This window comes from Colwellia marinimaniae (assembly GCF_002207865.1).
Taxonomy (GTDB): domain Bacteria; phylum Pseudomonadota; class Gammaproteobacteria; order Enterobacterales; family Alteromonadaceae; genus Colwellia; species Colwellia marinimaniae.
On record NZ_BDQM01000001.1, the window covers coordinates 1 to 57,671 of the forward strand.

Here is a 57,671-nt window from a genome sequence, read left to right on the forward strand (position 1 = left end):
GCCTTGTTCAATCATGCCGCCAAGACCTTGTAGTCCACCGGTATTTAATAAAGTTTAGTAACACGATGCGCTCATTTCGCTTCAGTCTAAGCTAGCAACTAATTACTCATCAACTTTAGTAAGAATCGGCCAATCCTCGGCCTTGAGTTTGCCTTGTTCCATCATGCCGCCAAGACCTTGTAGTCCACCGGTATTTAATAAAGTTTAGTAACACGATGGGCTCATTTCGCTTCAGTCTAAGCTAGCCTTGCGCTAATGAAGCAAGCTGACTACCAACTAATTACTCATCAACTTTAGTAAGAATCGGCCAATCCTCAGCCTTGAGTTTGCCTTGTTCAATCATGCCGCCAAGACCTTGTAGCCCACCTGTGTGTAGTAACACGATGCGCTCATTGACACTAAAGTAGCCTTGCGCTAATAAATCGAGCAAGGCCAATACCATCTTGCCGGAATAGATCGGCTCAAAGATCACGCCGGTTTGCTGGTTGAATGCTAATATCCGCTTGACATCATCAGGGCTAAATTTGCCATAACCGCCACGGTGGAAGTTGGTTAATAACTGCCAGTTATTATGTCGCTTACCTTGTGGGCTAAGTAAGCACTTAATTTCATCCACTAGGTATGCCGCTTGTTTTAATACCGCAATGCCTAAAATTCTATGTTGTTTACTATTGGCAACAGTGTCCCCTGATATAAGGCCAGCTAAAGTGCCGCCACTGCCAACGGGAGTGAGTAAAGTATCGAAATTTGTTTGTTGGTTTAATTCAGTTACTATCTCCGCTACGCCAGGTATTGCTAGGGTGTTACTACCACCTTCAGGGATAAAAAAATAATTTGGGTATAGCTCACTCAACTCAGTTAAGAACTCTGTGTCAAAACGGCGACGGTAAGTTTTTCTATCAACAAAATGACATTGCATGCCCCAGTGTCTGGCCCAAGCTAAGGTAAAATTACTTGCATAACGCGCTTCCCCACGTATAACACCAATACACGGGATTTTCTGTAACTTACAGGCATAGGCAAAAGCATGGATATGGTTTGAGTAACTACCGCCGAACGTTAGCGCGCCTTGGTAAACGCCCTCTTTTATTTGTCTAAGATTGTATTTTAATTTTCGCCATTTATTACCCGATATGATGTGATGTAATAAATCATCTCGCTTGACCTGGACAGTAACTTTGTATTTATCGAAGAGTGGATGATGTATATTTTGTAGTATTGACAAAGGCTTAGGCATGGATATCTAATGAAATATTAATAAACAACAGGTTTCGCGGTTATTATAAACGATATCGTTATTTTCTGAGGTTTTTCTTTGGACTAGTTCTGTGACTAACAAAATGTTTTAAATAGAAAATTAGCGCTAAAGCACGGTACTATTCGTAGCTAAATTACTAATATACTTAGCTAAAATATAGCAGTAAAGCTTGCTCTAAAGGTGTAACAAAGGGTAACATTAAAAATAATTTTAGCTATATGCGATATTGCCGATAAATGTCAATTTTAACGAAAATTAAACAATTTTTTTCAAAGAAAATTTCAAGTCAGCGTCTGGGTATTGCTTTTCAGCAGCAGGGTGTCTCCTTGTGCTCAATTCCTCAACAACATTCCGATAACGCTGACAACAATAATAAAACGGCTAAAGTACTTTTTCACCATGAAAAGGCCAGTTCAGCTAACTTTTCACAAGCCATTCAAACACTACATAAAAATTACGAACTTGAGGGCAGTGCCACCTTAGTGCTTAACGAAGCACAATCACAAGTAGTACAAGTGGATAAACCTAGCTTGTCTGCTAGCGAAATACACAGTGCATTAAAATGGCAAATTAAAGATTTAGTCAGTATTTCACCGGATAACATGGTGTTAGATTATTATGATGCACCACTGCTTGCCGGTGGCAAAGAAAAAATTAATGTTGTCTGTGCTCCGTTAGATGAACTGAAAAAATTACTGGCAGCAACTGAGCAAGGTAAGGTAAAGGTCACTGCTATTACTACCCAAGAATTTGCTTTTGCCAATTTATTAGCGTCACAAAATGAAGCGGTGTTATTAGTGTGCCAGCAGCCCAATGAAGAAATTGTTTTATTAATAGTTAAACAAAAACAAATCTTTTTTCAACGCCGTCTACGGGGCTTTGCTCAAATTGGCAGTAAAGCAGTGGATGAATTATCTTTTTCACTTATTGATGATATCAGCTTAGAGATTCAACGCTCGACAGATTATTTTGAGCGTCAGCTAAAACAAGCGCCTATCAAGGAAATTAAAGTGTTATTACCCATCGAGTTGGAGGCTGTCTTTGTTGAAAAGCTAGCAGAAAATTCTGCTGTACCGGTGAGTTTACTTGAATTACCCCAGCCATATCATCAGTATCGAGCTTTTGCCGCGGCAATAGGCGCTAGCCTAGAAAACATTACGGACACTAGCGAAACCATAGCCGAAACCGACGTTTTAGCGGGAGTGCGTCATGACAGCTAAACATAGTATTAATTTATTACAAGCTGAGCTGTTTCCAGAGCAACCCTTGTTGTCATTATCCAGAATGGCGGGTGCTTGGCTAGGCTTATTATTAATGATGGTTATTTGGGCCGTTGTTACTGAAATAAACTATAGTCAGTCGGCGGCAATATATGATGATTTATTAAAAGAGCAGCAACAACAAACGCAGCTTGCCAATAGCTTGGCTAAAGAAGTACAAAATAGGCAAGTCTCAGCCGCTTTAACACAAAATCTCAGCACAATAAAATTAGTGATGCAGCATAAAGGGGCACTGTTAGCCAAACTCACTGACTCAAATGAGACTTTTGCCGGTGGCTTTGTTATGGCAATGAATGATCTGTCAGCCATGCACCATAAAGATATTCGCTTACAAACTATTAGCATTAATGCTACCGATATGAGTTTTACTGGTCTAGCCCGAAACCCTCAAGCTGTGCCTGCCTGGTTGGCTGGCTTTAAACAATCGCGTTTATTATCTGGCAAGGCGTTTGTCCATTTTAAACTGACACAGAATGAGCAAAATATTACCGAGTTTGTGGTCAGCTCAATGGCGAAGAAGGGTAAAAGCTAATGCAGCAACAATGGCAAAATATGAGTGAAAAATTTCTGCAGCTAACCAGTCGAGAACAGTTTTTATTACTGTTAACTGGCCTTGTGGCGATATTCTTTATTATCTCATACTTATTTATTGATGATAAAAACGCTAGAATTATTACCTTTGATAAGCAAAGCCGAGTGATGAAGTCAGGTAATCAAAGTCTTAACTTTACTATCAAAGAATACCAAACCGCACTAAAACAAGATCCTGATAAAGATATTGCTAAACAAATCAGCAGACTTGAAGGTAAACTGGCCAAAATTGATAACCGCTTAGTGCATTTAACGACTGATTTAATTAGCCCAAGTGAAATGCGTGCCGCCCTGTTCAAATTGCTTAAGTTAGAGCCAGGGGTATCCTTGCTGTCTTTTGAATTGATTGGTGCGCAACCTTTATTAGATTTATCGAGCCAACAACAAAACGCTACTGCTGGCAGACAGTCACCAACAGCGGAACAACTGGGTTTAAATTTATATAAACATGCGATGAAAATTAAGTTGTCAGGTGAATATTTTCAGTTGCGCAATTATTTACGAAAATTAGAACAACTATCGTGGAAGTTTTTTTGGCAAGACTTTCAATTTGAAGTAAAAGAGTACCCACGCAGTGAAGTAGAGATAACCATTTATAGTTTGGGCTTAAATAAGGAGTTTATTGGTGTCTAAGCATTTAATATTAACCAGCGGCTTAATGGTCATGGTAATGACTGCTCCGATTAGCCTAGCTGCTGATATTGATCCTACTCGTCCATTTGGCGTAAGTGGCTCGGGTACTAATCATCAGTTAAAACGTGATGGTGGCTTTTTATTAAGTTCGATTATTCATGGTGATGGTATTCATACCGCCGTAATCAATGGCAAAATCTATAGCATGTTTGACTATGTTGGCGAGTATCGTATCACGGCAATTAATAGTCACAGTGTGATATTGCGCAGTAAAACTAAGCGATTAAAAATTAATATTTTTAAAAAAACCGGTTTTAAAAGTAAAGTCATAGAAAATACGGTAATTAACTAATGATAACTACAAGCCCCCCTATGAAAAAAACAACAACAAAAATAAAAATTGCCTTGTCAGCGTTATGCTTTGTGCTAGTGGGCTGTCAAACCGTGCCTAGAGATCCCATCGAGTTAAAAGAAGATCTTGATATAGCTATCAAACAAGCTAAAGCCTTTAATGCTCCTAAGCCATTAACGCTAGTGCCAAATTCTGTCCAGCAAGAGCTAATGTTTAATGATATAAACCAAGCTAAGCAAGGGATGTTGGCGGAAAAACGTTTGGAGATTACGGCCACTGAAGTTGATGCCAAAGATTTCTTTCAAGCGATAGTGAGAGGCTCGCGCTATAACATCGTTATTCATCCAGATGTGGTTGGCCAAATTTCACTCAGTTTGAATAATGTCACCTTAACTGAGGCATTAACCGTAGTTGAGGATGTCTATGGCTATGAAATCATTCGTACGGGCAACATAGTCAAGGTATTTCCGCCAGGAATACGCACCGAAACCATGGCCTTAAATTATTTATTTCTTAAACGTTTTGGTTCCTCTAGTACCACCATCAATTCCGGTGGCGTTTCTGAAAATGATCCTAACAGCGGCAATAACAGTAATAATAACAGCAATAATAGTAGTAGTAATAACCGCAATAGCAGCTCTAATAATCAAAGTAGTGGTGTCAATGTCTATACTGAAAATGAATCTGATTTTTGGGCTGAAATAAAAGAATCCCTCACTGCTTTTGTCGGCACCGGCAATGGTCGCTCAGTCATTATTTCTCCACAAGCAGGCCTAGTGACTGTCCGTGCTTTTCCAAAAGAAATCAAAGCGGTGAAGAAATTTATCAAAGCGACTGAAAGCCACTTACATCGCCAAGTGATCATTGAAGCGAAAATAATGGAAGTAACCCTTAATGATGAGTACCAACAGGGGATCAAGTGGGGGAAAATACTCGATCAAGTCGGCAGTGCTGAACTGATCTATTCAACCACGGGTAATATTATTGGTAATGTTATCTCTAATACTATTGGTGGTGTTAGTCGTCTGGCCTTTAGTAAGCACACCAATGGCAGTGATTTTTCCGGTGTGATCGAGCTTTTACAAACACAAGGTAATGTGCAAGTACTTTCAAGTCCACGGATCACGGTGACCAACAACCAAAAAGCAGTGATTAAAGTGGGTGAAGATGAATATTTCGTCACTGAAGTTTCCAGCACTATCACCACGGGTACCTCAACTACCACAACACCCGAAGTTGAGTTAACACCCTTTTTCTCGGGCATAGCCCTCGATGTAACACCACAAATTAGTGAAAATGGTAGCGTTATATTACATGTGCATTCTTCGGTAACTATTACTGAAGAGCAAAATAAAGTCATTCAAATTGGTAGTGAAGTACTAATCCTGCCCTTGGCGCGAAGTAGAGTTCGAGAGTCAGATACTATTATTCGCGCTCAATCGGGTGAAGTGGTGATTATTGGTGGTTTAATTGAAACCTATAAAGTTGATATCGAGTCAAAAACGCCTTTCTTAGGTGATATACCTTTCTTCGGTGAGCTATTTAAAAGTAAATCGCAAAAAATGCAAAAACGTGAATTAGTTATCATGTTGACAGCTACGGTAGTGGGCCAAGATACTTGGAAAAATCAACTGCAAGTTGCTCGGAACTTGCTAACAAAATGGTTTCCAGAAGAGCTTGAAACATGTGAGTTATCGGCTGAAGGTGAGTTAACACCAGTATGCCAAACACAATGTGCCGATGCGGAATATGCCAGAAGCCATGATGTTTGCCAACTAGCACAAAAAGATGCTACCAAGTTAAATAATTAAGCCTAAGTGCTTATTTGTTTAACTTGACTTAATTAGTAGAATTGCTATGTATTTATATCATTTTGGCTTAGGAGAGTTACCTTTTACTCTCACTCCTAATACAAATTTTTATTTACCATTGGCGCCACATAATGAAGCCCTAGCGGTGATTTTTACCGCGCTGAAGACCGGAGAAGGCTTTATAAAGGTGGTGGGCGAAGTTGGTACCGGCAAAACATTGTTATGCCGAAAGCTACTCAATGAAATACCTGAGCATTTCATCACGGCGTATATTCCTAATCCCTATTTGAATCCGGATGAATTAAGGCGAGCGGTTGCCGTTGAACTTGGCGTTAAACAAGCACAACGTATGTCACTGCAATTACTGACTCAGCGTATTCAAACGCGCTTATTAGAGTTACATAGCCAAGGGCATTCGGTTGTGCTGATACTCGATGAAGCACAAGCGCTACCGGAAGATAGCTTAGAAGCACTGAGACTATTTACCAATTTAGAGACAGAGACACGTAAATTATTACAGGTGGTTTTATTCGCGCAACCTGAGCTTGATCAGCGTTTAGCCAAAACCGAATTTAGACAATTAAGGCAACGCATTACCTTTTCTTATAAATTAAGGCCGATGAATGCTAATGAAGTACAGCAATATATTCAACACAGATTAGTGGTTGCGGGTTATAAAGGCGTAGAACTCTTTCCCGTGGCAATTTGCAAAAAAATTGCCCGCGTGAGTCAAGGCATACCACGCTTGGTTAATGTGTTATGCCATAAAATGTTAATGCTTGCTTATGGTCAAGGACACTACAAAATGACGGTGAAATTACTCCAAGCCGCAGTAAAAGATACTGAAAGTATCGACGTAAAATCAAAGAAAAACGTGTTGGCTTTTTCCTGTTTGGCTTTATCTGCAGCCTTGATAATGGCTTATTATACCTTGGTGGTTAAATCATGAGTGTTATTAATCAGATGTTAAACGATTTGCAGCAACGAAGTCCTGACTCAGGGGCACTTACTGCACCGCCTACTCAGCATACACAGGTCCAGTCACCGATAAAAATTGTTGTGCTAACCACGTTATGCGTGCTAATTATTTGCTGGGCCAGTTTTTATATTTGGCAACTGGTCGGTGAAAATAAAGCCTTAAAAGCTGAGCAATGGTCTAATAAAGTAAACGCGGCGCAAGTTATAGCGGTGGCAACGCTCTCTTCGCCGACCGTATCTTCGGCAACAACTACACCTGCGAACATACTTCCTGCAAAAGTAGCAGCTATAGAAAACAACGTGTTAAAAGTGCTGGCAGAAAAAATAACCCCAGCTAAACCAGTGACGGCAAATACCGTACCCGCTAGGGAGGTAAAGCAGCAAACCTTGCAAGGCACTCACGCTAGAACTAATGCCATTGTTGATAATGGTGCCAGCCAAGTTACACCGGCAAAGAGAGCAGAAATTATTGTTAGTAGCGACGCTAATGTCGAAAAAAATGCACATAGTCATCCACATACACCAGCAGAGCTAGAACACGCGAGTGCCGCTAAGGTGAAATCTAGCTTACAGGCTAAATCAAAACCCCAGGCAAATACCATGTCGGTGTCACGTAGGCAATTGTCGGCGGATGAATTGGCGCAACAAAAATTTGCCTTGGCTGAAAAAGCACTGGCGGAAAAGCATATAGCGAAAGCGGAGAACTTGCTTGAAGATGTGCTTATTATCAAGCCGAGTGATAGTCAAGCACGTAAAAAATTAGCGGCGTTATGGTTTGGTCGACAGGCCTATCAAGAGGCGATTAATTTACTGTCACAAGGTATTGCTCTAAATGGTAAAGACAGCAGTTTACGTGAGATACAAGCACGTATTTATTTAAAGCAGGGCCAGGCAATAGCCGCATTAAACACCTTAAAGCCGTTAGCGGACTTAAAAGATGAACAGTATCAAATTATGTTGGCCAATACCGCGCAGCATGCTCAGCAACATGAAGCGGGTATTGCAGCTTATAAAATGCTGATAACAATGTACCCTAATAAAGGGCGTTGGCAACTGGGTCTAGCGGTATTGTACGATAAAAACAGTCAATTTAGTTTAGCAAGTAAAGCTTATAAAGCAGCATTAAAAAACCATGATTTATCCATATCATCGGAGAATTTTGTTAAACAACGTATTCAGGTAATAGCACAGTAGCAAGCAAGCAAGCTTATATAGGCTGCGGGTAATTTGCTGCACCGGTACTGTAGGATAAGAATAGCCAAATGACGCGAGTGGTTAAAGACGCGTTAATAAAAAGTGATCTATCTATTTCAACAGAACAATTTGTTAAGCAAAGCATACAGGCAATAGGACAGTAGGACAAATTATGGCAGCTCCAAAATTAAAGATGCGCTTAGGTGATCTATTGGTTCATGAACGTATCATATCCAATGAGCAATTAATGCAAGCGTTATCGAGTCAAAAACAAACGGGTCGAAAGCTCGGTGATACCTTAATTGAGCTTAGCTACCTTTCTGAAAGACAACTATTACAATTTTTAGCGCAGCAACTTGATGTGCCATTTTTAGATATATCACAGCATAAGATATCTGCTAATGTTGCCAGCTTACTGCCTGAAGTTCATGCTAGACGCTTAAGGGCGTTGATAATTGAAGATAGAGGCGCTTCAGTATTACTCGGTATGAGTGACCCCGCAGATTTAAGTGGCTTAGATCAATTAGAGCGCATGTTATCCCCCAAACGGATTGAACTTGCGGTAGTGTTGGAGTCACAGATTTTTGATGCCTTTGACAGCTTATATCGTCGTACCGCTGAAATTGAATCTTTTGCCAGCCAGCTAGAAGAAGAATATGAAGAATCTTCCAGCTTTGATCTCGCTACTACTTTCCTTGATGAAGGCGGTGATGCTACGGTAGGAAAATTACTGCAATCAGTGTTTGAAGATGCCGTACAAATGCGTGCATCCGATATTCATATTGAGCCAGAAGAGCATCAATTGCGCATTCGTCAGCGAATTGATGGTGTCTTACAAGAAAAAATACTAAAAGAAAATAAAATTGCTTCGGCTATGGTATTACGACTTAAGTTGATGGCCGGCCTTGATATCTCAGAAAAGCGCTTACCCCAAGATGGTCGTTTTAATTTAGAGATTAGTGGCCATAACATTGATGTACGTATGTCTACCATGCCGGTGCAGTACGGCGAGTCGGTGGTCATGCGCTTATTAGATCAATCTGCCGGTTTATTATCACTGGATCAAACGGGTATGCCAGCAGAGATGGTCAAACGTGTCCGCCAACAAATCCATAGACCACACGGTATGGTGCTAGTGACTGGGCCAACGGGTAGTGGTAAAACAACGACCTTATATGCGGCGTTAAGTGAGCTCAATGATGCGAGCAAAAAAATTATCACGGTTGAAGACCCGGTTGAGTACCGTTTACCGAGAATAAATCAAGTACAAGTGAATACTAAAATTGATTTAACCTTTTCAAGAATCTTACGATCAGCCCTACGCCAAGATCCCGATATTATGATGGTGGGCGAAATGCGTGATCAGGAAACCGTTGAAATAGGCTTGCGTGGCGCGATAACGGGTCATTTAGTTTTATCAACCTTGCATACCAATGATGCCATAACCAGTGCGCTGCGTTTAATCGATATGGGCGCGGCAGGATTTTTAGTCGGTAGTGCCTTAAGGGCGGTTGTCGCGCAACGTTTGGTTCGCAGAGTATGTGACTCTTGTGCAACTGAATACCAAGCAGATGCACAAGAAATATTATGGCTAACAAATTTAGCCGGTGAACAGGCTAAAACTAGCCAGTTTATGCACGGTAAAGGTTGTCAGTCATGTCACTATACCGGTTATAAAGGTCGAATCGGTGTTTTTGAATTACTTGAAATGAATGAAGGCATGATGGCGGCGTTAAAACGCAATGATAGTGAAGCTTTTGGTAAGTTAGCCAAAGAAAGTCCCGGTTTTACTCCGCTAGCGCAAGCAGCTTTTGCCTATGCTGTGGATGGCATCACTACCGTAGAAGAAGTGTTACGTTTGGTAGAAACAATTGATATTAATTAATCACTACAATGATTAATTAGGCAATAACCTATATTAGAACATAGAGATATTAATGGCGTCATTTAATTATACAGGGCGAAATGCCAACGGTAGCCAAGTAAAAGACAGTATTGATGCTGTCAATTTAGCGGCGGCGGCTGATAAATTATTCAAAAAAGGTATAACGCCTATCTCTATTGTTGCTTCTGTGCAAGGTAGTAAGAGTGCTGGTAGTACCGATATATTTGAATTACTCAATAATGGTCGGGTTTCCTTAGAAGAATTGATTGTGTTTTGTCGGCAAATGTATGCCTTAATGCGCTCTGGTGTGCCTATTTTACGGGCAATTAATGGCATGGTTGAATCGGCAAATTCAATAACGCTTAAAAAAGCACTCACCGATATAGGTAAACAGCTTGAAGGTGGTTATAGCTTTTCTTCAGCACTTAATCATCATCCAAAAATTTTTGACCACCTCTTTGTTTCTTTGGTGCATGTTGGTGAAAATACCGGTCAATTAGATGGCTCTTTCTTAAAGTTAACCACCTACCTTGAACGAGAGTTAGATACGCGTAAACGCATTAAAGCTGCTTTACGTTATCCGAGTATGGTGCTTATGGCGCTAGCGGCAGCTGTGGTAATTTTAAATATTTTTGTTATTCCAACTTTTGCCAATATGTTTTCTCGATTAGGAGCCGACTTGCCACTGGCGACACAATTCATTATTGCTAGCTCTAACTTATTTATAAACTATTGGTTTTATATGTTCCTTGCCGCCATTTTGACTATTGGGATGATCAAGCAGTCACTAAAAACTAAGCAAGGACGCTATCAGTGGGATAGGCGTAAGATCAAAATTCCAATTATTGGCAGTATTATAGAACGCTCGATATTAGCGCGTTTTTCTCATAGTTTTGCCATTGTGCTAAAAGCGGGCGTACCCATGACCACAGCCTTAACCTTGGTTGCTGACGCGGTAGATAATAGCTATATGCAGGATAAAATCGCCTCCATGCGTCAGAGCATTGAAAGTGGTGAAAGCTTATTACGCTCGGCTGTGGCCAGTAATTTATTTACCCCCCTAGTATTACAAATGTTGGCAGTTGGTGAAGAAACGGGTCGGGTTGACGAATTATTGGCCGAAGTCGGCGATTATTACGAGCGAGAAGTTGACTATGATTTAGCCACCTTAACCGCACGAATTGAGCCGTTATTATTAGTGGTAGTTGCGGCAATGGTCTTAGTGTTAGCGCTGGGTATTTTTACGCCAATGTGGGATATGGCTTCGGCTATGCAAGGTTAGCAGTAAGCTTATGGAAAAAACACCTAACCATGCTGAAAAAAAGCAAGGCTCAACCATTGAGTTTGTGATTGTTATTGTCATTATTGCTGTATTGATGAAGTTATTATTAGATCTTTTTTTTAGCCAGCAAGAGAAAATAACTAATATTGCTTTTGTTGGCTTAGCGCAAAATTTCACCAGTAAAATCAATGTTATCCATGGGCAATGGTTAATGGATAAACAGCCTGATATTGTGGTGTTAAATCGTTTAAACAGTACAGAAAAACAATATGTTCAGGTGAATAAATCGGGTTGGGTTGATAGTGACCATACCAGCTTGGCTTGCCATAAAATTTGGCAGCAAACATTAGCCATGCCACTACAAGTGGTTAAATCACCAGTGGTAGCGATTGAAATTCATAATAAAACGATTAAAAACGGTCGCTTATGTCGATATAGTATTGCTAATGGGCAATCTTTTGATTATCGTAGTGATACAGGGAAAGTTAAGCAGGTACATTAATTATTCTACTGAATAATTAATGCGCATTAAAATGTTTATAGAGTAATTTATTGAGTACTCCAACTAATTACTTATATTCGACATTGAAAAGTGGTTTGCCGCTGATCATAATGTTAATATTATGTTTATAGGCAGCTGAAGATATAAATTTGCAGCTAAAGCTTATCGAGTAAAACTCAAAGCATTAGTTGATATAAAAGGTTATCTCAATGATAAAAAGCATTTCCCACCAAGGCATTGTCCAAAATAGTCATGATCAGATTGGCGTTCGCAAATCTAAGCAGGCGGGCTTTACCTTAATTGAATTAGTTATTGTTGTCGTAATTTTAGGTTTTTTGGCAGCAACCGCTATCCCTAAATTTATCGACTTAACTGAACAAGCTAAGCAGGCCAATATTGAAGCTATGGCCGGTGGTTTTGCTACAGGCGTGTCATTAGCCCGTTCGCAATGGGAAGCTGAGGCTCGTCCAAAAGATACTGACGGTGTCAATTTGGTTAATTATGATGGCACCATAGTTTACTTAACCAGTGAAGACAACAGCACATCACCAACGATTAGCCCAGGTTATATTGTTGGTACTGATAGTGGTAATGGTATAAACGGTAAAACCATGGCAGTAGTTGACTGTATTGCAGTATGGAATAGCTTATTACAACAGCCACCTTTATTGGCCAGTAGTGTTACCGAGATAAATGATGACGGTGGTTTTAGGTATTTAGCCAATGTCTCTGGGAGTGGCGCTTCGACTCTATGTCATTACCATTTGAAAGAGACGTTAACACGCGATAGTAATGGCGCTTACCTTGCACCATCACCGTTAACCGGTGTTGGCAATAGCTTTAGTTATCAACCAGCCAATAGCTCGGTAATCATATATATTAATAATAAACCGTAAAGGCTAAGAAAAATTATTGCCGCAGGCATCCACTGCGGTATAGATTTGATAAACCTTTTTTAAATTAAATTAAATTAATTTTGTTCGTAAATTGAGGAAAAAGCATGAAAAGTAATATGAATGTAAAAGCACATCAACAGGGTTTTACCTTAATTGAATTAGTGGTAGTCATTGTTATTTTGGGTATTTTAGCGGTAACAGCAGCACCTAAATTTATTGATTTAACTGGCGATGCTAAAGCCTCTACCATAGAAGCGGTAAAAGGTTCACTTAACTCAGCAGCAGATATGGCCCATGCTAAAGCCTTAGTTAAAGGTATTGCTCACAATGGCTCTTTAAGTATTGCTGGTGGAACTGTTACTTTTGAGCATTTTTACCCTACAGGTGCAACTATTGACGTATTGATGGAGATTGATACTACTACTGTTTTTGATTTTGTATCAGTAGCTGGCAGCGCAACTTATACGCATGCTAAGGCAACATCAGGGGCCGGTTGTGTAGTGAAATATACAGATGCGGCGGATGAATTTTCTAAGCCTGTTATTGCGAGCATTACTTCTGGTTGTTAATATCTCTGTGAGCTATTAAGTAGTATTTATAAAACCAAAGCCGAGCTAGCCTCGGCTTTTTTGTATTTGTTATTTGCTTGATTTTATATTGCAGCAATGAGCTGATATCAACTTGAGCAATGGGGGCGTGGCATGTGGATTGAAAATTTATATAGCCGCTTATTGATGATTATATTGTTTTGCCATCACATCACGAATCTTTGAAAAATAATATACACCAAAGTTTACCAGGCAATAATTGCTTGCTAGCCTTATTCTGAAAAGTAAATCACTTATCGATTTTATCTCTTGGTATTATACTCGTGTGCCAATTTGTTTTTTGTGGGTAGGTACGCTTAGCCTCAGTGAGTAATAATTGATAGGCTTCAGTTTGGTCTAATATTTTTAATACTAATAAGCTATTTAAATATAGGCCTTCTCTAGGGGTGTGCTTGATACGTTTTAGTGCCCAATACAAGTAGCGTTTAAGTTTGTTAGCATTCTTTTCATGTAAGCCCTCAATTAAAATATGCTCAAATACAATAGCACCTAAGTGACTTTGCCAAGCAATAGGGTTAATAATATCTTTTAGCCTTTCGAATGCTTGTGTGCTGTGAGGGTTCTTTTTATGTTCTACCAATATGTGAGCGGTATGTAATGTGGTTAGTAAAAACGGGATAAAAATACTGGGAATCAAAAGTGCAAAAAAACGTATTAGGAACGTTTTAGGGCAAGATATACTTCGATAGCTTTCATCGTCAGCAAGCGCAAAGCGATCTACCAGCCACAACATAATTAAAAACACCAACCAATGACTAATACTGCTATAAAAAGGAAATTCTAACTGTATATGTAACAGTAAAGGAAATATTAAAGCTAATACAGCTAAGCTTCTATGTAGTTGAATTTTTCGCCATGTAAAAATATAACCAATGGTGAAAAATACAAAGGCCATTAAGGCAATTAAGCCGCCTTCAACTACCCAAAAAAGCACTTCATTGTGTGGGTGAGATAAATTAGTAATAGTATTGCCTATCTCAGGATTCTCTATTGCATATTTATTGAAGTGATCAATAAAGCTACGTTCAAAACCACCATAACCGTACCCTAGTAGCGGCTTTGCTTTAATCATATCTACACTGATAATAAATATTTTATCTCGAGAACCAACATTTTCATATACTTGTTGGTCACGAATTGGCGTAGCAGAATTTTCAAGACATATTGTTGCGCTTAGTGCGGCAATAGCGATAACAGCAAAGTTAGTGACTAACTGCTTTTTGTTCTTTTGATATATATAAGGCGCAGTGAGTGCAAGCACCGCGATTGCCGCGACAAAACCGGTACGAGATTGCAGTAATATCAGCAGAAAACTGGTGATGAATAAGCTAAATATAATCAGACCTTTAAAAGCCCATACACTTTGAAAAATCTTGCTCTTCACCGAAAGGAACAGGGCAATGGCTAAACCGGTTGCCATAAAACTTGCCATAATGTTGGGTTGAATAAAAACCCCGTGTGGTCGGCTACTACCGACAATATAGCCAGCCCAGAATCCTTGTTCGAACAGAAAAAACTGCACAAGGCCAAAACAAGCTTCAATAATTACTGCCAGTAGAATTAGTGCAAGTAATTGCAGGGCTGCGAGCTTTGACAGCTGAAATTGATAAAGTGAAAACAAAAAAAGTAATCCGCCAACTAAAGCGAGAATGCGTGGGATGGCAAGATCGGTAAATTCGAATTGGTAAAATACCGGAACGATCAAACAAGCCACGCCTAAGCTAAGCCATAATAGCATCTTGCTATAGTATATTTTTCTATTTAGGGTGATTTGCCACAGGCCTAGTGAGATAAGGATTACGGTAATTAGCCAAGCAATTACATTATAGGAATAATATAAACCAACACCGCCTGGGGTATCTAAAATAACATGCATGCCGACAAGGAAATAAAGCACGAGGAAAAATTTATAGTAGGGTAATAGCGACAAAATAAGCTCGGCGTGGCAAATGCGATGGCTGAGTATACAATCTATAGCTAAAGTGTTGTAAGATAATAGTTATATTTTTGTTAGCAATATTCTTGGTAATATAGTTGGTAAAATGTTCATATTTAACTCGATACTTATTACTGATAAAAAATTTGAACTCAATGGAGATACAGAATGAATAATAAAGGCTTTACCTTAATTGAGTTAGTTGTGGTAATTGTTATTTTAGGTATTTTAGCTGTAACAGCTGTACCTAAATTCGTAAACTTAAGAGCAGATGCGCAAACTTCAACTCTGTATGGAGTGCAAGCTGCAATGCAAAGTGTTTCAGCGCTTATTTATGGGAAATCTATTGTTAAAGGAAATCAAAAGGTGTCATCGACAAATACCCCTAAGCCAACTATCACATTAACTGATGGAACTGAATTAGATATTAATTATGGCTACCCTCGTGCTATTATTCCTGATTGGCAGAGGTTATTGCATTTAGATAGCGAGGATTTTTTGATTACGGTTACACCTGATACTGTATTACTAATTCACCCAACAAGTATCGATCCTTTTGATGAAACAGAGGATTGCATTGTAACTTATAAGCAAGCGAAACAAACAAGTAAACCAATAATAACAGTTAACCCCTGTGTTTAATTAAACTTTCATGGGCACTTATTATTATCAATGAATATTTGTAAAATAAAGTATTTAAGCGACAATGGTTTCACTTTAATAGAACTCATTGTTGTTATTATTCTGATATCAATAATGGCAGTAACTGTGCTGCCAAAATTTTTTACCTCCAACGGCTTTGAAGAGTTCACTTATCGTGATGAGTTAATTACTAAGCTAAGAGCAATTCAGCTGCGGGCAATGCAGCAAACTACTGACGACATTTGTAAAAACATTCAAGTTGAAATAGCCCCTTCAGCTATTATCGGTTTACAAGCAACAGACCCAGATACAAATCTATGTACAACAGGTTATGCAGGTGATACCACTACCGTAACTGTTGATGCCAAACATAGTGTTAGTTTTACCCTTTCAGAAGGTCTAACTAGCTTCTCATTTTCTTCCTTAGGAAAACCTATAGGTTGTACACCCGTAAATTCCTGTGGAATGACGATAACCATCACAGGGGAAAACTCGCCAAAGATTCTTATTAATTCAGAAGGCTATATTTATGCAATTTAGTGATTCTCGTAATCTTTTACATCATAAAGGCTTCACTTTAATTGAAACGATCGTCGGTATGGTTGTTTTAGCGATATCTTTTTCTGTGTTAACCACACTGATTTTTCCCGTTGCACAACAAAGCGCTGAGCAATTACACCAGGTGAAAGCGGCAGAGTTAGCGCAATCTATGCTGAATGAAATTCAAAATAAAGCCTTTGATGAAAAATCAGATATGGCCGGTGGCCGACTTCGCTGTGGTGAGACTTCGGCACCTAGTTGTTCTACTGTTATGGGAGGGGAGACAGGAGAGACTAGAGCGACTTTTAATGATGTTGATGACTACAATGGCTTGGAGTATGGCGATGTGTATGGAAAGGGAGAAATTGAGAACTCACAAGGGCAGCCAATAGCTTTATATCTCGGCTATTCAATGAGTATTAGTGTCTGTAATGATGCTAATTATGATGGAAGTTGTCCAACTGATATATCAACAGCAGCAATATCAACAGCTAAGTTAATTACCGTAATAATTACTACGCCGACAGATTTTTCAATGAGTTTTTCAACCTATCGAGCTAATTTCTGATGAAGCAGCGAATGCGTAAAAAATCGCCTGGTTTTAGCCTTATTGAGCTGATAGTTGTTATTGTTATTCTTGGAGTGCTTGCGACAGCAATTAGTAGCTTTATAAAATTTGCTACACAAATTTATAGCGAAACAACCGCCAGAGATCAGTTGGTGTCATCAGCACGCTTTGCTATTGAGCGCTTAAATAGAGACATTAGAAACGCGCTACCTAATAGTTTAAGGCTAACAAATTCAGAGCAATGCTTAGAGTTCACACCTATTATTGAAAGTACTATTTATACCGACATACCGGTAGCACCTGAAGTTGCTAAGAATAAAATTAGCGTCATTCGGTTTGATAAAACCTTTAAAAGCACTTGGAGCGTAATTGTTTACCCGCTAACTCCTAATGATGTTTACCCTGTTGCTCCCAGTAATAGTGATAAAGTACATGCTGTTGCTAGTATCGACGAAACAGGGGATGAATGGGTTATTACTTTAGTGGCGGAGGTGTTATTTTCCGAAGACTCCCCAACACAAAGGCTTTATTTTATCAATGAAAGTGAAACTGTTGAGTATTGTTTGCAAAATAACTCCTTGTTAAGGAATGGGATTTTAATGGCAGAAGATATATATAACACTAGCCCATTTGAAATACTAGCCGCAACGTTACAACGTAATGCCATGGTGCAAATGCATTTTAGATTTGAAAAAAACAATGAAACAGTCACCTTTAATAATGAAATACAGGTGTTAAATGTTCCATAAGGTACCGATGAAAATGAGAAGATCAAATAAGCAAAAGGGCAGTGCATTAGTGCTGGCTCTTTTTATTATGGTTGTCATGTCTTTGTTGGGTTCAGCGCTTGTTAGAATGATTAGCTCAAATGCAGAAACTATTGTTTATGAAGTACTCGGAACTAGAGCTTATCAAGCGGCTCAAGCCGGAGCACAAAGGAAACTCAGTGAAGTGTTTCCTCTTTTACCCGATAGTAAAGTATGTTCAGCAAACAGCGTATATGATTTTTCTACTATTGCAGGATTAGAAAACTGTCAAGCTTCAGATGTGGACTGCATAGCAGGCCCTGTTGTTGATGGTGTCACCTATTATACTATTACGAGTACGGGTCAATGTACTGTAGCAGATGTCTTTACCTCAAGAACAATTGAAATTAAAGCTAGAAGTTTATAACAATTCCTTACTTGGTAATCCAGTGTCGGTTTTTTTTACATTATAATTTACCATTTTAATTGCATTTACCATAAGATATTGATATTTAATCGTAATTCTTACTTGGCTTGATTTGTGCTAATAGAGATAATAAGTGATTTTATTGTGCCCAATTTTATCGGAGTGTTAAATGCATAAATTTGCAGTAATGGTTATTTCTATAATTACCTTAGTTTTTTCTAATATTTCTCAAGCAACGATACTCCCTCTAAATGTTAATGATTTAACTGCCGATGATTATATAGTTTATAATTATGGTGGCGTTGATTACGATATTGTTTGGGCTTCAAAGGTAAACTCTGAAATATGGTATACAGATAAAACTTACAACTTTAATACTTTATTCGCACCATCGTTTTATGAAAATAGTGGGTGGGGTTATGCTGGAGAAGATGGAATACCTGATTTATTAACTATTTTTTCAGGTTTATTGGGATCAGAAGTAGAGTCACTATTTCTACTTAATAACAGTTATGTTCATGCTTTTTCTCATTGGAATAGTGTTTTCGATGAAGTCATCAATAATAATGATATATTAAATAAAGATATCAGAAGCACTTGGAGCTGGTTTGCCCCCGATTCAGATTTAACAGATATATCTGAAAAAAAGCTACAACATAAGAATATCATGTCAACTTCGGGTGCCACGTATGATACATTCTATGTAAGAAAAACCTTAACTTTTATTCCGGCACCAAAACCCATTCCTGAGCCGTTAACTATTACCCTTTTTGCAATTGCTCTCATTGCTTTACAAATCAAGATGAGCAAAAAATCAGCTTAATCTTTTTCTCTATTTTTATAAATGCTATAGCTTTAATCAAAGCCCCGTTTTACGGGGCTTTTTTTATGCTTTATATTGCAAAAATAAGTGCTTAACGTTATCTTTGTAGTAACTTTTTCATATGAATTGTAACCCTAACGCCAATATGTCTATTCGCTATCAGCATTTGCCTGAAATAAAAGCGTGCACTTACTTAGCTTATAGTTCTAAACAGCAAGGTAGCTCGCTAATACTAGCCTTGTTTGTCATCATTATATTGACCTTATTGGGCAGTGTTTTAATGCGCATGATCTCCACCAGTAGTGAAACAGTTTCTCAAGAGATATTAGGAACTCGCGCTTATATGGCGGCTAATTCGGCTATGCAAGCTGAGTTACAGTTATTATTCCCTTTCAGTGTAACTTCATCTGACACTTGTGATACAGCATTTACCGATAAACCATATGATTTACAAACTGCTTTCGGTGAAGATATCCCGGGTCTTTATGACTGTGAAGCCACAACAAGTTGTGAAAATTACCACACAGGACTCGATGGCACAAAATATTACCGCTTAACCAGCACCGGCGAATGTGGCAGTGGTGTTATGGATGCTAATAGCAAGGTTATCGTTAAAAGCAGTCGCACCATTCAAGTTGAAGCGAGGAGTTTGTAGATGGATAATTACATTAAAATACTCTGCTTTTCTTTACTGTTATTAAGCACACAAGTTTTTGCTATTTGTTCTCAATATATGGGGCTAGCAACCTTAAATGAAGCGGGCAGTGTAGGGTTTATTGAAATAAAGTTGCTAGATAGTTCTATTTCTGAAGGTACCTACACTACTTGGAAAGTGAAAATATGTAAGGAAAAGGGAAATAAAAACGAATGTACTAGTGAACTACCTTTAAGTGTATCAACAACCCTCCCGTATATTGTTGTAGCAACAAGCTTTATTCCAACGAATAAAGGTTTTGATGTTCTTCTAACAGATGCTCTTGGCGAAACAATCGATTATTTAAGTGTTGGCTATATGGCACAGCAAAGTTTGAATGATACTATATGCCTTACATATGATTGGGATGCAACAGAGTCAAACTCTCACGATTACCGTCGTATGCCTGATGGCACTGGATATTGGGGTAATTCGGGTAATGGCAACTCAGGAGGAAATACTGGCGGAGCTCCAAATGAAGATACACCACTAAGTTGTGATGTTGTATTTCCAGGAGGCCAACCATTCTCGGGCAGTGGCTCTATTGTCACTGGCTCAAATAGGCCTTTATGTTATGTTAATGGTAATTGGGTAAACTGTGCTTTTGAAGACTTTACCTCGGTTGGCTCGATAAACCTTGACTCAAACCTTGGTAGTTTTCCTGATTTATCTGATAGCTGGACATTTACTGATGCCGAATATAACTTTTATAACGCGGCTCCTGATAACGAAAACTATCGTTTAATAACCTCAGGCGGCACTAGCGCTATTTACATATCTGGTAATGCTGTTTTCAAAAAAGGCGTAGGTTTAAATGTGCCTTTCTTAGGTACAGGCAATCCGTCAGAATTATTGATAGTAGTTGATGGCAATTTAAAGATAGAAGAAAATGCAGTAGTTAATGGCTTTATTTACGTTAATGGTGATGTGGTCCTAGAAAAAGGTATTACCTTTAACGGTGCGGTTTCAGCATCAGGTAGCTTTGATGTAAAAGAAGGTGGCCGTTATACCTTTGATTCATCAATGTTAGATGACTTTGACCCTCATGGTTTTTGTGAGCCTGTTGTACCCACAGGAACTCTGCTGGCATTACATAGATTTGAACAAACTAATATTTCCACCCAAATAGATGATACCAGCGGCTTAGATAATCATGCTGAGAATATTTTTGGTGGTTTATCGACTGTAAACGGTAAGTATTGTCGTGGTTTTGAAAGTGAAAGCTGGAACGATTATAACGGCATAACGGATTCTTTTCGTTCTAGTTTAGATGTTAATGACCATATAGGGCTAAAAGGCACAATAAGCTTTTGGTTTAACAGTAGAATTGATTGGGACCAAGGGCAAGAGCGGGTATTGTTTGATGCTAGCTCAGGAAGTAATGTAACTGATAAATACTTTGTCTTTGAAATTCAGCAAGATGGCCGATTAAAGTTTGCCTTTGAAGACTCGGCTGATAGTGACTTTAGTTTAGTTGAGCCATCAATAACTAACAGAGCCGCTGATACTTGGTATTATTTGACGGTAACCTGGGATTATCTTGCCAATGATTTTGCCATTTATGTTGATGGAACACTACAAATTCAGCAAAGTAGAAATACCAATGGTGCTATGGGGGAACTCAAGCAAATAGTCTTTGGTGATAATGCTTCTAATTATACCCAAACAGGAAATTCAAATATAGCTTCACCGTATTCTTCACGTGGTAATTATGATGAAGTAAGAATTTATAATAAAGTGCTTACGTTGAGCGAAATTCAAACGGATATGAATGATGATAATGGCTGTGCGGCTGAACTTGTTGCTTACTATCAGATGGATGAACTCGCTTGGAACGGTACTGATGAAGTTGTAAGTGAACTTGGCACATTGCACGGCACGGCGGTTGGTGGCTTGAGTACCGATAGGGTTAACCCTGCAAGGGTCGGCAACCCAGGTACTTGTGGCTATGGATACTTTGATGGCGTTAATGATTTTGTACAAATAGCACACGATGATAGCTTAAGTTTCACTAACGAATTCACCATTTCAACTTGGATATATCCTACTAAGTTACCGTCATCAGGCTTGATGACTATTCTATCAAAAGATACAAACTATGAATTTCATGTTACGCCGGATGGTGAAATTTACTGGTGGTGGAATGATGCGACTGGCGCCGCACGTTCTTTTAACAGCTCAGGCGCAAATATTACTGCTAATAACTGGTACCACATAGCTATTACTTATAAAGATGGCGAGCAAGTTATCTATGTTAATGGTGTTAATAAAGGGCAGGATAATCAAGCGACTAATTTGTTCTCGAATACTGATCCACTGCAAATAGGGCAAGATCAGTACTTTTCAGGTCGATATTTCCAAGGCAGAATTGATGAAGTTAAATTATATAGTGGTGCATTATCTGCTACCGAAATTGATGCTATCTATCAAGAAGTTCACCTGTGTGATAGTTATATAGATCACTTCGAAGTTAGCACCCAAAACGGGCAAGGTCTGACTTGTGAGCAAGATATCATTACCATTAAAGCCTGTGCGGATGCTGCTTGTAGTCCTTACCTTGATGAAGCAAATGTAGTGCTATCAGTGACCGATAGCAGTAATAACGTGGTGTTAAATAAAAACGTTACATTTGTTGGGGGCGAAATTGATGTTAGTTATATTCATACCAAACAAGAAGATGTAACTTTAAGTCTAGATCAAGCGTATGAATGCACCTATGGTGCCCCGGCAACTTGTGAAGTGGTTTTTACTGATGCAGGCTTTAGGTTTGTCTCTGTTGCCTCAGGTAGTACCCTACTACCGCTACAGCTTTCAGGTAAACCATCAACTATTGGCTACAATGCCGATGTTTTAAAAGTTGAAGCGGTGAAAACGGATAACTCTGGCGCTTGTGCTCCTTTATTGATAACAGGCTCGGTTATAGATATGGCAGCCAGTTATCAAACCCCTAATACGGGCACCAAAGTAGTAAACATATCAGGAACTGATATTGGCACTGCCCCAGCGAGTACAGCTTTTAATAGCTTACCTTTTACGGACGTGGCTTTAGACTTTGGCGGTGTTAGCCAACATAGTGCCGAATTTGTTTTTACTTATGCTGATGCCGGCGCAATGCAATTACATGCCCGTTTCGAATTACCTGATGATGATGGTAATCCATCAGGTGAATTCATTACGGGTAGCTCTAACTCAATATACGTGCGGCCATTTGCCTTTGATATTTTTGTTGATAAAAACTTACCCACAAATGATATCGATTATAAAATTAATCCTGCAGCAACTGATGGTAACGGAAGCTCTGCAGATGTTTTTACCGTCGCAGGCGGTGAGATAAGAATTAGTACTCGAGCAATTGCTTGGCAAGCAGGTGATGATGCCAATAATAACGGTTTAGCCGATCAAGGTGAGGATTTAACCACAAACCCCACTACGGCAAACTTTACTGATGTGACCTTAACTAGTTTGACTCATGGATTGGTAGCGCCCTCAACAGGTGTATTGGGAGAATTAACTGTAACTGGAGCAGACTTTAGCTTGGGGATTAACGTTGATACTGGTACTTATGATGAAGTAGGTATTATTTCTTTAGCGGCTTTAAAAGAAAATTATTTAGCCGCAGATATTAATATTGACGGTTTTGTTCCTTATGTTGGCCGCTTTACCCCAGCTTATTTTACTCAAAATGTTAATGATCACGGTACTTTAAATGCCAATCATTATGATACTTGTCAGATGAATAGTTGGGTCTATGCAGGACAAACTCGGGATAGAAGTGGCAGTACTGTTGGTGCAATTTCATATGATGATTTTTCATCTCCAATCATAAATATAACTGCATTTAATCTTGATGGTGATATCACCCAGAATTATACAAAACCGGGCTTTATGAAGCTAACAGCGTCAGGGATCACAATTCCTGCGCCAATAGCAGATGATGCCATGTCTCGTCTTTATCCAGATGGAAACGATGAAAAAGTACACTTGAGTGCAAATATGAGTGCTGGTGATGCGCCAATGGCAAGTGGTACTAATGGCGTTGTCTCATACACATTTAATGAGCAAGATCATTTTATTTATGAACATAATAAGCATTCAAAGCTGCAAGCTTTCCCGGCCAATATCCCCTTCCTTGTTACAGGGGTGGAAGATACAGACGAGGTAAGACTCTATAGTGGCAGTGATACAAATATTATTGCTACAGAGAAAGTCATTACTTCCGGAGTTGAAATACGTTTTGGCCGTTGGTTACTTGCAAACAGTTATGGCCCTGAAACCTCAATTTTACCGGTAACTATGCGCACTCAACACTTTAATGGCACAACTTTTATCGATAATGAGCAAGAAAACTGTCTTGTTCCTGAAATCGGCGACATAGAGAATACTGGTAATATTGGTGATGGAGGCATGGAACTTTGGCATTATCGCTTAGCCGATATTGGCGGTCCTGATAATTTATTGCCAAGTCACACCACTCCGAGTGTAGAAGCTAGAAGTTTTGTCAGTGGTTTATATCAGTCGTTATTGTTTTCAGCGCCAGGCGATGGTCGTCAAGGAAGTTTATCATTTGAGTATCAAGTGCCAACTTGGCTGCAATATGATTGGAATAATGATGATAACTTTACCAATAACCCAACCACGACTCTTACCTTTGGTATTTTCCGCGGTAATGACCGTATTATTTATCAGCGTGAGATAGACAAAATAAACTAGTTTTATCTGTGGTATTAAAAATGAGACTAAGGTCTCATTTTTTTATACTTCTTTAGTGCTTTATTTCAAAAAAGCAACACATTAGCTTAATACTAAGGTATGATTATCTGATCTGTTATTCGTCTATTAACAGCGTCTACTTAATTCGCACTTTACAGGACATTTTGAGCTTATGTTTAAAAAAATACGCGGCATGTTTTCTAACGATCTTTCCATCGATTTAGGTACCGCAAATACACTTATTTATGTAAAAGACCAAGGTATAGTGTTAAATGAGCCTTCTGTAGTTGCTATTCGTCAAGACCGTGCCGGTGGCACTAAAAGTGTTGCTGCCGTAGGTGCGGCCGCTAAAGCTATGTTAGGTAGAACCCCCGGGAATATTGAAGCGATTCGCCCGATGAAAGATGGTGTAATTGCTAACTTCTTCGTTACCGAAAAAATGTTACAACACTTTATTAAACAAGTGCATAGCAATAATTTTTTACGCCCTAGCCCTAGAGTATTAATTTGTGTTCCTTGTGGCTCTACCCAAGTTGAACGCCGTGCCATTCGAGAATCAGCCATGGGCGCTGGTGCTCGTGAGGTTTACTTAATTGATGAGGCAATGGCCGCAGCTATTGGTGCGGGCCTGCCTGTTTCAGAAGCAACGGGCTCTATGGTGGTCGATATCGGTGGTGGTACTACCGAAGTGGGTATTATATCCCTTAATGGCGTGGTTTATTCATCATCTGTCCGTATTGGTGGTGATAAATTTGATGAAGCCATTATTAACTATGTTCGCCGTAACTTTGGTAGCCTAATTGGTGAAGCAACGGCTGAGCGCATCAAGCATGAAATTGGTTCTGCTTACCCAAGTGAAGAACTTACTGAAATAGAAGTACGTGGCCGTAACCTTGCTGAAGGTGTACCACGTAGCTTTACCTTAAATAGCAATGAAATTTTAGAGGCAGTACAAGAGCCCTTAAGTGGTATTGTTAGTGCTATTATGGTGGCATTAGAGCAAGCTCCGCCAGAGTTAGCTTCGGATATTGCCGAGCGTGGTATGGTCTTAACTGGTGGCGGTGCTTTATTAAAAGGCATGGACCGTTTATTAATGGAAGAAACCGGCATTCCGGTCGTTGTGGCGGATGACCCATTAACCTGTGTTGCCAGAGGTGGTGGTAAAGCCCTTGAGATGATTGATATGCATGGTGGCGACCTTTTCTCATACGAATAAAATCAATTTTTCTTCTGTGTCATTTAGCGTAATTACAGCGTTAATAGTACTCATTGACTAGCGTCAACTCCGTGCTATTGCCTTGTACTTAAGCTAAATGCCTGTGAATAAACTATTGATAGAAAATACATATAATTCTTTTGATAGTTATGGTGCTCTATTGTTGAATGATAATCTCTGTATAGCGTTTAAGCCCTACACTTCTAGCCTGTAACTTTTTATGAACCCAATCTTTAATCAAGGCACATCACCAGCACACCGACTTATTTTGGTACTGTGTTGCTCGGCGGCCTTGATTTTTTTCGACCATAAAATGGCAAGTTTTGAAACCGCACGTGGTTATTTGCAGTCGTTAGTGAGTCCCTTGCAATATATGGCTAATGCGCCGAAACAAATGATGAATTGGGCGGCAGAGAATATCGTCATTCGCCAACAATTGATGAAAGAAAATCAAATTTTTCGTGAAAATGAGCTATTTTATCACGAACAAGCGATGCAGCTTAGTATGGTTCGACAAGAAAATGAAAGATTACGCTCATTACTTTCCTCTCCTGTTCGCGGTGAAATAAATAAAATGTTTGCCGAAATTATCTCGGTATATAGTGATCCCTATTCTCATCAGGTGGTTATTAACCGTGGCACCAATGATGGTGTTTACGAAGGTCAGGCGGTACTTGATGAAAAGGGTATTGTTGGGCAAATATTGCATGTGGGTGCCAGTAGCTCAAGAGTGATTTTGATCACTGATATATCTCATGCTATTCCTGTGCGTATTCAACGAAATGGCTTAAGGCTTATTGCTTCAGGTAGTGGCCAAATTGATCGCCTTATCCATAATTTTGTGCCGCACAGTGCCGATGTCAAAGTAGGTGATTTATTAGTTACCTCAGGTTTAGGTGGCAAGTACCCAGAAGGGTATCCGGTTGCCCGAGTAGTTCTTGTACGCGCCGATGAGTCACGAGAATTTGCCACTATTTATAGTAAACCGGTCGCGCAAATTGATAGGTTACGCTATATGTTATTACTTTCAAAAGAGCCGTCTAAAGAGCAGTCAGTTAAGGGTGCTAACTTGCCAAAAAGTAAGCAAGCAAGCGCAGGTAAGTCTTAATGTTTAGCAATAATGGCTTTATTATTTTGTTGACCTTACTTATTGCCTTGATGGCCAGTATTACGCCAATGCCGCTTAGTGTTGATGCGTTTCGCCCCGATTGGGTACTAATTGTTTTGGTCTACTGGTGTTTAGCTTTACCCAATAAAGTAAACATCATTACTGCTTGGGTGATGGGCTTTATTCTTGATGTCTTACTCGGCTCTGTGCTGGGTGTTCATGCCTGTGCTATGGCCTTATCAGTTTATATTGTCGTGGTTAATTTTCAAAAAATTAGAAATTTTTCAGTATGGCAACAAGCCTTAATAATTGGTGTACTTTCTGCACAATATCATTTGGTGGTTTTTTGGTTACAACGTTTTTTAAGTGATGTGGTCTTCCTGCCCAATTATTTATATCCAGTGATAACGACAATTGTCTTGTGGCCATGGGTGTTTTTATTGTTACGCCGTGTTCGTCGTCACTTTCGCATTAAATAATTAAACAATGGCTCAAGGTCTTGCTATAGCAGTAAATAATTTTATGACAGACAGTATCATTAACACCATAACTAGCGGTCAACAGCTTATTTTAGCCTCGCAATCTCCACGGCGCAGAGAGTTGTTAACACAATTAGGCTATCAATTTACTGTACGGGTAAGTGATATTGATGAGACAGTAGAGGCCACTGAAACCGCTCATGACTATGTTTTACGTTTAGCGAAGTTAAAAGCACAACATGTATTGAGGTTATTGCCTAAAGCTGAACAAGCCAACAGTCATGTTTTAGGCTCAGATACCTGTGTGGTATTAAATGGCCAAATATTAGGTAAGCCCGTTAACGAAGCCGATTGTCTTAAGACCTTATCGTTATTATCCAATAATCAGCACCAGGTATTAACGGCAATTACCTTGGCTAGCCAAACGAGTGTCCAGGGGCAAGTGATCAGTACACAAGTGACTTTTAAAGCTCTGAGCAAGGCAGAAATTCACGCTTACTGGTTAACAGGTGAACCGCAAGATAAAGCGGGCAGTTATGGCATTCAGGGAATTGCGGGACAATTTGTTAAATCTATCAACGGCAGCTATTCAGCTGTGGTGGGTTTACCGTTATATGAAACAGCCCAATTACTGGCTAAGGCCGGTTTTATTGGTGCCATCAATGCAAAATAATTTATTGAAGTAAGGGCTATATATGAGTGCCGAGTTATTAATTAATGTTACTCCTAGTGAAACACGTGTTGCTTTGGTGGAAAATGGTTCATTGCAAGAAGTGCATATTGAGCGACAAGGCAAGCGAGGCATTGTTGGCAATGTGTATTTAGGCAAGGTGATTCGTGTTTTACCCGGTATGCAAGCCGCTTTTATTGATATTAACTTAGAGAAAGCGGCTTTTTTGCACGCTTCTGATATTAAAAGCAAACTGATTTTAAAAGAAGAAAATGATCAAGCAGTAGACATTCGCTCTTTAGTGCATGAAGGGCAACAAATTATGGTGCAAGTTGTTAAAGATCCCCTTGGCTCTAAAGGCGCACGTTTAACGACAGATATCACCATAGCCTCACGTTATCTAGTGTTAATGCCTCACTCTCAACATGCCGGTGTATCGCTACGCATTGAAGGGGCCGATGAGCGCGAGCGTTTAAAAGACATTGTCAGTCCCTATTGTGATGAGCATCAAGGGTTTATTGTCAGAACTGCGGGTGAAGGTGCTGGTGAGCTTGAGCTACAGCATGATGCCGAGTTCTTACGTAGAGTATGGCAAAAAGTATTAACCCGTAAACAACGAAAACAAACCAAGTTACCCTTATATCAAGACTTATCATTGTCTTTTCGAGTACTGCGAGACTTTGTTGGCATTGATATAGAGCGTATCCGGGTTGATTCTAAGCTTACCTATCAAGATCTGGACGCTTTTACCCAAGAATTTGTCCCTGAATTGACACCGTTATTAGAATATTACCCAGGCGAGCTTCCTATTTTTGATTTGTTCTCGGTCGAGCGAGAAATTCAGCGGGCACTGCACCGGAAAATAGAGCTGAAGTCTGGTGGCTATTTGATCATAGATCAAACCGAAGCCATGACTACTATAGACATTAATACCGGCGCCTTTGTTGGCCATAGAAACCTTGCCGATACCATCTTTAGTACCAATATCGAGGCAACTCAGGTTATTGCTCGACAGCTGAGACTCAGAAACCTTGGTGGTATTATCATTGTCGATTTTATCGATATGCACAATGAAGATCATAAACGACGAGTATTGCACAGCCTAGATACGGCGATGAGCAAGGATAAGGTAAAATACAGCCTTCATGGTTTCTCAGCGCTTGGTTTAGTAGAAATGACACGACAACGAACACGTGAAAGTTTAGAGCATGTGTTGTGTGGCGAGTGCCCACTTTGTAGCGGTCGTGGGCATTTAAAAACGGTGGAAACTGTTTGTTTTGAAATACTTAGAGAGATAGTTCGAGTAAATCGTGCCCATGAAGCAGATAAGTTTACTGTTTATGCTGCTAGTGCCGTCAGTGAGTTTCTGCTTAATGATGAATACCATAATTTAGCTGAAGTTGAAGTTTTTATTGGTAAGTCGATTAAAGTACTGGCCGAACCCATGTATAATCAGGAACAATTTGACGTTGTTATGATGTAATAGCCATTCGGGTATTTTTAGCATAATAAATATAGGACTCGCTAAGTTTTAATGAGTATTGCAAGCACTGCTAACTGTTGGCTAAACCGCCTTTATAAATCTATTGCCATTTTATTGGTGCTGCTGGCGGTATTAATCAGTGCCTTTCGTTTATTTTTACCCTATGTTCACCATTATAAATTACCCCTGCAAAATTATTTAAACGACATCTCACAAACGAATATTTCCATTGGTGACTTAAGCATGACTTGGCAACGCTCTGGGCCGATTCTGGTCATTAGTGATGTGCAAGTGCTTGACACCGAAAGGGCTTCGATCTTTATTAAACAATTGGAATTACAAATTGATTTTTGGCGCAGCATAAGTGAACAAAGGCTTATTTCTAAAAATCTGGTTATTTTTGGCGCTCAAGTTGATATCTCACAGCGCTTGTGGCTATCACCAGAAGATGAAAATGCCCTTGCAATTACCGAAATAGACAATGACGCGAATGATATCGACGTTATCAGTAATATTTTTCTTCATCGTATAAAACGCTTTTCTATTCGTGATAGCCAACTGATAGTGCGAAATAAAACTATCACCCGTAGCATAGGGTTAAATCAATTAGATTGGTTAAATACGGGTGAGCGTCATCAAGCTCAAGGGAGTGTGGTACTAAACGGCTTAAGTTCTAATAATTTGCAGTTGAAAGTAGATTTACACGGGGAGCCGGGCAGTACTTTATCTGGACAAGTATATTTACAAGCCAACCATCTCGATATAACTCCCTGGTTAGATAGCATTTTAGTCATTGAAAATGATAAAACCAAAACTGATATTAATTTTTCCGCCTGGCTAGAAGTCAATAACAGTGAAGTTAATCGTTTACAAATAGATATCTCAGATAGCAGCATTAATTGGTTGTTTGACCAGCAAGAACAAAAGCTCACGTTAGAGCAGGGGCAAATATTACTGGTTAAAGGTAAAAAAGCGCAAGACTTTAAGCTTTATAGTACGCCGTTATCTCTGCAATTTAACCAACAAGCAACACAACAATTTACCGCTATGTTAATTAAGCAAGGCGATGATTTTTCAATACATCTTTCCGAAATAGATATTGCTATGTTAGCGCAATTAACGCCGTTAATTGTGGCAAAACAAGCAACACATAAAATACTTGCTGAGATGAGCTTAAGCGGAAAAATCGAAGACCTCTATATTCGTAACTATAACAACGAACTGCAGGTGGTGACTAACTTTTCAAAGTTTAATAATAACTATAGTCAAGGTATTCCAGGGTTAGAGAATGTTTATGGGCAACTGAGCTATGTAGACAATTATTTATCGGTGAATTTTAACGCCGAACAGGGCAGGTTAGACTTCGACCAGATGTTTGTGCAAGCTTTTCCCTATCAACGTTTATCAGGGCAGCTCAATGCTAAATTTGATGATGAAGGTTGGGCATTGACCGTTGAAAAATTTGAGTTTCTTTCTAAAGAAATTAACTTATCAGCACAAGTTAAAGTTGAGGTACCGCTTGATGGTGAAGTAAATTTAGCGCTACTGGCGAGTATTTCAAATGCTAATGCCGGCTTAGTGGGTCGTTACTTACCCTTAGCTATTATGAGTGATAACTTAGTGAGTTACCTCAATGCTGCTGTTGTCTCTGGTCGTGTTGAAAATGCCCAAATTTTGATAAATGGTCCTATTAGTCGCTTTCCTTTTTCCGATGGTAGTGGCATTTTTGTCGTTGATGCTGAGTTAAGTAAAGCTGAGTTTAAGTTTGTTGAAGGTTGGCCAGCCATTACTGACTTTGTTGCTAATTTAAACTTCACTAATAACGCTATGTTAATTACCGGTCGAGGGGGAAAATTAACAGGTTTAGATGTTACTGGGGTGCGGGCAGGAATTGCTGATTTAGCCCATGGTCAAATTTTGACGGTAGATGCTGAGATTAAACCAACAGAGCCGCGTTATATCGGTGACTTGCTCAATCAAAGCCCACTTAAAGATAGCGTTGGTAGTGTCTTGGCACAACTACAAATTACCGGTGAGGTGAGTGGTGAATTTCATTTAAACCTACCGCTTAATAATAATGAGCAAGCCTTGGCCAGTGGTACTATCAACTTTAATAATAATCAAGCTAGCTTGCAAACACCGCAGATGAATTTCAGTGAGGTTCAAGGGCAATTAAGCTTTAGTAATGATAAAATTAGCACTAAAAATTTACAGCTGGTTTGGCAAGGCTTACCTATTGCTCTTGATATCACTGGCATGGATAAAGCGGATTACTACCATACTGATATTAAACTTTCTGCCTTATGGCGAGAAGAGCAATGGTTGTCCTTTGTACCAGCACCATTACGACGATATACCCAAGGTGAACTGTCGTGGCAAGGCGAACTATCCCTACATCAGCACCATCAAGGTGGTTTTTCATATCAGGCTAATTTTGACTCTGCTTTAAACAATACTCAGTTATTGCTACCCCCTCCTTATGAACGTAGTGATAAACAAGAAAACCATTTATCGGTACAAATTAATGGCCAATTGGAACAATCAAAAATAGTGATGAACTATGGCGATAAAATGCACTTCTCTGGCTTATTAGATCACGATACTACTGCTTTTAGTCGTGCTAATTTAATGCTAGGGCAAGGCACTATGGCATTAGCTAGTGACGGCTTTCATATAACTACTCAGTTGCAGCAAGCAGATTTTTCCTTATGGCAACCACTGATCAGCGATATTCTCGATAGTATTAATCAACCCAGTAGCAGCATAAGCTCAAATTCTACGCCAACAAAGTCAACGCCGTTTTTAGCCAAACCCAAAAGAATTAGAGGCACCATTGCTCAGTTACAAATACTAGGTCAGCAACTTAATAATGTGTCTTTTAACTTGTTGGATAAACCGCAATGGTGGCTATTACAACTGAATGCCGAAGAAATCCGTAGCCAGATAAAAATTTATCCTGATTGGTTAGGCCAAGGTTTAGATATCAATGCCGAATTTTTAAAACTGAGACAAGCTGAAAAATCAGCAGTAGAGACAGAGTTATCACCGGCAAGGCAACCGCTAGATAAAGCTGAAAACGATATTATTTTTGCTAATATCCCGCCGATAAAATTTCATTGTGATAGCTGCACGATAGGTTTACTGACACTAGGGGAAGTTGATGTAAATATTAAGCGTATTGATCATCAAACCATAGAGTTTGCTAACTTTACCGCCAAGCGCGGGAAAACCCAATTAACCCTTGACGGTAGTTGGCTTCATAATGAACAACAATCAACCACCTCGTTAACGGGTCAGTTATCGGTGGACGATATAGAAAGCGAATTACAAGCAATGGGCTATGATTCGATCATTAAAGACAGTGGTGCCGAAGTTACTTTAAACTTGAACTGGCCTGGCGGTTTGCATAATTTTGATGTTAGTCACTTAAATGGTGATTTTAATGCTAGGTTAGATGATGGCTATTTAGCGGATATTGATGATAAGGCGCGCGCTCTGTCGGTGCTCAGTTTACAGTCATTGGTACGTAAGTTGACCCTTGATTTTCGTGATATATTTAGCGATGGTATGTTTTACAGTAATATCAAAGGTGATTATCAAATAAAACAGGGCTTGTTAACTACCGATAATACCGAAATGAAAGGCACAGCCGGTGATTTGTTTATGACTGGGCAGACCAATTTAGTCACAGGTGAGCTGGCTTATGATATGTCATATAAACCCAATTTAACCTCAAGTTTACCTGTACTTGCTTGGATAGTGACATCGTTGAATCCAGTGACTTTTCTTGCTGGTGTTGCCATAGATCAAGTGATCAAATCACAGGTGGTTTATCAGTTGAACTATAAATTAACCGGCAACATTGACAATCCAATTTTTGAGGAAGTAGATCGAAAAAGTAAGAATATTAATATCGAGGGCACAGTACCAACGGAAGAGGTACAACAAGAAGAGTCAGCAGTTGATAAGACTCTCCCTGTGACGTCGTCAAAAAAGTCCGAGGTAATTGATGATTAAACTGAGCGCAATACAATTATCCTCAACGGCTAATGTTGCCACCAACCTTGCTAAAATAGCTGAGTTGCTCGCCAAAATTACGGCAACCCCGACAGCGGTTTACAACGGCAGTGGTAGCATAGCTAAGCCAGAAGATGTTATAAAAGAGCCTATTCAGCATTTAGTGGTATTACCTGAATGTTGTTTATACTTTGGTGGTAAAGATAGTGAACAATTAACTTTGGCAAAAACATCGGCAGCAGCGAATGAGCTTCGTTTAGCCCTAGGCCGACTGGCCCAGCAGTTTAAGGTGTATTTAGTTGCCGGTACTGTGCCTATTTTAACGACTTCAGCCACTAAATTTACTAATAGTAGCTGTGTGTTTAGCCCCAGTGGTGATTTGCTAGGGCAATACGATAAAATGCATTTATTTGATGTCAATGTCAGCGATAATACCAAGAGTTATTGTGAGTCTCACTATACCCAAGCGGGCAAAGAGCTAATTGTAGTAAACACAGTATTTGCTAACATTGGCCTATCAGTGTGTTTCGATTTACGTTTTCCCAACTTATTTCAGCGGCTGACGCAAGCGGGTGCCGAGATCATTACCGTACCCAGTGCCTTTACTAAAGTAACCGGCAAAGCACACTGGCAAATATTATTGCAAGCAAGGGCGATAGAAAATCAAGTCTATATTATTGCTGCCGGACAAGAAGGGGTTCATGAAAATGGCCGCGAAACTTGGGGGCATTCAATGATTATTAACCCGTGGGGCGAAATTGAACAGAGCCTAGCCACAGGTGAAGGTTTTATTACCGTTGAATACCAAAAAAAATCAGTAACAGGCATACGTCAAAATATGCCGTTGAACTCGCCGCTGAATAATTAATTGCAGCGACTATAATTAAAGAACATAGCAGAAGAGCCCATACCTAATGAATAGTGTTGAAAAATCCTTATTAAGTGATAGTCATATTGATGATGAAGTATTAATCAAAACCTTGAAAAGTATGATGGGACGAAAAGTTGATTACGCTGATTTATATTTTCAAGCGAGTCAGCATGAATCCTGGGTGTTAGAAGATGGAATTATTAAAGAAGGCTCGTATAACATTGAACGTGGTGTTGGCGTAAGAGCCATTTCAGGCGAGAAAACAGGCTTTGCTTATTCTGATGAAATCTCCCCCGAAGCATTACAGCAGGCGGCAGATGCGGCCAAAGGTATTGCGGATAGTGGCAAAGGGGCAACCGTGAAAGCGTTTAACCGCACTACACCTATCAAGGTTTATCAATCAGTTGAGCCACTTGGCAGTTTAACCCAAGAGCAAAAGATTGATTTATTACATCAAGTTGAGGCACATGCGCGGCAAGTGGATAGCAGGGTTAAGCAGGTAATTGCCAGCTTATCAGCTGTCTATGAAACTATTTTAATCAGTGCTAGTGATGGTACTTACGCTACGGATATTCGGCCGTTAGTGCGATTAAATTGTTCAGTCTTAGTTGAAGACAATGGCAAGCGTGAGCGAGCGAGTGCCGGTGGTGGCGCACGTACTGATTATAGTTACTTCTTTGAAGTTGAGCCGGGTGATAACAAAGCACGTTACCTTGCGTATGCTGAAGAGTCAGTTAGACAAGCGTTAGTCAACTTAGTGGCCATTGAAGCCCCTGCAGGCACTTACCCTGTGGTATTGGGTGCCGGCTGGCCTGGCGTATTATTACATGAAGCGGTTGGCCATGGTTTAGAGGGCGATTTTAACCGTAAAGGCTCGTCAGCCTTTTCAGGTAAAATCGGTCAAAAAGTGACATCTGAACTTTGTACCATTGTTGATGATGGTACCTTAGTTAACCGCCGTGGCTCTATCACTATAGATGATGAAGGTACACCTGGGCAATATAACGTCTTAATTGAAAAGGGTATCTTAAAAGGTTACATGCAAGATAAGCATAATGCAGCCTTAATGGGCGTGCAGCCAACAGGTAATGGCCGACGTGAATCTTATGCCCATTTACCTATGCCACGCATGACAAATACTTATATGTTAGCAGGAGAGTCTAGCCCTGAAGATATTATTAAGTCGGTGAAAAAAGGTATTTTTGCACCAAACTTTGCCGGAGGTCAGGTTGATATCACGTCGGGTAAGTTCGTTTTTACCACCTCAGAAGCTTATTTAATTGAAGATGGTGAAATAACCTCACCGGTAAAAGGTGTTACTTTAATAGGCAATGGTCCCGATGCAATGAAACGGATCAGTATGGTTGGTAACGACTTAAAACTTGATGCCGGTGTTGGTATTTGTGGTAAAGATGGCCAAAGTATACCGGTTGGTGTCGGTCAACCGACCTTGAAAATTGATGAAATAACAATTGGTGGTACCCAGTAGTTAGCCCTTTCTATGCAGCAAGCACTGATTTTTCAATGAGTGCTTGCTGCATAGTGACTCGCGCTGAGCGTTTCAGGATTTTTATTAGGCGTTCGCTTTTAGGTAAATGAATAAGCTTTTATAATGCTTACCTTGTTTCTCGGCTTTTTTCTCTTTTACTGCGTTACGTACTAACTGCTTGATTTTTTGACGTTCAATTTGTGGGAATTCACTAATTAAAGCTTCAACAGCATCATTACCTTGGGCAATTAATTCATCTCTAATACTTTCTAAGCGATTAAATTTTGCTGTTTCTTGTTGATGTTTATTGGCCATCACTTCGATAGCATGGTGAATTGGCTCTAGGTCGGTTTCAAATAATATTTTACCAATATGACGAATGTGACGGCGTAAAGCTTCATGTTTATTGGCGATCTTGTCAGCTAAAACCATAGCATATTTTAGCTCTTCGGTTAAAGGCAAACGACTACGCTGATGCTTAGACATATCCACTAAGCTTTGGCCGAAATCTTGTAATTTATGCATTTCACGCTTAATTTCGGTTTTACTTTTAAATTCTTCTTCTATTTCTTCTGATGAATCGTCGATATCGTTGGCTGACTGGGGCATAATAATGTCTAATACCATGGTAAAATAAATAATAATTAGCCTTATTATATCATTAAATTTATCGGGGCTGTTGATCTTTCGCGGTCAAACCTTGTTCGAGATAAAGGGGTTTATTCGCGGCGAGTGCTGTCTAGCCCAGTCACGCTAAGAAATTAGGAAATTTAATCTCGATAGTGCCCAGTACTTAATAGGCTAAGTTGCTGTTTTAGCCTTGTTAATCCTTAAAAAGAAAAGAGAAAGTAGAAACCAATATGACCCCAGCCTCTAAATCCCATGATCCAATCAGACAACAACTTAGCGAAGTTAAAGCACGTGTTGCCACTGTTCTTGAACTCGCTAAATCTCTTGGCGCCGATGGTGCTGAAGTAGCGATGAGTCGCCAACAAGGTTTAAGTGTAAGTACCCGTATGGGTGAAGTGGAAAATGTTGAATTTACTAATGATGGCGCTTTAGGCATTACTGTTTATCGACAAGGGCGTAAAGGCAGTGCTTCAACGGCAGACTTGTCAGAGCAAGCATTGACTAAAACGGTTACTGCGGCAGTAAATATTGCCAAGTACACCTCGGTTGATGATTGTTCGGGTTTAGCAGATAAAGCACTGTTGGCAATGCAGCCACTGGACTTGGATTTATATCATCCACATGAAATAAGTACCGAAGAGGCGATTGATCTGGCCAAAGAGTGTGAGGAAAGCGCCTTAGCAGTAGATGCTCGTATTAGTAATTCAGACGGTGCCAGCTTTGATAGTTTTTCGGGTTTTAAAGTTTATGGTAATAGTCATGGCCAGTTGGTGGGCTACCCAAGTACTCGCCATAGTTTAAGCTGTGTGATGATTGCTAGTGACGGTGACGATATGGAGCGGGATTATGCGTACACGGTTAATCGTGATTTTGCTTTACTAGAAAGTGCCAAAAATATTGGTTTGCAAGCGTCACAAGAGGTGCTATCTCGTCTAAACCCACAAACAATAGCGACCAGTAAAGTTCCGGTATTATTTAGAGCGGATATTGCCAATACTATTTGGGGACACTTTATTGCCGCTATCAGTGGTGGCAACTTATATCGTAAATCCTCTTTTTTACTTGATGCCATTGGTAACGATGTTTTTCCTAAGTTTTTAAATATCAGTGAAAGACCTCACATTGCTAGGGCGTTAGCCAGTAGTGCTTTTGATAGTGAAGGCGTATTAACCCAAGATCGAGAAATTATTAGTCAGGGTGCCTTACAAACTTATTTATTGACTAGCTATTCCGCCCGTAAGCTTGGGCTAACTACCACAGGCCATGCTGGCGGTATTCATAATTGGCTGGTTGACGCCAAAGGTCATGATGGTAGTTTTGATGCTATGTTAAAAACCCTAGGAACAGGTTTACTGGTGACCGAACTAATGGGTCAAGGCGTTAATATTATCAATGGTGATTACTCTCGTGGTGCGGCTGGATTTTGGGTTGAAAATGGTGAAATTGCTTACCCAGTGAGTGAAATTACTATTGCCGGGAATTTAGCGCAGATGTTTAAAGGTATTGTTGCTGTTGGCTCTGATGTTGATTTACGCGGTAGTATCCACACCGGTTCAATTTTGATTGATGAGATGCAAGTCGCCGGACATTAGTAAGTAAACTTATTACTTCAGCAATAATAACAAAGCGTTATCTATTTGATTAGATAACGCTTTTTTTTGATTAATATTTAGCTAAGTCACTATTACTAGGTAAAACTTTTTATGTAAGAAACAGCGTTGCGGTGCCTAGGAAAGCAAAAATACCCAGGACATCGGTCACTGTGGTAAGAATAACGCCACCAGCCAGCGCAGGGTCAATCTTCATGCGTTTTAATATCAATGGAATACTGACACCAGCAAGTCCAGCGGCGGTCATATTCATCAACATGGCGAAAGCAATGACACCACCAAGCATTAAATCTTGTTTCCATATCGCTACGACCGTGGCAATTAATGTCGCCCAAATAATGCCATTTAAAAAGCCGATCGCTACTTCTTTACTCAGTAGTGCCCGGGCATTACTGTCACCGACATGACCTAATGCCATACCACGGATAACCAAGGTTAAGGTTTGATTACCAGCAACACCACCCATACTGGGCACCAAAGAGTTCAATACGGCTAAAATAGCCAATTGTTGAAAGACATCTTCAAACATACTGGTCACGGCAACAGCCATCAATGCGGTGATCAGGTTTACCCCCAGCCATAATGTGCGCTGCTTAGTACTTTTAATTACCGGGGCAAATGTATCTGCTTCATCGTCTAAACCCGCCATACTCATCATAGAGTGTTCGGCATTCTCACGGATGATATCAATTACGTCATCAATGGTTATCCGACCGAGTAAGTGACCTTGCTCATCAATTACGGGAGCAGAAAACCAATCGTGACGTTCAAACAGCTGGGCAACATCTTGCTCATCCATATTTGCTTGCACTGCTTCTACTTCCGCATTAATCAAACAAGAGACGATAGCTTCTGCCTTGGCTGTTACTATGGCAGCAAGAGATACCACACCAATAAAACGATTGTTACGGTCAACGACATAGAAGGAGTCAGTGGCATCTGGCAGGTTACCTTTGAGACGCAAGTAGCGTAATACTACCTTAACACTTACATCGGGACGCAAGGTGATAGTATCGGTATTCATTATGCCACCAGCAGTATCTTCTTCATAAGATAATGCGGTTTCGACCCGGCTACGGTCTTGTGAGTCCATCGACTCGAGGACTTTGTTATAAATATTGTCAGGTAATGTACGTAAAACTTCAGCTAAATCATCAATGTCCATGCCTTCGGCAACCGCTGCAAGCTTTTCAGGCGGCATGCTGGTAAGAATGCCTTTACGGACTTCCTCATTAAGTTCTTCGAGCACTTCACCATGAAAATCAGGATCAATAAGTTGCCAAAGTACCGGTCGATTTTTTGCTGTGGAAGACTCTAAAATAAGGGCTAGATCGAAGGCCGGCATATGTTGCAGCAGTTTTCGTACATAGACGAACATACCACTGCTAAGCGCTTCGTTAACTTGTTGTAACCTTTGTTGGTTAAATTCTTGTTCTGATACTTCTGGCATAGCCTACTCTGCCTCTTTGCTATTTAGTACACCGAAAACCCTGTAAGAATGTGTCGCTGTGAAAGTAGCGAAACTGAGGATTACTTAAGGATAAAAGAAAACAGCTTTCTTTGGGAAACAGCTGAAAATCAGCGTAAGTTTATCGTAACTTAGTGTTTTTATCAGCTTTTTAATCTTGAGATAGATACTTTTTTAGTCGGTTTATTTATTCAGCTTCATCAAATTTATCAGAAATAAGTTGGCATATTTCAGTTAACGCTAGTTGTGCATCTTCGCCTTGTGCGGTGATATTAACTGTTTTTCCTTGGCCACCAGCTAATAGCATCAGCGCCATAATACTCCCTGCATCGGCTTTTTTTCCCGCTAATTCTAGGGTGATTTGTGCGGAAAATTTTTGGCTTAATTGTGCAAGTTTAGTGGCTGCACGAGCGTGCAAACCCAACTTATTACAAATGGTCACTTGTTGGGATTTTTTTGGCAATACTATAGCACCCATTATTCTGCTCACTTATTAAGTTGATTTTATATGAATATCTCTATGGTGCGTTTGAATATCTTCGCGCTCTTTACGAAAATTCTTGGCTAGCATTTCTGCGATATAAACTGATCTATGTTTGCCACCGGTACAACCAATAGCTATGGTGACATAACTACGATTGTTGCGTTCTAAGTGTGGTAACCATGTCATCATAAAACTGTTAATTTGCCAAATAAACTTAGTGACTATCGCTTGGCTGGCAAGAAAATCTTTGACCTCGGCATCAACCCCTGTTTTGCCCTTCAGTGATTTCTCCCAAAAAGGATTAGGTAAAAACCTCGCGTCAAAAACATAATCGGCATCGATTGGAATACCGTGTTTAAAACCAAACGATTTAAAGACCAGTACCATGGAACCGGTCTTTTTGCCTAAAATCCTTTCCCTGACTAAATCAGCAAGTTGATGAGGGGTAAGTTGGCTAGTATTTATGTATAAGTCAGCATTCGTTGATATCGGCTCTAATAATGACTTTTCTCGGGTAATCGCTTGCTCAAGGGTCATATTCTCTTTTATAAGGGGGTGCAAACGACGTGTTTCACTAAAACGCCTGATTAAGTCTTTATCATCGGCATCAAGAAATAAGGTATTAACGTCTACTGCTCTAGGTAAGTAGGCAATGATTTCAGGAATATCTTCGGGATCTTTTGGTAAATTTCGTACATCTAAACTGACGGCAACGTTTTCATAGTCATTGATAACCGTATGGATTAATGCCGGTAAGAGGTTAATTGGAATGTTATCGACACAATAATAACCAAGATCTTCTAATACGCGTAGGGCAACTGATTTACCCGAGCCAGAGCGGCCACTAACTATGATTAGTTTCATTCTTATATCTTATATCCGTGTACTTTACTATATGGCATCTAGGGTATTACTAGCTTGTTGAATTAGGTTATAGAGTGCTTGATTATCATGGCATTTGCGAACTCGCTTAATCATCTTTTTATTACTAAATAATTTAGCGATACTTTGTAGGGTAATTAAGTGTTCTTTACAGCTATTTTCCGGCACAAATAAGGCAATAAAAACATCTACATTCCTATTATCTATGGCATCAAAATCAATAGCTTGTTCTGTTGTTATTAACACTGCGACAGCTTTATTGGCATTAGGTAATCGACCATGGGGTATGGCAATGCCGTTTCCTATGCCGGTACTACCCATTTTTTCTCTATTAAGTAAACTTTCTAGCAGATCATCTTGTTCTATATCACCGATTTGCTTGGCAGCGAGTTGACAAATTTTTTCTAAAATACGTTTTTTACTGGTGATTTCTACATCACAAGTGGTACAGCTTGTTGTTAATATTTCTGATAATTGCATAATGGTGTTAATTATTTTAGGCGCCCAACTGTGCTAATTCATTTAGCTTAGGGCGCCAGATTTATCGGCTTTAATTACTTTAAAGCGTATTCATGATTTAGCTAAGCTTAGTGCTGAGCTATCTTACCTTTATACTTAAGGATTTGTCGATCAAGTTTATCAACTAGAGTATCAATAGAAGCATACATGTCGCCGTTAACTGCTGAGGCAAACACTTCACCGCCATTAATATGGATATTGGCTTCTGCTTTTTGGTTAAGCTTTTCTACGGTAAGTACGACATGAATATTATTGATATGATCAAAATGTCGTTCTAGTTTTGAGAACTTGCTATCAACATATTTTCGTAATGAACTTGTTACTTCTACATGATGGCCAGAAAGATTAATTTGCATAAGCATGATCCTTTTATGGTAGTGTTTTAAAGTAAACTCTTACGTTGGTTTGATGGTGGTATCGCTAATGATTCTCGGTATTTAGCAATAGTCCGTCGCGCCACTTTTATTCCCTGCTCGGCCAGTATATCAGCCATTTTGCTGTCACTTAACGGTTTAGCAGGTGTTTCCGCTAAGATAAGTTTTTTAATTAAAGAACGAATTGCGGTCGATGAACATTCACCACCATTTTCGGTACTAACATGGCTGGAGAAGAAGTATTTTAACTCAAAAATCCCTCTTGGTGTGTGCATGTATTTTTGCGTGGTCACTCGAGATATGGTGGATTCGTGCATATCAACAGCTTCAGCAATATCATTGAGCACCATAGGAAGCATGGCTTCAGCACCATGCTCTAAAAATCCTTGCTGACGCTGAACTATGCAATTGGACACCTTGAGTAAGGTGTCATTACGAGATTCTAAGCTCTTAATAAACCATTTGGCTTCTTGCAAGTTTGATCTAATAAATTGACCATCATTAGTTGATGATTTCATTGTTTTAGACATGGCCGCATATTGCTTATTAATAGAGAGTTTTGGTGCCGTGTCCGAATTTAACTCAACCACCCAGCGACCATTTTTCTTTTCAACGGTAACATCAGGAATAACGTATTGGTTATTACCTTTAATTACCGCATCACCTGGACGAGGATTTAAGCTTTGAATTAAACGCATAACTTCACGCAGTTGATCTTCTTTTAATTTGGTTTTACGCATTAACTGACGGTAATCTCGGTTACCAAGTAAATCAATATGTTCATTGATAATGAGTTTACTTTCTTTCAGATAAGGGGTATCAGCACTAAATTGATTCAACTGAATAAGTAAACAATCAGCAATTGAGCGAGCAGCGACGCCAATAGGGTCAAACATATTAATACGTTTTAAGACCGCTTCAACTTCATCCTGCTCTAGCCCTTCTGTACCGACACTTTCTAGAATTTCTTCTGGTGATACGGTTAAATAACCGGCATCATCAACTGCTTCAATAATGGCAATAGCGATGGTTTTATCGGTATCAGTGAAAGGCGTTAATTCCATTTGCCACAATAGATGATCTTGAATGGAGTCCGTGGTTTCCCCTTGATAGGTATAATCATCGGCAGGGCTACTAACTGCGCCGGTATTTGAAACGCCAGCACTGTAACTTTCTTCCCAGGTGGTATCGATATTTAGTTCTTCGGGTATTTCCTTTTTTTCCATGGCCTCAGTGGTACTGATTTCGTCAATACTTGCTGGTTGCTCTTCACTCCCGTCACTTGTTGTCAGCTCAGTGTTAGTTTCAGAGACACTGGTTGTAAATGCTTCTTCAAGATTGTTTTCATCGCTAGTATTTTCATTTTCAACTTTTTCATCAAGCTCAAGTAATGGATTGCTCTCTAATACTTCTTGAATTTCTTGTTGTAATTCTAACGTTGACAGTTGCAACAGCTTGATTGCTTGTTGCAACTGCGGAGTCATGGTTAATTGTTGTCCAATACGGAGCTGTAGTGTAGGTCGCATCTAGGTTATATGATTTCCTATTTATTATTCTTAGTAGTTATAGTTTGCTAATCTATCACTACTTTGCTCTTAAATTGTTCTGCTTAAAGCTAGTCATTTTCGCTTTAGTATAGCCTTACTATAGCGTGAATTGTTCGCCAAGGTATACATCTCTCACTTTTTGATTAGCAAGAATTTGCTCGGCATTGCCTTGGGCAATTATTTCACCGTGGCTAACGATATAGGCATGCTCACAAACGTCTAAAGTTTCTCTAACATTATGGTCGGTGATTAATATACCTATGCCGCGCTCTTTTAATTGTAATATTATTTTTTTAATGTCGCCAACCGAAATAGGGTCAACACCAGCAAAGGGTTCATCTAATAAAATAAATTGTGGCTCAGCCGCTAATGCTCGGGCAATTTCAACGCGTCGTCTTTCACCACCTGACAAGCTCATGCCGGTATTATCTTTGATATGACAAATATGAAACTCTTCTAACAGGTGTTCAAGTTTTTCCGCGCGTTGTGTTTCAGTAAGCTCTTTACGTATTTGTAAGATAGCCATGATATTATCACTAACGGTGAGTTTTCTAAAAATTGATGCTTCTTGCGGTAAATAACCTATGCCCATGCGGGCTCTTTCATGCATAGGAATAAGTGTTAAGTCTTGGCCATTGAGTTTGATAGTGCCACCATCATTGGGGACTAAGCCAACAATCATATAAAAGGAGGTGGTTTTGCCAGCGCCATTGGGTCCTAATAAGCCAACTATTTGCCCAGCATTAACTTGTAAACTGACATTTTTAACAACCTGTCTATTTTTATAGGACTTAGATAAACCCTCGGCAATTAACGTGTTTACCGAGGGTTTACTATCGATATTAGTAGCCACTGCCATTACCTTTTTTATCTGCTTCTTGCTCAATTACGTTATCAGCGGATTGTTCCGCTTTAGACTTTTCGTGAGTTTCTTTTTGTTTCTTTAATATTGTTGGTTGCAGTATGGTGGTAACAGACTGGTTATCAGAGCCCTGTGCTTCTAGTTTTTCGCTTAAGGTATTATAAGTGATTATATCACCACTGACCTCACTACCCGCTTGCTTGACCAGCGCATTACCTGAAATCTTGATCATATGAGCGTTAGGGGTATAGGTTATTTCATCGGCTTGTAAGCTAATTAAGCTACCGTCTTCTAGTCGCTGCTCAAAGGTGGCAGGATTTCCTTTGGCTAAATAGGTATCATTTTTTTCACCGGTTTTTTTATCAATACGACTAAATACCTTAACTATATCTGCGGTAATGGAAATAGAGCCTTGTCTAATACTGACATTATCTAAATAACTGGCAATTTTGTTTTTAAGGTCGGCAGATTGTCGTTGTGATTTAATGGTAATTTCTTGCTCTAAATCTTTTTTAGCCGCGTGGGCATTAGTAAATAAGAATAGGCTGCAAGTTAGGGCTAGTACTTTCAAGGTACTTTGGTATAAATTAGCTATCATCATGTTTCTTATAAATTGTGCGTTCATGCTGGGTTAGGGTCATTTGTTTAGTGTTCAAATCGATAATTAATCCTGAGCCGTACATGGTGAAATCCCTGCCGACCACAATAACGGCTTGCTCTGAACTAATAATGTTGGTTTTTAAATCTAATACGATTTCTTTGCAGTGAATCTCTTTTATTAAGCTATCAATTTCAGTTGCTTGAATAAGCACCTGCCTTTTCAATTCAACACGATTATCTTTGTACAGTGTTGCTTCTTGGGCACTAATTTTCCACGGTTTACCTTGTTTTTGTGGATATAAAGTATAAAGTGGCGCTTCAAAGTAACTCACCTCCAAATCTGCATAATGTTCCATTCGTTCTGCTTCAATGGTGTGAGACAATTGTCCCGATTTACTATAAATTTTACTTTGTAGTTTCTCGGCGATAAAGTCAGGGCGCTGTTCATCAACGATTAAAGTATCTTGCTCTATTGATGCCGTGCGCCATTCAATAATGCCATAGATTAGTGCGCTAAGCAGTAAAACAAATAGCGCTAGGCTATTTAATCGGCTCATACACTAGCGCCTGTAGCGTGGTCCAAGTTACCTTGACTTTGCATAATTAAGTCACATATTTCCCGCACAGCGCCAAAACCGCCGCGAGTAAAAGTAGTGTAATCAGCGCCCCGTAATACTAGCGGATGAGCATCGAATACACTAATTCCTAAGCCAACAGTTTTAATACAAGATAAATCAGGGACATCATCACCTATGTAGGCTACCTCTGTAAGGTCAATATTTAATTGCTGAGCTAAGTCAATTAATGCCGGTAATTTATCTTCTTGACCTTGAATAATATGCGCTACCTGTAAAGCTTTCATACGATTGGCCACGATAGTAGAGTTTCTGCCAGTAATAATAGCAACAGCAACACCACTAGCACCTAAGGCTTTTATGCCAAAGCCATCTTTTGTGTGAAATGCTTTTAGCTCTTCACCATCGTTACCCAGATATATTCTACCGTCAGAAAATACGCCGTCAACATCACAAACGAGTAACTTTATTTTTTCAGCTTTAGCTAGAATGTTGCTTTGCACCTCTCCGTATAAGGTATTCATTAAAGTACTCCAGCACGTAATAGATCATGCATATTCATGGCACCAACGGGGATATTGTTGTTATCGACAATAATTAGTCCGTTAATTTTTTTATCTTCCATTATTTTTAAGGCCTGCGCAGCGAGCATGTCACTTTGCGCAACCTGCGGGTTGAGCGTCATTACCGTGCTGATACTATCACTGTGTATATCTATTCTATTATCTAATACCCGGCGAAGATCGCCATCAGTAAATAAGCCAACTAATTTTTGCTCATCATTCACTATCGCAGTCATGCCTAAACCCTTTAATGACATTTCCACCAAGGCATCTTTGATAAGAGCATGTTCAGTAACCACTGGCACACGTTCGTCTTGGTGCATAATATCATTTAAGCGTAATAATAAGCGCTTACCTAAACTACCACCAGGATGTGATAAGGCAAAATCCTCTGCGGTAAAGTCCCTAGCATTAAGTAAAGCGACAGCTAACGCGTCGCCCATCACTAAGGTTGCTGTAGTGCTTGATGTTGGGGCTAAACCAAGGGGACAAGCTTCAGCGGAGACCTTAATACAAATATGGGTATCGCCTAATTTAGCTAGGGTCGAATCAGTATTACCTGTCATTGAAATTAATTTCGCGCCAATGCGTTTAATAACCGGGATGATGGCGAGCACTTCACTGGTTTCGCCTGAATAGGAGATGGCCAAGACGACATCATTGCTGGTGATCATACCTAAATCGCCATGACTGGCTTCGCCAGGGTGGACAAAAAATGAGGGTGTACCGGTACTGGCGAGGGTCGCGGCTATTTTACCGCCAATATGACCTGACTTGCCCATACCAATAACGATCACTCGACCTTTACAATGGAACATGAGTTGGCAGGCAAGTTCAAAGCTATCATCAATATATTGCACTAATTCAGCAATGGCTTGCTGCTCAATCTCAATTACGTTTTTTGCTAACTGTTTGAAATTTTTCATAATGATTAATTTATATCAGCTCTTATGATGATAATTGGCCAAAAAGTAACACTTGATAAGCAATAAAGCTTAACAGTAATAATACGCCTTTTGCACGAGTAATTCTAAATGCACCCATACGGCGACTGAAACATAAGAAAAATAGCAATAAAGTAACACCTAACATATAGGGGGCGTCCCTACTGGCGGCTAAACTATCAATATCGCCTGGAGCAATAAGAGCCGCTATGGGTAATACCGCTAAAATATTAAAGATGTTTGAGCCAATGATATTGCCTAAGGCTAAATCGTCTTCCTTTTTGATAATACTCATAATACACGCCGCGAGCTCAGGTAGGCTAGTACCTATAGCAATAATGGTTAAGCCAATAACTAAGTCACTAATACCGTAAGCTTTAGCAATAAATACCGAAGAATCAACCAAAAAGCTCGCACTTAATGGTAATACAATGATACCAACTCCTAGCCAAAGTAAAGTTAATTTCATACTTACTGCCGGAGCAACATCATGTTCAGCTTCAATAATTAACGGATCATCACTGGGTTTACCTTGGGTTTTCTTTAGGGTAATTACCAGTAGGGCAATGATGTAAATAGCAAAACCAGTTATTAAAATAATGCCTTCATAAAAACTAAAGTGGTTATCAATGAGTAACCAATATCCTAATGCTGTGATGGCTAAAACAAGTGGAATTTCACGTTTTATTGTTTGTGATGAAACGGTTAAAGGTTTTAACAAGGCGGTAATACCAAGAACCAAAGCAATGTTGGTAATATTTGAGCCTATGGCGTTACCAATGGCGGTGTTGATATTACCTTGTAATGACGCCGTTGTAGCTACCATCATCTCAGGTGCTGAAGAGCCCATAGCGACGATGGTTAAACCAATTATCATTGGTGAAATGCCTAAATTTCTCGCTAATGATGATGCACCAAAAACGAATTTATCGGCGCTCCAAACTAATGCCACAAGGGCAATGAGTAATATAAAAATGTGTTCTAGCATTAATGACTCCAAGGTAGGGGGTAAATTGTCGCTGGTTGTAGCGCAAAAAAGAAGTAAATAATGCGACTAAAAGGAAAATAATATTCTTTTGTCTTACTTTTAAGCAAAAACGAACACTTTATTACAAATTAACCTAATTCTTTTACATTTATTACCCTGTTATTGGTTAATTGTTAATGAACAATTGTTCTTGCTCAGGTAAAATCATCGGCTATTAAATCAATTCTATGGCGGGCCTTGTCCATGTAGAATTAGGCAATACATAAACAGTGACGTTGAACAATGATAAACTCTGCATTTGAAGCAAACTTGGTGGAAATTGAAAACCTTACTTTTAAACGAGGTGAGCGAGTTATTTTTGACAATATCAGCCTGTCAATTCCCAAGGGAAAAGTTACCGCAATCATGGGTCCAAGTGGCATAGGTAAAACCACCTTGTTGCGTTTAATTGGCGGACAATTAAAACCAGAAAGTGGTAATATACTCTTTGCTGGAAAAAATATTCCCTTGTTATCTCGTGCAGATTTATATGAAGTACGTAAACAAATGAGCATGCTCTTTCAAAGTGGCGCCTTATTTACCGACATGAGTGTTTTTGACAATATCGCTTTTCCCATTCGTGAACACACCAAATTATCTGAAAATATCATTGAAAAAATCGTCTTAATGAAACTTGAAGCGGTTGGTTTACGTGGCGCAAGGCACTTACAGCCCAGCGAACTTTCTGGCGGCATGGCTCGTCGAGTGGCATTAGCACGCGCAATTGCTTTGGATCCAGAACTTATCTTGTATGATGAGCCTTTTGCTGGCCAAGATCCTATTTCTATGGGGGTTATTGTGCGGTTAATACGTTCATTAAGCGACGCGTTAGGATTAACTTCAGTGGTTGTTTCACATGACGTACCTGAAGTGATGAGTATTGCTGATTATATTTATATTGTTGCTGAAAAGAAGGTCATTGGCCATGGTACACCTGAGCAGATACGTCAAGATAGCTCGCCTTTGGTACAGCAGTTTATACAAGGTGACGCTGATGGCGCAGTACCCTTTCATTATGAAGCACCTGCTTATCGTGATGAACTTATTAGAAGAGTGAGTAAATGAAGCTTATTCGAGGCGAAAAATAGTGCAGCAGTTACATTATTTAGGTAAACAAACCCTTAGTATGATAAGTGGTTTAGGTCGAGCGGTAATCTTGTTGGTCTCTGCGATAGTGCATGTGCCTAATGTGCGTAAAGGTACTCCCTTACTTATCCAGCAACTTTATAGTGTTGGTGTCTTGTCTTTATTGATAATTATAGTGTCTGGCACCTTTATTGGTATGGTATTAGCTTTACAAGGTTATACTATTCTAGTGGGCTATGGCGCAGAAGCTAGCTTAGGCCCTATGGTGGCCTTGTCGTTATTACGAGAGCTTGGTCCTGTGGTTGCCGGTTTACTATTTGCTGGCCGTGCCGGCTCAGCATTAACAGCTGAAATAGGTTTAATGAAAGCCACTGAGCAATTATCAAGTTTAGAGATGATGGCCATTGATCCGTTAAGGCGAATTATTGCACCACGCTTTTGGGCAGGTTTTATCAGTTTACCTTTATTAACGGCAATTTTCTCTATGGTAGGCATACTCGGTGCTCATGTTGTTGGTGTTAATTGGTTGGGTGTTGATAGCGGAACTTTTTGGTCAGTGATGCAAGAACAAGTCGATTTTGAAAAAGATATCCTTAATAGCGTTATAAAAAGTATTGTTTTTGCTTTTGTAGTGATGTGGATAGCGGTATACAAAGGCTATGATTGTGAGCCCACGTCTGAGGGCATCAGTCGGGCAACAACCTCTACTGTGGTACAATCGTCATTATTGATTTTGTGTCTAGATTTTATTTTAACGGCGCTAATGTTCGTAAAGTAGTGAGCTAAAGAATTACTCCGTTAGATGTTTTTATTGAATTTTTTATTACAAGGCGTTGGTGAAAGACATGGTGTCTAAGAAAGTAGAATTATTGGTAGGTTTATTTGTTGCCTTAGGTCTGGCAGCCTTATTAATGTTATCGGTGAAGGTCGCTAATTCGGGCTTTGGTGCTGGTGGTGAAAGTTATCAGCTCTTCGCTAAGTTCGATAATATAGGTGGCTTAAAAGTGCGTTCGCCCATTAAAATTGGTGGTGTTGTTATTGGCCGTGTTAGCAATATTTCGTTAGATGACGAAGACTATACCCCAGTAGTGACCCTTGATATTAAAATTCAGTACAATCAGTTATCCGAGGCTACTTCTGTGGCAATCTTAACGGCCGGTTTATTAGGCGAACAATATCTGGGTCTGCAACCAGGCTTTGTTGATGACTCGGTTGATACTTTACAACCAGGTGATTATATTGAAGACACAAGGCCTGCCTTGGTGTTAGAAGAATTAATAGGACAGTTTTTATTTAGCCAAGGAAGTGGTGAGGAGTAAGTAAGTGAGTTTAAGTAAATTTTTTAATAATAAGGGTAAGGTTTTTTTTAGTCTACTCATCAGTTTTATACTCAGCCAGAATGTGATGGCTAATAGTGAAGTAGCGGCAACTAAACTACCTGCTCAGGCAACTAAGTTGTCGACAGAGCCTGCACGACGTCTGATTGACCAGAGTAATCCTTACAAACTGATACGAGGTGCTGCCGAACAGACCTTTAAGCGTTTTGCTAGCGAGCAGCAAGCCATTAGAGCAAACCCTAACTTGCTTAAGGATATTGTTCGAGAAGAACTTATGCCTTATATCAACCATCAATATGCCGCTTTCAAAGTCATTGGTAAACACTTAAAGAAAACGACTGATGCGGAACGTCGTGCATTTGTTCCTGTTTTTCGTGAATATTTAGTTAGCTCTTATGCACAAGTATTTACTTTATATGATAATCAGCCGGTAGAATTTTTTCCAGAAAAATCCTTTGCGGGTAAAAGAATAGTTGCGGTGAATACACGCATTATCATGTCTGGTAGAGCGAATATTAATGTCGCTTTCAAAGTAAGACTTAATAAAAAAACTAAGCAGTGGCAAGCCTTTGATATGGTAGCAGAAGGAATAAGTTTACTGGACTCAAAGCAAGTAGAGTTAAGTGGTCTGATCAGGCAAAAGGGCCTACCTTATGTGACTGAGTTATTAAAAAGAAAAAGCACTAAAGACATTGTCTTTAAAAGTCGTGCAGCCAAAGGCGGCACCACGGTAAAAAAAGCACAACAAGGGTAAATAGTGAGTAAAGCGAATATAGTTCTAAATCATGGTACTCTTACTATCTCTGGTGAGTTAACTCGCCATAGTGTTGCAGAAATCAAAAAAAGTGAATATGTTAATTGGTTTGCCCATGGTCCGGTGAACGTTGATTTAAGCCAAGTAAGTAAAGCTGATACTGCTGGCCTTGCTTGGTTGTTTTATCTTTTAGAGCAGGCTTATCGTTACACTTGCCAATTAAGTTTTAGTAATATTCCTGAGAAATTAACTAAACTGATTAGCTTAAGTGGCGTGAACGGTTTATTGCCGATAGCATGTGATTAGTAACCCTAATAATAACGAACAAAGGAGACTCCCTTGGAAGTTGGTGAAATTGAAGAATTAGTAAGTAAATTGATTAATGAGGCACTAGAGCTTGATGAAGTGCATGTGAAGTTTGATGGTTCACAATGTCGTATTAATGCGGTGAGTGATATGTTTGATGACTTAAGCCGTGTTAAACGTCAACAAGCGGTGCTTAAGCCTTTAGCTGATATTATAAAAGATGGCACAATACACGCGATAACCGTGAAAACCTTTAATAAAGCGCAATGGCAACGTGATAAATTATTCAATAGTTAAGTTAAGTTGTTACTAAATCGTATTTTTAATGCCTAGCTTTTTAATGCTAGGCATTTTTGTGTATACTGACTCGATATTTTTTCATCATTTTAAGTAAGTAGTAGTTATTTTGGACGCATTTAAAGTTATTGGTGGTAAACCACTACGCGGCGATGTCGTGATCTCTGGGGCAAAAAACGCTGCTCTTCCTATCTTAATGTCGGCATTGTTATCTAAAACACCAATCGTGTTTAGTAATGTACCTCAGCTTAATGATATTTTAACCACGGTTAAGTTATTAGGTCAGTTAGGTGCTAAAAGTGAGTGGCTTGGTGAAGACACCTTAATGATTGATGCCAGCACTATTGATACTTGTCGTGCGCCTTATGATTTAGTTAAAACAATGCGTGCCTCTATATTAGTGCTTGGTCCCTTACTTGCTCGTATGGGCCATGCCGAAGTTTCTTTGCCCGGTGGTTGTGCCATTGGCGCAAGACCAGTAAACCTGCATATTCAAGGGTTAAAACTGATGGGTGCTGATATTAGCGTTGAAGACGGTTATATTGTGGCTAAAAAAGAAGGCCGTTTAACGGGTGCCACTATTTTTATGGACACAGTCAGTGTTACCGGTACAGAAAACTTAATGATGGCAGCGGCGTTAGCCGAAGGTATTACCGTTATTGAAAATGCGGCGCGTGAGCCAGAAATTGTTGATCTTGCTAGTTGCTTGACCAGTATGGGCGCTAAAATTACCGGCGCTGGTACTGAGACCTTAACCATTGAAGGTGTCAGTGAACTGAGGGGGTCAGAGTACACAGTTATGCCTGATCGCATAGAAACAGGGACCTTCTTAGTGGCTGCTGCTGTTACTCAAGGCCATATTAGGTGTTTAAATACTGACCCCACTACTTTGGAAGCAGTATTAAGTAAATTACAAGAAGCGGGTGCTAAAATCACTACCGGAAAAGATTGGATTGAGCTAGAGATGACGGCTCCTGCCAAAGCAGTAAATATCACAACTGCTCCATACCCTGCCTTCCCGACCGATATGCAAGCACAGTTTATGACCATGAATGTCTTGGCTGAAGGCACGGCAACAGTTATTGAAACTATTTTTGAAAATCGTTTTATGCATGTACCAGAATTACAACGTATGGGCGCTGATATCACCTTAGAAGGTAATACCGCCATAGTTAAGGGCGTTAGTAGCCTAAATGGCGCACAAGTGATGGCGACGGATTTACGGGCCTCAGCCAGCCTGGTCATTGCTGGGTTAGTGGCTAAATCACCAACCCAGGTTGACCGTATTTATCATATCGACCGTGGCTACCTTTGTATCGAAGGTAAGTTACAAGGTTTAGGTGCAGATATTACCCGTATTAAAGCGGACTAAGCCATCATAGCTATGTAAGCGGTTCATCCGCTTCATTAAAATATAAGGCGAGTACTTATTTAAGTACTGGCCTTTTTTGTGTCTATTTAACGAGATAAAGCAAAGTTATCAGTAATACCATTTTCATTAAGTTTGTGATCTTGTTGTGCTTAGGGAAAATATTGCAGGACAGGCGCTCGATTGACCAATAGCTGGCTTATGTGGGATTGAGAGCAACATAGTCTTGGGCTATTTTACCCCCACAAGTGGGCAAGAGCTTAGTGGAATTGGTATAAATATTTAGCAACTATCTTTGGCATCTGCTAGCCTCATATGCGTTTAAAAGGGGAGAACGTAGTAAATGCTTGTTGAACGTACAATAAAGGTGTCTTATGCTGCTTGAGCAGATTAAGTTGTAGCAGATTAAGTTGTATCAAAAGCAGCTTGCATAGAAGTAAGTATATTACAGGCAACAAAAAAGGACATCCTTTACAGGTATGTCCCTTTTTTAACATCTTTATGTTAGTTAATGGTTAACTAACATAAACATTACAAATTAAAGTGCAACGATGTTTTCAGCTTGAGGGCCTTTTTGACCTTCAGTTACTGTGAATTCAACTTTTTGACCTTCAGCAAGAGTTTTGAAACCGTCACCAACGATAGCGTTGAAGTGAGCAAAAACGTCTGGACCATTTTCTTGCTCGATAAAACCAAAACCTTTAGCTTCGTTGAACCATTTTACTGTACCAGTTGTAGTAGACATATCTGTATCCTATATATATTTAAGAGTAATTGTGCTGCCATTATTGCGTTAAGACAAAGTAGGCAGCGGGTTTGCTGAAAAGAGTTGCTATTACTTATAAATCAGGACGTGTTACAGATATCTTATCTAAGTAAGCATGAGATAACATCGAAATGGTGTACAAAAAAATAAACTAACTTCAAGCTGGGGGCATTATATAGTTACCGCGCCACATGTCAACCATAAGTATGATTTAAGCTGCAAGTTAAAGTATAACTTCTACTTGCAACTTAAAATTATCATTATAATTTAAACTCTTGCACTGATTGTTGTAGTTCTTCTGCTAAACGAGCAACTTCACTACTTGATGCTGCTGTTTGTTGCGAGCCAGCAGTGGTTTGCTCGGCAATAGTTACAATAGACTCCAGGTTTTCACTAATTTCATGGGCGACCACACTTTGCTCTTCGGCAGCTGTTGCTATTTGTGAACTACGATCAAAGGCCTCATGTACTGCATGAGTTATGATTTCAAGTGCTTTGTCGGCTTCTTCACTTTGGCTCACACAATCAATGGCTTTCGCTTTGCCAGCATCCATTACGGTTACTGCTTTACCCGCACCCGATTGCAGGGCTTCTATCATGGTCTGAATTTCGGCGGTTGATTTCTGCGTCCTACTGGCTAACGTCCGTACTTCATCAGCAACAACGGCAAAACCTCTACCTTGCTCACCTGCCCGTGCGGCTTCAATAGCCGCATTCAATGCCAATAAATTAGTTTGTTCGGCAATACCACGAATTACATCTAATATTCCGCCGATTGAAGCGCTATCTTGTTGTAATTGATTGATAACCTGAGATGCGGATTCAACTTCGGTGGCTAGTTGCTCAATGGTCTGGCGGTTTCTCGCTGAAATAACTTTAACACGCTCAGCTTCGTCATCGGCATGCTTTATTTGTTTTAAGGCTTCAGTAGCACTTGCCAGTACGCTTTGCGCGGTACTACTCATTTCAGTGGTGGCAGAGGCTGCTTGTTCTACTTGATTGCGCTGCTCTTCAATTGCAGTGGTACTTTGCGCGGTAACAGCTGAGGTTTGCTCGGCCGCTGCAGCAAGTTGCGCTGAACGATTGACAATACCTTCAATCAGGTTACGTAAGCTATCAATTAATAAATTGCAGTTTCTTGATAGCTGAGAAAATTCATCATTGCCACTTTCATCGAGCTTCATCGATAGGTCACCAGAAGCGACAGTATTAAGCATTTCATTAACACGTGCTAGTGGCCGAGTAATACCAATAAGGGTAGCTCTAGCAATAATTAGTGCCACAATAATTGAAATAATCATGATAATTGTGGTTTGTGTACTACCACTACTGACTGAATTCTCTACCAATTGACTAGCTTGAATAGTCGTGCTATTGGCTAATTCAATTTGTTTCTCTAATATTTTGTTAACTTTCTTAGCAATTTTCTCTTCTTGCACTAACATTGTCGCGGCTCGTTTATTGGCTTCAAGTTGCCTGGTTTTATGAGCAAGGATACCGTTGTCATGAGATAACATGCTTTGCATGGCACGAAAGGCTGAGGCTATTTCTTGTGATACGTCATTAATACCATGGATATTTAATTCAGTGATAATATCATCAACTGATTTTTTTGCGGCACTGATGCTACGAGTCAGTTCACTCTCGATAAGTTGGGCAGTGCCAGGATCTAAGATATCACGATATTCGAAAGCAGAAGAGACAATGGAGTTAAATTGATTTTCTAAGTGTTCACTCAAGCTTATGGTCCGTTGAAGTTTGGTATCCGCCAATTCATGATCTGCTAAATCTAACAGCAGCATAACGGTATCATCAGCTATTTCTTCTAAGATATCTATTTTTTCAATTAATAACTGCTCTTGGACGATACTCGTTTTATGGTTACTAAATAAGCCAAGTCCGGCATTGTAAAAATTAGCATAAAGTTGGTCAACTTGATTTAAGTTGGCCAATAAGTCTTGCTCACTAGCAACTATTTGTTTCAAATCTGATATTTGTTGGCTGAATTGGCTGTTAATATTCTTGAAATGGCGCAACTCTTCGGCTAATAAGGTGAGATCCAATTGGTAGTAGCCTTTTAGCGATAAATTATTCATTTGGCTCAAATCAAGGGCTAGTTTATTACTGGCTTTGAGGGTTGGAATTGCCAGAGTATTTTGTCGTTGAGTTGACTCGCTGATGGTATTTAAATTAGATAACGATATGACACTAATTACTATCAGTAAAATTGAAATAATGGCGAAGCCACCAATAATTTTTACAGCTACAGTTAAATTCATAGAATCCACCCAATTGGTAGGCTACTTGCCTAGTTAATACGTTAATTTGTTTTGATATTTATCAAGCTTAGCTTGTATCGGCGCGGAATAGGAAATATTTAATTTAATTTCTATCGTCGGTTAATATTATAATGAGTGAAAAAATATCCGCTATGGATTCTTTGTTTTTATCTGCTCAGTATTGCTGCTTGTCTGAAGTGTTTTTTATCATGCCAGCGAAGCATGGTCAATTGATTCCCCCAAACACACCCCGTATCTAATGGATAAATATTAGCGTGTGAACAGCGACCCATTAATGAAGCCCAGTGACCAAAAACCCAAGCAGTATTATTGATAGTTTGTGATAACTCATACCAGGGCACTATATTATTGGACATATTATGATGTTCAGGAGATTCTTTCTGGCTAAATTCAAGTGAGCCGTCACTAAAGCAATAGCGCATGCGGGTAAAGGCATTAATGCTATAACGAAACTTATCAATGTCACTTTTTGCTTGCTGCCAATTATGAGGTTTTTCGCCATACATATGTGCTAACCAAGTATTGCGCTCTTTACTGGCAAGCTTAGTATGGACGAACTGTGCTTGCTCAATGGCATCTGCTAGTTGCCATTGCGGCGAGATCCCTGCATGGCTCATATAGGCATCGGTCGTTTTACTTTGCTGTTTTGTTTGAGAATGTATATTAGGAATTTTTTGTAATAATGGTTGTGCTGCTAACCAAGTCATTAACTCATCAACATCATCCGCAGCCAATAGAACCGATAAGTTGTCTGATTTTTTTGCTTTTTTAATGCCAGCATGAACTGCTAATAAATGTAAATCGTGATTGCCTAAGACAACTTTGGCACTTTCACCAAGAGATTTGACCAAGCGTAAGGTAGCAAGGGAATCAGGACCGCGAGCGACTAGGTCGCCCGCAAGATAGAGGATATCTTTGTTGTCATCAAAATTGACTTGCACTAGTAGGGCGGTTAATTCGTTAAAACAACCTTGTATATCGCCTACCAGATAAATTGCCATAAGCTACTCTACTTCTGAGGCTGAGTCCTCATTGCCATTGTTATTAGCACGTTGAGCCAATTTATTTCTTGCCATATGGCGCTTTTCTTTTACTGGCTCGACCTCAGGCGGGTGATCAACAATAAAGTTGGCCAGCTTGATATATTCATCAAGGCTTAAGTTTTCTGGGCGTAAATTGGCATCAATATTTAACTCAGCTAACTGCGCTACGCTAATTAACTTCTTAAAACTATTTCGTATAGTTTTTCTGCGTTGATTAAAGGCAGCTAAACAAATGGTATTCAATGCCTTGATATCTTTAACTGGATTGGCAATATGTGCGTGAGGGATTAACCGCACTATGGCAGAGTCTACTTTAGGTGCTGGTCTAAATGCCTCAGGGCCAATCTCCATCACAGGAAACACTTGGCATTGGTATTGAGTCATAATTGATAAGCGACCATAAGCTTTACAATGAGGTCCTGCGGCCATACGTTCAACGACTTCTTTTTGTAACATAAAGTGCATATCCTGCACTTGATCTTTAAAAGTAAGTAGATGAAAAATAAGCGGCGTGGAAATGTTATAAGGTAAATTACCAAAAATACGCAACGGCTTTTCTTTAGTGGCTAGTTGAGCAAAATCAAACTTGAGTGCATCTGTTTCATAGATGGTTAAGTCATCCGCGATAAAAGGATGATG

General features: G+C 39.6%; 55 protein-coding genes (1 of these 55 running past the window's edge). 36 read left to right on the forward strand and 19 right to left on the reverse strand.

Translation table 11 applies throughout. From position 1 onward, the window contains the following. Positions 1 to 280: 280 nt before the first annotated feature. A complete protein-coding gene (locus MTCD1_RS00005) occupies positions 281 to 1,237 on the reverse strand; it encodes a 1-aminocyclopropane-1-carboxylate deaminase/D-cysteine desulfhydrase (RefSeq protein WP_057182669.1) in 957 nt (318 codons plus the stop codon). 257 nt (positions 1,238 to 1,494) lie between these two features. On the opposite strand from MTCD1_RS00005, the gene MTCD1_RS00010 reads away from it, so the two are divergent. From MTCD1_RS00010 to MTCD1_RS22365, 12 genes are all read left to right on the forward strand, one after another. Beyond that, positions 1,495 to 2,478: a hypothetical protein gene (locus MTCD1_RS00010; protein WP_057182668.1), complete on the forward strand. Its 984-nt coding sequence runs from the start codon at positions 1,495 to 1,497 to the stop codon at positions 2,476 to 2,478. Next, positions 2,468 to 3,070, forward strand: coding sequence for a PilN domain-containing protein (locus MTCD1_RS00015; RefSeq protein WP_057182666.1), 603 nt, complete (start codon positions 2,468 to 2,470; stop codon positions 3,068 to 3,070). Before MTCD1_RS00010 ends, MTCD1_RS00015 begins: the two co-directional genes overlap by 11 nt. After that, positions 3,070 to 3,762, forward strand: coding sequence for a hypothetical protein (locus tag MTCD1_RS00020; RefSeq protein WP_057182664.1), 693 nt, complete (start codon positions 3,070 to 3,072; stop codon positions 3,760 to 3,762). Before MTCD1_RS00015 ends, MTCD1_RS00020 begins: the two co-directional genes overlap by 1 nt. Beyond that, on the forward strand, positions 3,755 to 4,114 hold the full coding sequence (locus tag MTCD1_RS00025) for a hypothetical protein (protein WP_231733091.1): 360 nt from the start codon (positions 3,755 to 3,757) through the stop codon (positions 4,112 to 4,114). Before MTCD1_RS00020 ends, MTCD1_RS00025 begins: the two co-directional genes overlap by 8 nt. Before the next feature lie 20 nt (positions 4,115 to 4,134). Beyond that, positions 4,135 to 5,925, forward strand: a complete 1,791-nt coding sequence (gene mshL, locus MTCD1_RS00030; protein WP_231733090.1) for a pilus (MSHA type) biogenesis protein MshL — start codon at positions 4,135 to 4,137, stop codon at positions 5,923 to 5,925. Between the two features lie 46 nt (positions 5,926 to 5,971). Further along, a complete protein-coding gene (locus tag MTCD1_RS00035) occupies positions 5,972 to 6,874 on the forward strand; it encodes an ExeA family protein (RefSeq protein WP_057182660.1) in 903 nt (300 codons plus the stop codon). Then, positions 6,871 to 8,097: a tetratricopeptide repeat protein gene (locus MTCD1_RS00040; RefSeq protein ID WP_057182658.1), complete on the forward strand. Its 1,227-nt coding sequence runs from the start codon at positions 6,871 to 6,873 to the stop codon at positions 8,095 to 8,097. Before MTCD1_RS00035 ends, MTCD1_RS00040 begins: the two co-directional genes overlap by 4 nt. 172 nt (positions 8,098 to 8,269) lie before the next feature. Further along, positions 8,270 to 9,982 (forward strand): GspE/PulE family protein, encoded by a 1,713-nt coding sequence (locus MTCD1_RS00045; RefSeq protein WP_057182656.1) that lies wholly within the window; start codon positions 8,270 to 8,272, stop codon positions 9,980 to 9,982. A gap of 52 nt (positions 9,983 to 10,034) precedes the next feature. Next, on the forward strand, positions 10,035 to 11,264 hold the full coding sequence (locus tag MTCD1_RS00050) for a type II secretion system F family protein (protein ID WP_057182654.1): 1,230 nt from the start codon (positions 10,035 to 10,037) through the stop codon (positions 11,262 to 11,264). 10 nt (positions 11,265 to 11,274) lie between these two features. Beyond that, positions 11,275 to 11,766: a hypothetical protein gene (locus MTCD1_RS00055; RefSeq protein WP_057182652.1), complete on the forward strand. Its 492-nt coding sequence runs from the start codon at positions 11,275 to 11,277 to the stop codon at positions 11,764 to 11,766. Positions 11,767 to 11,975: 209 nt separating this feature from the next. Beyond that, positions 11,976 to 12,662, forward strand: coding sequence for a type II secretion system protein (locus tag MTCD1_RS00060; protein WP_057182651.1), 687 nt, complete (start codon positions 11,976 to 11,978; stop codon positions 12,660 to 12,662). Positions 12,663 to 12,766: 104 nt separating this feature from the next. Next, the gene (locus MTCD1_RS22365) at positions 12,767 to 13,231 is read left to right on the forward strand and encodes a prepilin-type N-terminal cleavage/methylation domain-containing protein (protein ID WP_057182648.1); all 465 of its coding nucleotides are present in this window, start codon (positions 12,767 to 12,769) and stop codon (positions 13,229 to 13,231) included. Between the two features lie 268 nt (positions 13,232 to 13,499). Here the strand turns inward: MTCD1_RS22365 and MTCD1_RS00070 are convergent, their stop codons facing one another. After that, entirely contained in the window at positions 13,500 to 15,167 is a 1,668-nt protein-coding gene (locus tag MTCD1_RS00070; protein WP_143760075.1) for a PglL family O-oligosaccharyltransferase, read from the reverse strand. 207 nt (positions 15,168 to 15,374) lie between these two features. On the opposite strand from MTCD1_RS00070, the gene MTCD1_RS22370 reads away from it, so the two are divergent. From MTCD1_RS22370 to tldD, 16 genes are all read left to right on the forward strand, one after another. Then, positions 15,375 to 15,848, forward strand: coding sequence for a type II secretion system protein (locus tag MTCD1_RS22370; protein WP_057182644.1), 474 nt, complete (start codon positions 15,375 to 15,377; stop codon positions 15,846 to 15,848). Between the two features lie 30 nt (positions 15,849 to 15,878). Further along, positions 15,879 to 16,388, forward strand: a complete 510-nt coding sequence (locus MTCD1_RS22085; RefSeq protein ID WP_057182642.1) for a prepilin-type N-terminal cleavage/methylation domain-containing protein — start codon at positions 15,879 to 15,881, stop codon at positions 16,386 to 16,388. Next, a complete protein-coding gene (locus MTCD1_RS00085) occupies positions 16,378 to 16,956 on the forward strand; it encodes a type IV pilus modification PilV family protein (protein ID WP_057182640.1) in 579 nt (192 codons plus the stop codon). The genes MTCD1_RS22085 and MTCD1_RS00085 overlap by 11 nt, the downstream gene beginning before the upstream one ends. Before the next feature lie 11 nt (positions 16,957 to 16,967). After that, positions 16,968 to 17,705 carry a PilW family protein gene (locus MTCD1_RS00090; protein WP_159459886.1) on the forward strand — a complete coding sequence of 246 codons (738 nt, stop codon included), beginning with the start codon at positions 16,968 to 16,970 and terminating at the stop codon, positions 17,703 to 17,705. Between the two features lie 7 nt (positions 17,706 to 17,712). Beyond that, positions 17,713 to 18,129, forward strand: a complete 417-nt coding sequence (locus MTCD1_RS00095; protein WP_159459887.1) for a PilX N-terminal domain-containing pilus assembly protein — start codon at positions 17,713 to 17,715, stop codon at positions 18,127 to 18,129. Between the two features lie 169 nt (positions 18,130 to 18,298). Continuing rightward, complete coding sequence (locus tag MTCD1_RS00100; RefSeq protein WP_057182636.1) at positions 18,299 to 18,952, forward strand: hypothetical protein; 654 nt, start codon at positions 18,299 to 18,301, stop codon at positions 18,950 to 18,952. A 121-nt stretch (positions 18,953 to 19,073) separates the two neighbouring features. Beyond that, on the forward strand, positions 19,074 to 19,607 hold the full coding sequence (locus MTCD1_RS00105) for a hypothetical protein (RefSeq protein ID WP_057182634.1): 534 nt from the start codon (positions 19,074 to 19,076) through the stop codon (positions 19,605 to 19,607). Beyond that, the gene (locus MTCD1_RS00110; RefSeq protein WP_057182632.1) at positions 19,608 to 24,356 is read left to right on the forward strand and encodes a LamG domain-containing protein; all 4,749 of its coding nucleotides are present in this window, start codon (positions 19,608 to 19,610) and stop codon (positions 24,354 to 24,356) included. Between the two features lie 172 nt (positions 24,357 to 24,528). Further along, complete coding sequence (locus MTCD1_RS00115; RefSeq protein WP_057182630.1) at positions 24,529 to 25,572, forward strand: rod shape-determining protein; 1,044 nt, start codon at positions 24,529 to 24,531, stop codon at positions 25,570 to 25,572. A gap of 220 nt (positions 25,573 to 25,792) precedes the next feature. Further along, positions 25,793 to 26,680, forward strand: coding sequence for a rod shape-determining protein MreC (mreC, locus tag MTCD1_RS00120; protein WP_057182629.1), 888 nt, complete (start codon positions 25,793 to 25,795; stop codon positions 26,678 to 26,680). Then, a complete protein-coding gene (gene mreD / locus MTCD1_RS00125) occupies positions 26,680 to 27,159 on the forward strand; it encodes a rod shape-determining protein MreD (protein ID WP_057182628.1) in 480 nt (159 codons plus the stop codon). The genes mreC and mreD overlap by 1 nt, the downstream gene beginning before the upstream one ends. A 43-nt stretch (positions 27,160 to 27,202) precedes the next feature. After that, positions 27,203 to 27,832 (forward strand): Maf family protein, encoded by a 630-nt coding sequence (locus tag MTCD1_RS00130; protein ID WP_057182625.1) that lies wholly within the window; start codon positions 27,203 to 27,205, stop codon positions 27,830 to 27,832. 22 nt (positions 27,833 to 27,854) lie between these two features. Then, positions 27,855 to 29,312: a ribonuclease G gene (rng, locus tag MTCD1_RS00135; protein ID WP_057182623.1), complete on the forward strand. Its 1,458-nt coding sequence runs from the start codon at positions 27,855 to 27,857 to the stop codon at positions 29,310 to 29,312. Positions 29,313 to 29,363: 51 nt separating this feature from the next. Then, positions 29,364 to 33,329 (forward strand): YhdP family protein, encoded by a 3,966-nt coding sequence (locus MTCD1_RS00140; RefSeq protein WP_057182621.1) that lies wholly within the window; start codon positions 29,364 to 29,366, stop codon positions 33,327 to 33,329. Continuing rightward, positions 33,322 to 34,197 carry a carbon-nitrogen hydrolase family protein gene (locus MTCD1_RS00145; protein WP_057182619.1) on the forward strand — a complete coding sequence of 292 codons (876 nt, stop codon included), beginning with the start codon at positions 33,322 to 33,324 and terminating at the stop codon, positions 34,195 to 34,197. Before MTCD1_RS00140 ends, MTCD1_RS00145 begins: the two co-directional genes overlap by 8 nt. Before the next feature lie 46 nt (positions 34,198 to 34,243). Then, positions 34,244 to 35,689, forward strand: a complete 1,446-nt coding sequence (gene tldD, locus MTCD1_RS00150; protein WP_057182617.1) for a metalloprotease TldD — start codon at positions 34,244 to 34,246, stop codon at positions 35,687 to 35,689. Between the two features lie 84 nt (positions 35,690 to 35,773). Here the strand turns inward: tldD and yjgA are convergent, their stop codons facing one another. Continuing rightward, positions 35,774 to 36,298: a ribosome biogenesis factor YjgA gene (gene yjgA, locus MTCD1_RS00155; protein WP_231733089.1), complete on the reverse strand. Its 525-nt coding sequence runs from the start codon at positions 36,296 to 36,298 to the stop codon at positions 35,774 to 35,776. A 251-nt stretch (positions 36,299 to 36,549) separates the two neighbouring features. Between yjgA and pmbA the strand changes: the two genes are divergently transcribed. Continuing rightward, positions 36,550 to 37,911 (forward strand): metalloprotease PmbA, encoded by a 1,362-nt coding sequence (gene pmbA / locus MTCD1_RS00160; RefSeq protein ID WP_057182613.1) that lies wholly within the window; start codon positions 36,550 to 36,552, stop codon positions 37,909 to 37,911. Between the two features lie 109 nt (positions 37,912 to 38,020). Here pmbA and mgtE read toward each other — a convergent pair whose 3' ends face one another. From mgtE to MTCD1_RS00220, 12 genes are all read right to left on the reverse strand, one after another. Next, positions 38,021 to 39,379: a magnesium transporter gene (gene mgtE / locus MTCD1_RS00165; RefSeq protein WP_057182611.1), complete on the reverse strand. Its 1,359-nt coding sequence runs from the start codon at positions 39,377 to 39,379 to the stop codon at positions 38,021 to 38,023. Between the two features lie 205 nt (positions 39,380 to 39,584). After that, on the reverse strand, positions 39,585 to 39,860 hold the full coding sequence (locus MTCD1_RS00170) for an HPr family phosphocarrier protein (protein ID WP_057182719.1): 276 nt from the start codon (positions 39,858 to 39,860) through the stop codon (positions 39,585 to 39,587). A 30-nt stretch (positions 39,861 to 39,890) separates the two neighbouring features. Then, entirely contained in the window at positions 39,891 to 40,745 is an 855-nt protein-coding gene (rapZ, locus tag MTCD1_RS00175; protein WP_057182609.1) for an RNase adapter RapZ, read from the reverse strand. A 27-nt stretch (positions 40,746 to 40,772) separates the two neighbouring features. Next, positions 40,773 to 41,243 carry a PTS IIA-like nitrogen regulatory protein PtsN gene (gene ptsN, locus MTCD1_RS00180; RefSeq protein ID WP_057182607.1) on the reverse strand — a complete coding sequence of 157 codons (471 nt, stop codon included), beginning with the start codon at positions 41,241 to 41,243 and terminating at the stop codon, positions 40,773 to 40,775. Between the two features lie 107 nt (positions 41,244 to 41,350). Next, a complete protein-coding gene (hpf, locus tag MTCD1_RS00185) occupies positions 41,351 to 41,638 on the reverse strand; it encodes a ribosome hibernation promoting factor (RefSeq protein WP_057182605.1) in 288 nt (95 codons plus the stop codon). Between the two features lie 26 nt (positions 41,639 to 41,664). Then, the gene (locus MTCD1_RS00190) at positions 41,665 to 43,182 is read right to left on the reverse strand and encodes an RNA polymerase factor sigma-54 (RefSeq protein WP_057182603.1); all 1,518 of its coding nucleotides are present in this window, start codon (positions 43,180 to 43,182) and stop codon (positions 41,665 to 41,667) included. A gap of 118 nt (positions 43,183 to 43,300) precedes the next feature. After that, positions 43,301 to 44,056 (reverse strand): LPS export ABC transporter ATP-binding protein, encoded by a 756-nt coding sequence (gene lptB / locus MTCD1_RS00195; protein WP_231733088.1) that lies wholly within the window; start codon positions 44,054 to 44,056, stop codon positions 43,301 to 43,303. Beyond that, entirely contained in the window at positions 44,046 to 44,666 is a 621-nt protein-coding gene (gene lptA / locus MTCD1_RS00200; protein WP_235013357.1) for a lipopolysaccharide transport periplasmic protein LptA, read from the reverse strand. Before lptA ends, lptB begins: the two co-directional genes overlap by 11 nt. Next, positions 44,653 to 45,222 (reverse strand): LPS export ABC transporter periplasmic protein LptC, encoded by a 570-nt coding sequence (lptC, locus tag MTCD1_RS00205; RefSeq protein ID WP_057182598.1) that lies wholly within the window; start codon positions 45,220 to 45,222, stop codon positions 44,653 to 44,655. Before lptC ends, lptA begins: the two co-directional genes overlap by 14 nt. Beyond that, positions 45,219 to 45,764, reverse strand: coding sequence for a 3-deoxy-manno-octulosonate-8-phosphatase KdsC (kdsC, locus tag MTCD1_RS00210; RefSeq protein WP_057182597.1), 546 nt, complete (start codon positions 45,762 to 45,764; stop codon positions 45,219 to 45,221). Before kdsC ends, lptC begins: the two co-directional genes overlap by 4 nt. Further along, on the reverse strand, positions 45,764 to 46,729 hold the full coding sequence (locus tag MTCD1_RS00215) for a KpsF/GutQ family sugar-phosphate isomerase (RefSeq protein WP_057182595.1): 966 nt from the start codon (positions 46,727 to 46,729) through the stop codon (positions 45,764 to 45,766). The genes kdsC and MTCD1_RS00215 overlap by 1 nt, the downstream gene beginning before the upstream one ends. A gap of 22 nt (positions 46,730 to 46,751) precedes the next feature. Next, the gene (locus MTCD1_RS00220) at positions 46,752 to 47,735 is read right to left on the reverse strand and encodes a calcium/sodium antiporter (RefSeq protein WP_057182593.1); all 984 of its coding nucleotides are present in this window, start codon (positions 47,733 to 47,735) and stop codon (positions 46,752 to 46,754) included. Positions 47,736 to 48,017: 282 nt separating this feature from the next. Here MTCD1_RS00220 and mlaF point away from each other — a divergent pair, with 282 nt between their 5' ends. The 7 genes from mlaF (at position 48,018) to murA (ending at position 52,926) form a co-directional block, all read left to right on the forward strand. Next, the gene (gene mlaF, locus MTCD1_RS00225) at positions 48,018 to 48,839 is read left to right on the forward strand and encodes a phospholipid ABC transporter ATP-binding protein MlaF (protein ID WP_057182591.1); all 822 of its coding nucleotides are present in this window, start codon (positions 48,018 to 48,020) and stop codon (positions 48,837 to 48,839) included. Between the two features lie 22 nt (positions 48,840 to 48,861). Next, positions 48,862 to 49,638, forward strand: coding sequence for a lipid asymmetry maintenance ABC transporter permease subunit MlaE (gene mlaE, locus MTCD1_RS00230; protein ID WP_082606586.1), 777 nt, complete (start codon positions 48,862 to 48,864; stop codon positions 49,636 to 49,638). A 67-nt stretch (positions 49,639 to 49,705) separates the two neighbouring features. After that, positions 49,706 to 50,179 (forward strand): outer membrane lipid asymmetry maintenance protein MlaD, encoded by a 474-nt coding sequence (gene mlaD, locus MTCD1_RS00235; protein WP_057182587.1) that lies wholly within the window; start codon positions 49,706 to 49,708, stop codon positions 50,177 to 50,179. Between the two features lie 4 nt (positions 50,180 to 50,183). After that, positions 50,184 to 50,951: an ABC transporter substrate-binding protein gene (locus tag MTCD1_RS00240; protein WP_057182585.1), complete on the forward strand. Its 768-nt coding sequence runs from the start codon at positions 50,184 to 50,186 to the stop codon at positions 50,949 to 50,951. A gap of 3 nt (positions 50,952 to 50,954) precedes the next feature. Further along, positions 50,955 to 51,257: an STAS domain-containing protein gene (locus tag MTCD1_RS00245; protein WP_057182583.1), complete on the forward strand. Its 303-nt coding sequence runs from the start codon at positions 50,955 to 50,957 to the stop codon at positions 51,255 to 51,257. A gap of 33 nt (positions 51,258 to 51,290) precedes the next feature. Then, positions 51,291 to 51,554: a BolA family protein gene (locus MTCD1_RS00250; RefSeq protein ID WP_057182582.1), complete on the forward strand. Its 264-nt coding sequence runs from the start codon at positions 51,291 to 51,293 to the stop codon at positions 51,552 to 51,554. Between the two features lie 109 nt (positions 51,555 to 51,663). Continuing rightward, positions 51,664 to 52,926 (forward strand): UDP-N-acetylglucosamine 1-carboxyvinyltransferase, encoded by a 1,263-nt coding sequence (gene murA, locus MTCD1_RS00255; protein ID WP_057182580.1) that lies wholly within the window; start codon positions 51,664 to 51,666, stop codon positions 52,924 to 52,926. Positions 52,927 to 53,461: 535 nt separating this feature from the next. On the opposite strand, the gene MTCD1_RS00260 is transcribed toward murA, so the two are convergent. From MTCD1_RS00260 to rsmA, 4 genes are all read right to left on the reverse strand, one after another. Next, positions 53,462 to 53,668 (reverse strand): cold-shock protein, encoded by a 207-nt coding sequence (locus MTCD1_RS00260; protein ID WP_057182578.1) that lies wholly within the window; start codon positions 53,666 to 53,668, stop codon positions 53,462 to 53,464. A 281-nt stretch (positions 53,669 to 53,949) separates the two neighbouring features. Further along, complete coding sequence (locus tag MTCD1_RS00265) at positions 53,950 to 55,968, reverse strand: methyl-accepting chemotaxis protein (protein ID WP_057182576.1); 2,019 nt, start codon at positions 55,966 to 55,968, stop codon at positions 53,950 to 53,952. A 167-nt stretch (positions 55,969 to 56,135) separates the two neighbouring features. After that, positions 56,136 to 56,990, reverse strand: coding sequence for a symmetrical bis(5'-nucleosyl)-tetraphosphatase (locus tag MTCD1_RS00270; RefSeq protein ID WP_057182574.1), 855 nt, complete (start codon positions 56,988 to 56,990; stop codon positions 56,136 to 56,138). A 3-nt stretch (positions 56,991 to 56,993) separates the two neighbouring features. Next, on the reverse strand, positions 56,994 to 57,671 hold the 3' portion of the coding sequence (rsmA, locus tag MTCD1_RS00275; RefSeq protein ID WP_057182573.1) for a 16S rRNA (adenine(1518)-N(6)/adenine(1519)-N(6))-dimethyltransferase RsmA. Its footprint extends 228 nt past the window's final position; the window shows 678 of its 906 coding nt (coding positions 229-906); the start codon falls outside the window, past its right edge; it ends in the stop codon at positions 56,994 to 56,996.

Coding starts and splice junctions, on each gene's coding strand:
- MTCD1_RS00005 (WP_057182669.1), bottom strand. CDS start 1,237: ATGCCTAAGCCTTTGTCAATACTACAAAATATACATCATCCACTCTTC.
- MTCD1_RS00010 (WP_057182668.1), top strand. CDS start 1,495: ATGTCAATTTTAACGAAAATTAAACAATTTTTTTCAAAGAAAATTTCA.
- MTCD1_RS00015 (WP_057182666.1), top strand. CDS start 2,468: ATGACAGCTAAACATAGTATTAATTTATTACAAGCTGAGCTGTTTCCA.
- MTCD1_RS00020 (WP_057182664.1), top strand. CDS start 3,070: ATGCAGCAACAATGGCAAAATATGAGTGAAAAATTTCTGCAGCTAACC.
- mshL (WP_231733090.1), top strand. CDS start 4,135: ATGAAAAAAACAACAACAAAAATAAAAATTGCCTTGTCAGCGTTATGC.
- MTCD1_RS00035 (WP_057182660.1), top strand. CDS start 5,972: ATGTATTTATATCATTTTGGCTTAGGAGAGTTACCTTTTACTCTCACT.
- MTCD1_RS00040 (WP_057182658.1), top strand. CDS start 6,871: ATGAGTGTTATTAATCAGATGTTAAACGATTTGCAGCAACGAAGTCCT.
- MTCD1_RS00045 (WP_057182656.1), top strand. CDS start 8,270: ATGGCAGCTCCAAAATTAAAGATGCGCTTAGGTGATCTATTGGTTCAT.
- MTCD1_RS00050 (WP_057182654.1), top strand. CDS start 10,035: ATGGCGTCATTTAATTATACAGGGCGAAATGCCAACGGTAGCCAAGTA.
- MTCD1_RS00055 (WP_057182652.1), top strand. CDS start 11,275: ATGGAAAAAACACCTAACCATGCTGAAAAAAAGCAAGGCTCAACCATT.
- MTCD1_RS00060 (WP_057182651.1), top strand. CDS start 11,976: ATGATAAAAAGCATTTCCCACCAAGGCATTGTCCAAAATAGTCATGAT.
- MTCD1_RS22365 (WP_057182648.1), top strand. CDS start 12,767: ATGAAAAGTAATATGAATGTAAAAGCACATCAACAGGGTTTTACCTTA.
- MTCD1_RS22370 (WP_057182644.1), top strand. CDS start 15,375: ATGAATAATAAAGGCTTTACCTTAATTGAGTTAGTTGTGGTAATTGTT.
- MTCD1_RS22085 (WP_057182642.1), top strand. CDS start 15,879: ATGAATATTTGTAAAATAAAGTATTTAAGCGACAATGGTTTCACTTTA.
- MTCD1_RS00085 (WP_057182640.1), top strand. CDS start 16,378: ATGCAATTTAGTGATTCTCGTAATCTTTTACATCATAAAGGCTTCACT.
- MTCD1_RS00090 (WP_159459886.1), top strand. CDS start 16,968: ATGCGTAAAAAATCGCCTGGTTTTAGCCTTATTGAGCTGATAGTTGTT.
- MTCD1_RS00095 (WP_159459887.1), top strand. CDS start 17,713: ATGAAAATGAGAAGATCAAATAAGCAAAAGGGCAGTGCATTAGTGCTG.
- MTCD1_RS00100 (WP_057182636.1), top strand. CDS start 18,299: ATGCATAAATTTGCAGTAATGGTTATTTCTATAATTACCTTAGTTTTT.
- MTCD1_RS00105 (WP_057182634.1), top strand. CDS start 19,074: ATGAATTGTAACCCTAACGCCAATATGTCTATTCGCTATCAGCATTTG.
- MTCD1_RS00110 (WP_057182632.1), top strand. CDS start 19,608: ATGGATAATTACATTAAAATACTCTGCTTTTCTTTACTGTTATTAAGC.
- MTCD1_RS00115 (WP_057182630.1), top strand. CDS start 24,529: ATGTTTAAAAAAATACGCGGCATGTTTTCTAACGATCTTTCCATCGAT.
- mreC (WP_057182629.1), top strand. CDS start 25,793: ATGAACCCAATCTTTAATCAAGGCACATCACCAGCACACCGACTTATT.
- mreD (WP_057182628.1), top strand. CDS start 26,680: ATGTTTAGCAATAATGGCTTTATTATTTTGTTGACCTTACTTATTGCC.
- MTCD1_RS00130 (WP_057182625.1), top strand. CDS start 27,203: ATGACAGACAGTATCATTAACACCATAACTAGCGGTCAACAGCTTATT.
- rng (WP_057182623.1), top strand. CDS start 27,855: ATGAGTGCCGAGTTATTAATTAATGTTACTCCTAGTGAAACACGTGTT.
- MTCD1_RS00140 (WP_057182621.1), top strand. CDS start 29,364: ATGAGTATTGCAAGCACTGCTAACTGTTGGCTAAACCGCCTTTATAAA.
- MTCD1_RS00145 (WP_057182619.1), top strand. CDS start 33,322: ATGATTAAACTGAGCGCAATACAATTATCCTCAACGGCTAATGTTGCC.
- tldD (WP_057182617.1), top strand. CDS start 34,244: ATGAATAGTGTTGAAAAATCCTTATTAAGTGATAGTCATATTGATGAT.
- yjgA (WP_231733089.1), bottom strand. CDS start 36,298: ATGCCCCAGTCAGCCAACGATATCGACGATTCATCAGAAGAAATAGAA.
- pmbA (WP_057182613.1), top strand. CDS start 36,550: ATGACCCCAGCCTCTAAATCCCATGATCCAATCAGACAACAACTTAGC.
- mgtE (WP_057182611.1), bottom strand. CDS start 39,379: ATGCCAGAAGTATCAGAACAAGAATTTAACCAACAAAGGTTACAACAA.
- rapZ (WP_057182609.1), bottom strand. CDS start 40,745: ATGAAACTAATCATAGTTAGTGGCCGCTCTGGCTCGGGTAAATCAGTT.
- ptsN (WP_057182607.1), bottom strand. CDS start 41,243: ATGCAATTATCAGAAATATTAACAACAAGCTGTACCACTTGTGATGTA.
- hpf (WP_057182605.1), bottom strand. CDS start 41,638: ATGCAAATTAATCTTTCTGGCCATCATGTAGAAGTAACAAGTTCATTA.
- MTCD1_RS00190 (WP_057182603.1), bottom strand. CDS start 43,182: ATGCGACCTACACTACAGCTCCGTATTGGACAACAATTAACCATGACT.
- lptA (WP_235013357.1), bottom strand. CDS start 44,666: ATGATGATAGCTAATTTATACCAAAGTACCTTGAAAGTACTAGCCCTA.
- lptC (WP_057182598.1), bottom strand. CDS start 45,222: ATGAGCCGATTAAATAGCCTAGCGCTATTTGTTTTACTGCTTAGCGCA.
- kdsC (WP_057182597.1), bottom strand. CDS start 45,764: ATGAATACCTTATACGGAGAGGTGCAAAGCAACATTCTAGCTAAAGCT.
- MTCD1_RS00215 (WP_057182595.1), bottom strand. CDS start 46,729: ATGAAAAATTTCAAACAGTTAGCAAAAAACGTAATTGAGATTGAGCAG.
- MTCD1_RS00220 (WP_057182593.1), bottom strand. CDS start 47,735: ATGCTAGAACACATTTTTATATTACTCATTGCCCTTGTGGCATTAGTT.
- mlaF (WP_057182591.1), top strand. CDS start 48,018: ATGATAAACTCTGCATTTGAAGCAAACTTGGTGGAAATTGAAAACCTT.
- mlaD (WP_057182587.1), top strand. CDS start 49,706: ATGGTGTCTAAGAAAGTAGAATTATTGGTAGGTTTATTTGTTGCCTTA.
- MTCD1_RS00260 (WP_057182578.1), bottom strand. CDS start 53,668: ATGTCTACTACAACTGGTACAGTAAAATGGTTCAACGAAGCTAAAGGT.
- MTCD1_RS00265 (WP_057182576.1), bottom strand. CDS start 55,968: ATGAATTTAACTGTAGCTGTAAAAATTATTGGTGGCTTCGCCATTATT.
- MTCD1_RS00270 (WP_057182574.1), bottom strand. CDS start 56,990: ATGGCAATTTATCTGGTAGGCGATATACAAGGTTGTTTTAACGAATTA.